Origin of the sequence: Thalassospira alkalitolerans (genome assembly GCF_002115745.1) — a bacterium.
Lineage (GTDB): Bacteria > Pseudomonadota > Alphaproteobacteria > Rhodospirillales > Thalassospiraceae > Thalassospira > Thalassospira alkalitolerans.
The window spans coordinates 1-56,170 of the sequence record NZ_JFKB01000024.1 but is presented as its reverse complement, the minus strand read 5'-3'; the positions used below and the strand labels follow the sequence as shown (position 1 = coordinate 56,170).

50 protein-coding genes, 1 tRNA gene and 1 riboswitch are annotated in these 56,170 nt (G+C 52.8%); of the genes, 37 read left to right on the top strand and 14 right to left on the bottom strand.

All coding sequences use genetic code 11. The annotated features are described in order from the left end of the window. Window positions 1-31: 31 nt before the first annotated feature. Together TALK_RS20520 and TALK_RS20515 are read right to left on the bottom strand one after the other, a co-directional pair. Window positions 32-105, bottom strand: a tRNA-Cys gene (locus tag TALK_RS20520). A gap of 159 nt (window positions 106-264) precedes the next feature. Then, window positions 265-2,703, bottom strand: coding sequence for a methyl-accepting chemotaxis protein (locus TALK_RS20515; RefSeq protein ID WP_169715084.1), 2,439 nt, complete (start codon window positions 2,701-2,703; stop codon window positions 265-267). A 483-nt stretch (window positions 2,704-3,186) separates the two neighbouring features. Here TALK_RS20515 and TALK_RS20505 point away from each other — a divergent pair, with 483 nt between their 5' ends. The 10 genes from TALK_RS20505 (at window position 3,187) to ribB (ending at window position 14,719) form a co-directional block, all read left to right on the top strand. Continuing rightward, window positions 3,187-3,840 carry a protein-L-isoaspartate O-methyltransferase family protein gene (locus TALK_RS20505; RefSeq protein ID WP_085621030.1) on the top strand — a complete coding sequence of 218 codons (654 nt, stop codon included), beginning with the start codon at window positions 3,187-3,189 and terminating at the stop codon, window positions 3,838-3,840. Between the two features lie 56 nt (window positions 3,841-3,896). Next, entirely contained in the window at window positions 3,897-4,220 is a 324-nt protein-coding gene (locus tag TALK_RS20500) for a rhodanese-like domain-containing protein (RefSeq protein ID WP_085621029.1), read from the top strand. 143 nt (window positions 4,221-4,363) lie between these two features. Then, on the top strand, window positions 4,364-5,716 hold the full coding sequence (locus TALK_RS20495; RefSeq protein WP_085621028.1) for a TolC family outer membrane protein: 1,353 nt from the start codon (window positions 4,364-4,366) through the stop codon (window positions 5,714-5,716). 85 nt (window positions 5,717-5,801) lie between these two features. Beyond that, window positions 5,802-6,455: a DUF2497 domain-containing protein gene (locus TALK_RS20490; RefSeq protein ID WP_339858025.1), complete on the top strand. Its 654-nt coding sequence runs from the start codon at window positions 5,802-5,804 to the stop codon at window positions 6,453-6,455. A gap of 92 nt (window positions 6,456-6,547) precedes the next feature. After that, window positions 6,548-9,214 (top strand): valine--tRNA ligase, encoded by a 2,667-nt coding sequence (locus tag TALK_RS20485; protein WP_085621026.1) that lies wholly within the window; start codon window positions 6,548-6,550, stop codon window positions 9,212-9,214. Window positions 9,215-9,423: 209 nt separating this feature from the next. Continuing rightward, window positions 9,424-10,821, top strand: coding sequence for an aminodeoxychorismate synthase component I (pabB, locus tag TALK_RS20480; RefSeq protein ID WP_085621025.1), 1,398 nt, complete (start codon window positions 9,424-9,426; stop codon window positions 10,819-10,821). A 42-nt stretch (window positions 10,822-10,863) separates the two neighbouring features. After that, a complete protein-coding gene (locus tag TALK_RS20475) occupies window positions 10,864-11,457 on the top strand; it encodes an anthranilate synthase component II (RefSeq protein WP_085621024.1) in 594 nt (197 codons plus the stop codon). After that, window positions 11,457-12,320, top strand: a complete 864-nt coding sequence (locus tag TALK_RS20470; RefSeq protein WP_245830061.1) for an aminotransferase class IV — start codon at window positions 11,457-11,459, stop codon at window positions 12,318-12,320. Before TALK_RS20475 ends, TALK_RS20470 begins: the two co-directional genes overlap by 1 nt. A 57-nt stretch (window positions 12,321-12,377) precedes the next feature. Further along, window positions 12,378-13,655 (top strand): EAL domain-containing protein, encoded by a 1,278-nt coding sequence (locus tag TALK_RS20465; RefSeq protein ID WP_085621022.1) that lies wholly within the window; start codon window positions 12,378-12,380, stop codon window positions 13,653-13,655. 124 nt (window positions 13,656-13,779) lie between these two features. Then, a riboswitch (FMN riboswitch) is annotated at window positions 13,780-13,931 on the top strand. 119 nt (window positions 13,932-14,050) lie between these two features. Next, a complete protein-coding gene (ribB, locus tag TALK_RS20460) occupies window positions 14,051-14,719 on the top strand; it encodes a 3,4-dihydroxy-2-butanone-4-phosphate synthase (protein ID WP_085621021.1) in 669 nt (222 codons plus the stop codon). Window positions 14,720-15,025: 306 nt separating this feature from the next. Here ribB and xth read toward each other — a convergent pair whose 3' ends face one another. Together xth and erpA are read right to left on the bottom strand one after the other, a co-directional pair. Beyond that, window positions 15,026-15,805, bottom strand: coding sequence for an exodeoxyribonuclease III (gene xth / locus TALK_RS20455; RefSeq protein WP_085621020.1), 780 nt, complete (start codon window positions 15,803-15,805; stop codon window positions 15,026-15,028). A gap of 122 nt (window positions 15,806-15,927) precedes the next feature. Then, window positions 15,928-16,269, bottom strand: a complete 342-nt coding sequence (gene erpA, locus TALK_RS20450; protein WP_085621019.1) for an iron-sulfur cluster insertion protein ErpA — start codon at window positions 16,267-16,269, stop codon at window positions 15,928-15,930. A 256-nt stretch (window positions 16,270-16,525) separates the two neighbouring features. On the opposite strand from erpA, the gene argS reads away from it, so the two are divergent. From argS to TALK_RS20380, 14 genes are all read left to right on the top strand, one after another. Next, window positions 16,526-18,277 carry an arginine--tRNA ligase gene (gene argS, locus TALK_RS20445; RefSeq protein WP_085621018.1) on the top strand — a complete coding sequence of 584 codons (1,752 nt, stop codon included), beginning with the start codon at window positions 16,526-16,528 and terminating at the stop codon, window positions 18,275-18,277. Window positions 18,278-18,282: 5 nt separating this feature from the next. Next, entirely contained in the window at window positions 18,283-19,209 is a 927-nt protein-coding gene (locus tag TALK_RS20440; protein ID WP_085621017.1) for an SPOR domain-containing protein, read from the top strand. Next, window positions 19,196-20,257: a beta-N-acetylhexosaminidase gene (gene nagZ / locus TALK_RS20435; protein ID WP_085621016.1), complete on the top strand. Its 1,062-nt coding sequence runs from the start codon at window positions 19,196-19,198 to the stop codon at window positions 20,255-20,257. Before TALK_RS20440 ends, nagZ begins: the two co-directional genes overlap by 14 nt. A gap of 5 nt (window positions 20,258-20,262) precedes the next feature. Further along, window positions 20,263-20,946, top strand: coding sequence for a site-2 protease family protein (locus TALK_RS20430; RefSeq protein WP_085621015.1), 684 nt, complete (start codon window positions 20,263-20,265; stop codon window positions 20,944-20,946). Between the two features lie 66 nt (window positions 20,947-21,012). After that, entirely contained in the window at window positions 21,013-21,912 is a 900-nt protein-coding gene (locus tag TALK_RS20425; RefSeq protein ID WP_085621014.1) for a segregation and condensation protein A, read from the top strand. Further along, window positions 21,902-22,690 (top strand): SMC-Scp complex subunit ScpB, encoded by a 789-nt coding sequence (gene scpB, locus TALK_RS20420; protein ID WP_085621037.1) that lies wholly within the window; start codon window positions 21,902-21,904, stop codon window positions 22,688-22,690. Before TALK_RS20425 ends, scpB begins: the two co-directional genes overlap by 11 nt. 125 nt (window positions 22,691-22,815) lie before the next feature. Next, window positions 22,816-23,859: an ABC transporter ATP-binding protein gene (locus tag TALK_RS20415; protein ID WP_085621013.1), complete on the top strand. Its 1,044-nt coding sequence runs from the start codon at window positions 22,816-22,818 to the stop codon at window positions 23,857-23,859. A gap of 202 nt (window positions 23,860-24,061) precedes the next feature. Next, window positions 24,062-24,292: a twin-arginine translocase TatA/TatE family subunit gene (gene tatA, locus TALK_RS20410; protein WP_085621012.1), complete on the top strand. Its 231-nt coding sequence runs from the start codon at window positions 24,062-24,064 to the stop codon at window positions 24,290-24,292. A 35-nt stretch (window positions 24,293-24,327) separates the two neighbouring features. After that, window positions 24,328-24,798 carry a Sec-independent protein translocase protein TatB gene (gene tatB, locus TALK_RS20405; RefSeq protein ID WP_085621011.1) on the top strand — a complete coding sequence of 157 codons (471 nt, stop codon included), beginning with the start codon at window positions 24,328-24,330 and terminating at the stop codon, window positions 24,796-24,798. A 2-nt stretch (window positions 24,799-24,800) separates the two neighbouring features. Next, complete coding sequence (tatC, locus tag TALK_RS20400; protein WP_339858207.1) at window positions 24,801-25,793, top strand: twin-arginine translocase subunit TatC; 993 nt, start codon at window positions 24,801-24,803, stop codon at window positions 25,791-25,793. A gap of 113 nt (window positions 25,794-25,906) precedes the next feature. Next, window positions 25,907-27,184 carry a serine--tRNA ligase gene (gene serS, locus TALK_RS20395; protein WP_085621009.1) on the top strand — a complete coding sequence of 426 codons (1,278 nt, stop codon included), beginning with the start codon at window positions 25,907-25,909 and terminating at the stop codon, window positions 27,182-27,184. Window positions 27,185-27,195: 11 nt separating this feature from the next. Beyond that, window positions 27,196-27,963 carry a 5'/3'-nucleotidase SurE gene (surE, locus tag TALK_RS20390; protein ID WP_085621008.1) on the top strand — a complete coding sequence of 256 codons (768 nt, stop codon included), beginning with the start codon at window positions 27,196-27,198 and terminating at the stop codon, window positions 27,961-27,963. Next, on the top strand, window positions 27,960-28,613 hold the full coding sequence (locus TALK_RS20385; RefSeq protein ID WP_085621007.1) for a protein-L-isoaspartate(D-aspartate) O-methyltransferase: 654 nt from the start codon (window positions 27,960-27,962) through the stop codon (window positions 28,611-28,613). The genes surE and TALK_RS20385 overlap by 4 nt, the downstream gene beginning before the upstream one ends. A gap of 103 nt (window positions 28,614-28,716) precedes the next feature. Then, complete coding sequence (locus TALK_RS20380) at window positions 28,717-29,793, top strand: peptidoglycan DD-metalloendopeptidase family protein (RefSeq protein WP_245830060.1); 1,077 nt, start codon at window positions 28,717-28,719, stop codon at window positions 29,791-29,793. 54 nt (window positions 29,794-29,847) lie between these two features. Here the strand turns inward: TALK_RS20380 and TALK_RS20375 are convergent, their stop codons facing one another. Next, window positions 29,848-30,711 carry an ATP-binding protein gene (locus TALK_RS20375; protein WP_085621006.1) on the bottom strand — a complete coding sequence of 288 codons (864 nt, stop codon included), beginning with the start codon at window positions 30,709-30,711 and terminating at the stop codon, window positions 29,848-29,850. Window positions 30,712-30,959: 248 nt separating this feature from the next. Between TALK_RS20375 and yajC the strand changes: the two genes are divergently transcribed. From yajC to TALK_RS20350, 5 genes are all read left to right on the top strand, one after another. Then, the gene (gene yajC / locus TALK_RS20370) at window positions 30,960-31,343 is read left to right on the top strand and encodes a preprotein translocase subunit YajC (protein WP_085621005.1); all 384 of its coding nucleotides are present in this window, start codon (window positions 30,960-30,962) and stop codon (window positions 31,341-31,343) included. Between the two features lie 133 nt (window positions 31,344-31,476). Beyond that, window positions 31,477-33,051, top strand: a complete 1,575-nt coding sequence (gene secD, locus TALK_RS20365) for a protein translocase subunit SecD (protein ID WP_085621004.1) — start codon at window positions 31,477-31,479, stop codon at window positions 33,049-33,051. A gap of 19 nt (window positions 33,052-33,070) precedes the next feature. Then, window positions 33,071-34,000 (top strand): protein translocase subunit SecF, encoded by a 930-nt coding sequence (gene secF, locus TALK_RS20360; protein WP_085621003.1) that lies wholly within the window; start codon window positions 33,071-33,073, stop codon window positions 33,998-34,000. 135 nt (window positions 34,001-34,135) lie between these two features. After that, window positions 34,136-35,047, top strand: a complete 912-nt coding sequence (locus TALK_RS20355; protein WP_169715083.1) for a DMT family transporter — start codon at window positions 34,136-34,138, stop codon at window positions 35,045-35,047. Between the two features lie 52 nt (window positions 35,048-35,099). Continuing rightward, window positions 35,100-35,480 carry an Mth938-like domain-containing protein gene (locus TALK_RS20350; RefSeq protein WP_085621002.1) on the top strand — a complete coding sequence of 127 codons (381 nt, stop codon included), beginning with the start codon at window positions 35,100-35,102 and terminating at the stop codon, window positions 35,478-35,480. On the opposite strand, the gene TALK_RS20345 is transcribed toward TALK_RS20350, so the two are convergent. Beyond that, window positions 35,423-36,856, bottom strand: a complete 1,434-nt coding sequence (locus TALK_RS20345) for an NAD(P)-binding protein (RefSeq protein ID WP_139833897.1) — start codon at window positions 36,854-36,856, stop codon at window positions 35,423-35,425. The two genes, TALK_RS20350 and TALK_RS20345, sit on opposite strands and share 58 nt — an antisense overlap. A gap of 385 nt (window positions 36,857-37,241) precedes the next feature. Here TALK_RS20345 and TALK_RS20335 point away from each other — a divergent pair, with 385 nt between their 5' ends. Together TALK_RS20335 and TALK_RS20330 are read left to right on the top strand one after the other, a co-directional pair. Beyond that, entirely contained in the window at window positions 37,242-38,087 is an 846-nt protein-coding gene (locus TALK_RS20335; protein ID WP_085621000.1) for a phytoene/squalene synthase family protein, read from the top strand. A 151-nt stretch (window positions 38,088-38,238) separates the two neighbouring features. Beyond that, the gene (locus tag TALK_RS20330) at window positions 38,239-38,796 is read left to right on the top strand and encodes a hypothetical protein (RefSeq protein WP_085621034.1); all 558 of its coding nucleotides are present in this window, start codon (window positions 38,239-38,241) and stop codon (window positions 38,794-38,796) included. A gap of 73 nt (window positions 38,797-38,869) precedes the next feature. Here TALK_RS20330 and trmFO read toward each other — a convergent pair whose 3' ends face one another. Then, window positions 38,870-40,216 carry a methylenetetrahydrofolate--tRNA-(uracil(54)-C(5))-methyltransferase (FADH(2)-oxidizing) TrmFO gene (gene trmFO / locus TALK_RS20325; RefSeq protein ID WP_085620999.1) on the bottom strand — a complete coding sequence of 449 codons (1,347 nt, stop codon included), beginning with the start codon at window positions 40,214-40,216 and terminating at the stop codon, window positions 38,870-38,872. A gap of 195 nt (window positions 40,217-40,411) precedes the next feature. On the opposite strand from trmFO, the gene TALK_RS20320 reads away from it, so the two are divergent. Continuing rightward, complete coding sequence (locus tag TALK_RS20320; RefSeq protein WP_085620998.1) at window positions 40,412-41,374, top strand: hypothetical protein; 963 nt, start codon at window positions 40,412-40,414, stop codon at window positions 41,372-41,374. 50 nt (window positions 41,375-41,424) lie between these two features. On the opposite strand, the gene uvrA is transcribed toward TALK_RS20320, so the two are convergent. From uvrA to TALK_RS20285, 7 genes are all read right to left on the bottom strand, one after another. Then, the gene (gene uvrA, locus TALK_RS20315) at window positions 41,425-44,253 is read right to left on the bottom strand and encodes an excinuclease ABC subunit UvrA (RefSeq protein WP_085620997.1); all 2,829 of its coding nucleotides are present in this window, start codon (window positions 44,251-44,253) and stop codon (window positions 41,425-41,427) included. Window positions 44,254-44,446: 193 nt separating this feature from the next. Further along, a complete protein-coding gene (gene fbaA / locus TALK_RS20310) occupies window positions 44,447-45,526 on the bottom strand; it encodes a class II fructose-bisphosphate aldolase (protein WP_085620996.1) in 1,080 nt (359 codons plus the stop codon). A gap of 20 nt (window positions 45,527-45,546) precedes the next feature. Then, a complete protein-coding gene (locus tag TALK_RS20305; RefSeq protein ID WP_085620995.1) occupies window positions 45,547-46,614 on the bottom strand; it encodes a Gfo/Idh/MocA family protein in 1,068 nt (355 codons plus the stop codon). A gap of 43 nt (window positions 46,615-46,657) precedes the next feature. Continuing rightward, window positions 46,658-47,794, bottom strand: a complete 1,137-nt coding sequence (gene nagA / locus TALK_RS20300; RefSeq protein ID WP_085620994.1) for an N-acetylglucosamine-6-phosphate deacetylase — start codon at window positions 47,792-47,794, stop codon at window positions 46,658-46,660. Next, window positions 47,794-48,837, bottom strand: coding sequence for an SIS domain-containing protein (locus tag TALK_RS20295; protein ID WP_085620993.1), 1,044 nt, complete (start codon window positions 48,835-48,837; stop codon window positions 47,794-47,796). The genes nagA and TALK_RS20295 overlap by 1 nt, the downstream gene beginning before the upstream one ends. A 46-nt stretch (window positions 48,838-48,883) precedes the next feature. Beyond that, the gene (locus tag TALK_RS20290; RefSeq protein ID WP_085620992.1) at window positions 48,884-49,645 is read right to left on the bottom strand and encodes a GntR family transcriptional regulator; all 762 of its coding nucleotides are present in this window, start codon (window positions 49,643-49,645) and stop codon (window positions 48,884-48,886) included. Continuing rightward, on the bottom strand, window positions 49,642-50,532 hold the full coding sequence (locus TALK_RS20285; protein WP_085621033.1) for a glucosamine kinase nucleotide-binding domain-containing protein: 891 nt from the start codon (window positions 50,530-50,532) through the stop codon (window positions 49,642-49,644). The genes TALK_RS20290 and TALK_RS20285 overlap by 4 nt, the downstream gene beginning before the upstream one ends. Window positions 50,533-50,797: 265 nt before the next feature. Here TALK_RS20285 and TALK_RS20280 point away from each other — a divergent pair, with 265 nt between their 5' ends. The 5 genes from TALK_RS20280 (at window position 50,798) to TALK_RS20260 (ending at window position 56,145) form a co-directional block, all read left to right on the top strand. Further along, a complete protein-coding gene (locus tag TALK_RS20280; RefSeq protein ID WP_085620991.1) occupies window positions 50,798-51,685 on the top strand; it encodes an N-acetylmuramic acid 6-phosphate etherase in 888 nt (295 codons plus the stop codon). A 47-nt stretch (window positions 51,686-51,732) separates the two neighbouring features. Beyond that, on the top strand, window positions 51,733-52,995 hold the full coding sequence (locus TALK_RS20275) for an ABC transporter substrate-binding protein (RefSeq protein WP_085620990.1): 1,263 nt from the start codon (window positions 51,733-51,735) through the stop codon (window positions 52,993-52,995). Between the two features lie 205 nt (window positions 52,996-53,200). Continuing rightward, window positions 53,201-54,139 (top strand): carbohydrate ABC transporter permease, encoded by a 939-nt coding sequence (locus tag TALK_RS20270; RefSeq protein ID WP_085620989.1) that lies wholly within the window; start codon window positions 53,201-53,203, stop codon window positions 54,137-54,139. Between the two features lie 12 nt (window positions 54,140-54,151). Continuing rightward, window positions 54,152-55,000, top strand: coding sequence for a carbohydrate ABC transporter permease (locus TALK_RS20265; RefSeq protein WP_085620988.1), 849 nt, complete (start codon window positions 54,152-54,154; stop codon window positions 54,998-55,000). Window positions 55,001-55,026: 26 nt separating this feature from the next. Beyond that, window positions 55,027-56,145 (top strand): ABC transporter ATP-binding protein, encoded by a 1,119-nt coding sequence (locus TALK_RS20260; RefSeq protein ID WP_085620987.1) that lies wholly within the window; start codon window positions 55,027-55,029, stop codon window positions 56,143-56,145. Window positions 56,146-56,170: the final 25 nt, after the last annotated feature.

Sequence of the window (56,170 nt, the reverse complement as noted above, 5' to 3'; positions counted from 1 at the left end):
TTGCTCTACCAACTGAGCTATGCCGGATCAGTGGAGGCGCGAGCCGGAATCGAACCGGCGTGCAAGGATTTGCAGTCCTCTGCGTAACCACTCCGCCATCGCGCCTTAGCGTTGGCTGGCCGGTGTATAGCCCTATCGAATGTAACCCGTCAAGCTCCCAATTTTACATTTTTGGGCCAAGCGCTTGCGAGATCACCACAAAGCAAAGAGGCCGCCCGGATAAATGCGCCGGGCGGCCTTGTTCTGGGGTAATTCAGACGGGTATCAGCCCGCTGGTTTGCCGCTTTTCTTTTCAAGCCATGGGCCAAGAACTGTTTCACGTTCCTTGGCCGGGGCGAAATCAAGATTGGCGATTGTATTTAGTGAATTCTCGACTTCGAACGCCAAAGTGATGTTCGGGCCATCAATACGAACCGTACCCTTGGTGCCGGGTTTGATCGGTTCCGACAGATTGACCTTGGCACCGCCTTTGGAAATATCAAGCGTTTGTCCTTTGAGCGTTTTACCGGCAATCGTCACAACAATGCCAAGCTGAAGGTCGTGGCGCGGATCTCTGCGTCGGTTGACATCCGGGCTGGCGGTGCGAACGATTCGAACAAGGCTTGCGCGCAGCTCGGCAATGCTGTCATCGACTTCTGCGGCAATCTTGTTCATTTCTGATGCACGGTGCAGGTTTTCATCCGCTTCACGGGCGACATCACCGATCTTCTCGGTTACTTCGTTTGATGCAGACGCGGTCTGAACCACGTTACGGGCGATTTCCTGAGTGGCGTCGTCTTGTTGGCGCACATTTATTGCGACATTCGATGCCACTTCGTCAATGCGACGCACGCTGTCTGTCATTTGCTGAACAGTGGCGACAACCGATCCGGTAACATTCTGGATATCACCCAGCTGGCGGGTGATTTCCTCGGTCGATTTGGCCGTCTGGTTGGCAAGGTTTTTAACTTCCTGTGCAACAACGGCAAACCCTTTGCCGGCATCGCCTGCACGTGCGGCTTCGATCGTTGCGTTCAATGCCAAAAGGTTGGTCTGGGCGGCGATGTCACTGATCAATTCGGCAACTTCACCGATCTTGTCCACGCTGTCTTTAAGGGACATTACGGTTTTTTCGGCACTTTGACCGGCTTTGTTGGCCTCGGCGGTGATTGTGGTTGCTTCGTCAATCTGGCGGGTGATTTCGCGGATCGACGCGGCAAGTTGCTCGGATGCGCCGGAAACGGTTTCGGCGTTTGCAAGGGCTTCGTGGGCTGCGGCGGCAACACTTTCGGAGTTGGCCGAAACGCGTTCGGACGATCCTGCCATGTCGCTGGCCGATGCATTCAGGCGGGCTGTCTGATCAATGATCGACTGGACAACTTTTTGAAGCTCTTTTTCGACGGTTTCGGCCAGTCCGCGAAGGGCGCCGACGCGCTGTTCGTTGGCTTTTGCTTCATTTTCTTCGCGTTCGAGTATCGCATAACGAAGTTTGGCCTGTAAGGCGCGAAGCTGTTGTGTGATTGGTTTGAAATCACGAATGTCGGGCATCGCAATAAAGTGTGCCATGTCATTTCTGCCGATGGCTTCGAAATGGGCTTCCATTGCATTCAATGGTTTGCGGAATTTTCGAACCAGCAACAAGCCATAGACAACAGTCATCAATATGGCGAACAGGATCAGGATCGCCTCGATCGTGACCGACATATAGAAGTTTTTGCCAGCGGCAGTCACTTTTTCGGCAGCGATTTCATTCTGAAGGATCGACAGGGCTGCAAGCTGTTCCGTTAGCGGATCAACTTTTTGATAAAGTTCGTTTTTAATAATGGCATCAAGCGCATCGTTATCCTTGGCGACAAAGGCCTTGCGCAGTCGGACAACAAGCTCGTCCGCAATAATCGACAAGGACTTGATTTTCTCGAAAAGAGGTTTCTCTTCTGGGCCAAGTTCATGCGTCGTATATTCTTTTAGACTTTCATGGATTCTTTCTTCAGCTTTATTGATGCTTTCAATGCCTTCTTCCCAGCTAAAATTGCCGTTCCGGACCTTGTGCGAGGCATCGACAATAAACACACCATAATCGTCCGAAATATGTTTCAGCATATTCAACGGACGCAGGCGGTTTTCATATATGTTTTCCAGTGACTTTTCGATCTGGTATTCGCCCCAAAGCCCATAGCCACTGAGAACCAGCATAAACAAAACCATTGTCCCAAAGGCAATGGAAAGGCTGCCCTTGATACTGGACAGAAAGTTCGAAATTCCCGCTTTGGTACCGGTTTCAACGATCTCGCCAGCATCAAGCGCATAGCCACCTTTGCCTTCGCGAAAACCGGCATATACCGCTTCAGCGTGTTTCTTTTCGGCATCGCCGGGTTTGGATCGGATCGAAACGTAACCGGTTGTTTCGCCGTCTTCGACCACCGGGGTCACGTTGGCGCGGACCCAATAATGGTCGCCGGTTTTGGTCCGGTTTTTGACAAGTCCCTGCCAGGGAAGGCCAGCTTTGATTGTTGCCCAAAGATCAACGAAGGCAAGCTTGGGCATGTCCTTGTGACGGACAATATTGTGTGGAGAGCCGACCAGCTCATCCTCGTCAAAGCCGCTGATTTCGACAAATGGCTTATTGGTGAACTCGATTTTCCCACCGGTATCGGTTCGAGAGACCAGGATATCCTGATCTTTCATAACGACTTCACGGTTCGTCACTGGACCGTTGTCACGCATGGCAATAAATGACCCCCACTGTTTCATGTCATGTCGGGACGGCCGTTTCCTTGATCGGGCTATCCCTGTGCAGGTTATATCCAATAGTATAGTATTTTCATGCTATCGAATAGATTGCTGCGCAATAATGCTGGTTGCACGGTAGAATGTCGTTGCACGCCTTGCTGTTTACAAGACTGACAATGTTATATTTTTGTCGCGATTATGCATGTTTCAAGGTGTCTTTTTGCGAAAGGCGTTTGTCTTTATTGCGATGAAGCGCAGGCAATTGATATCGGTTGAAGTGGGGGCGGGAAATTACGTCCTGTGCGTTTTTTGCGTCATTACAACGGGTTTTGGCGAAGATATTGCCACCATGTCATTGATCCGTTGTTGTCAGTTGCCCATGTGCTGACTATAAACAGGACAACATCTGTGACGCGGTTTTGAGGACAAAGGTCGCGTGCAGGCTTTTTCTCGCGAGAACTTTCAGGTCAGATAATCATGGATTACAAAATCGCGCGCCATAACATGGTAGAAAATCAGGTTCGGACCAACAAGGTCACCGATCCCTTGGTCATCGCTGCGATGGAGGAAGTTCCGCGCGAACTGTTCCTGCCGGAAAACAAGCGTGGCATTGCCTATGTCGATGAAGATATTCCGGTTGGTGGCGGTCGCTATGCGATGGAACCGATGGTGATTGCACGCCTGATGCAGGAAGCTGGAATCGCCCGTACCGATGTGGCGCTGGTGATCGGGGCCGGTTTTGGATACACCGGAGCCGCCATTTCACGGGTTGCCGAAACGGTTGTTGCCGTTGAAAGCGACAAGGATATGGCAATGGCGGCCGAAAAGGCATGTCAGGCCCTGAATTATGACAATGTGATTGTTGTCGAAGGCGATATTGGCGCGGGTTATGCCAAACAGGCACCTTATAATGTCATTGTTTTTGATGGTGCTGTGGCTGAAGTGCCAAACACCATTCTTGATCAGCTTTCCGAAGGTGGTCGGATGCTGGTTGTTGTGCATGCGCCGGGCAAGGTCGGGATTGCGCGTTTGTATGAACGCGAGAACGGCGTTGTCGGCCATCGTGATCTTTTCGATGCGAACATTCCTTATCTTCCGGGGTTCGAGCCGGCAGAAAGCTTTGTGTTCTGATATGACGTTATTTTGCCCGGGTAACCCCGGGCAATTTTTGTAACCGGGGCAGGTTAATGGTGCGCGATCTTCGATGCAGTGAATTGTCTGCCAGTCTGGAAGCCGCCGATCCGATTGCGCTGGTTGACGTGCGCGAAGACTGGGAAGTCGAAATTTGCGCAATTGACGGTGCTCATCATATCCCGCTTGGTGATCTGATGGGGCGGGTCGGGGAACTTGACCCGGAAAGCCCGGTTGCGCTTCTATGCCATCATGGTGTTCGTAGTCGCCATGCCGCGATCATGCTTGAAGATCGTGGATTTAAACATGTTTTTAATGTCGCGGGCGGTATAGATGTTTGGGCGCTCGAAATCGATCCGGAAATGATACGCTACGATTGATATCGTGACGGATGAAAAGTCGGCCAATTTTATTTTTTCTGTGTCAAATGCCTCTTTTCTTGGAAATTTTTCGTTCCGTCGTTACCATATGCGAAACTGTGCCGGGGTCGGGACTTGGTGTAGGATCTTACAAGGGTAGATAAATGTTAAAACGGTTCTTGCTGACCTGCAGTATTTTGGCCACTGGTGGCATTGTTGCCCATGGCGCTTCTGCAGAGAGCCTTGAGGACGCTTTGATCAAGGCATATCAGAGCAACCCGACGCTGGAAGCCGGTCGGGCATCGCTGCGTGCTTCAGATGAAGAAGTTTCGCAGGCATTGTCAAACTGGCGTCCGAGTGTTTCACTTTCGGGTGAAGCAGGGATTCGCGAATTCAATACAGAAGTAAACAGTAACGAAACCGATAATAGCCTGACGCCTTATACGGTCGGACTGGATTTGACGCAGCCGCTGTATCGTGGCGGTCGGACTGTTGCGCAAACGGATCGTGCTGAATCACGTATCCGTGCGGCACGTGCATCGCTTCGTTCAACTGAACAGGACGTGATGTTGCAGGTTGCAACGGCGTATTTTAACGTTTTGCGTGATACGGCCGTGGTCGAGCTGAACCAGAACAACGTTCGTGTTCTTGAACGTCAGCTTGAAGCAACACGGGATCGTTTCTCGGTTGGTGAAGTTACCCGTACCGACGTATCGCAGGCTGAAGCCCGTCTTGCCGGTTCCAAGGCGGATTTGATTTCCGCACAGGGCAGCCTGGCCAATACGCGCGCCCAGTATGAACGTCTTGTGGGTAACAAGCCGGACAATCTTGAAATTCCGAATTCGCTGGCCGGTCTGCCGACCAGTGTGACGGACGTTCTGACGATTGCCCAGGAACAGCATCCCGACGTTGTTCAGGCGCAATATACCGAAGATGCGGCTAAATCCGACATCCGGTTGAGTGAAGGTGCGCTTTATCCCGAAGTCAATCTGACGGCGGGTCTTCAGCGTGCACACGAGTCAACGACCGAAGATCTGACATCTGACAGTGCCGAAGTTCTGGCAACGATTTCTGTGCCGCTTTATCAGAAGGGTGCCGTTTATTCATCGGTTCGCGCCGCCAAACAGACCGCTGGTCAGGCCCGTGTTCAGATTGATGAAGCCCGTCGCGCGGTTATTGAAAACGCCACCAGTGCATGGGAAACGCTTGTCACAGCACGTGCAAGCATCGAGTCACAGCAGGCACAGGTGTCTTCCGCCGAGGTCGCCCTTGATGGCGTCCAGCGTGAAGCATCGGTGGGGTCGCGTACCGTTCTTGATGTTCTCGATCAGGAACAGGAACTGTTGCAGGCCCGTGTGAACCTTGTCGGTTCGCGCCGTGATGCAGCGGTTGCTGAATTCCAGGTCAAGGCGGCTATGGGTGCCTTGAATGCCCAGGTTCTTGGCCTTCCGGTCGAAGTATATGACACTGAATCCAACTACAATAAAGTCAAGGATCAGTGGTGGGGATCGGATTGATCTGAATACAGACAGGGCCTTCGGGCCCCGTCACACCTCGGGGAAAGGTCGGTTCGGTAATGAAATCTAGTGCGGAAGTTAAAACATGAGTGACGGTCAACAAGAACCTTCAATGGAGGACATCCTCCAGTCCATCCGCAAGATTCTTGCTGATGAAGGGGAAGATGAGAAAAAAGCTGCTCCTGAACCTGAACCGATACCGGAGCCAGAACCTGAGCCGGAACCTGAGCCGGAACCGGAAATCGAAGAAGAAATTGACGAGCTTGTTCTAGATGACGAGCCCGAAGAAATCGAATTTGACGAAGAACCGGAAGAACTCGAACTTGATGAGCCAGAGGAAGAACTCGAACTCGACGATATGCTCGATTTCGATGAAACCCCGCAAGAAGACGAGTTCGAGGAGCCTGAACCCGAACCCGAGGTAATTGAAGAGTTTGATGAGCCAGAACCGGCAATGCCGGCGGTTTATCAAGAAGATGATGAAGATGACGAGCCGCTGATTTCGCGTAATACCGAAAACACGGCCACCGGCACCATCTCGGATTTGGCGCAAGCTGTTGCAAAGAAACGTGCCGTTGCTCTTGGACTGAATGCAGGGCACATCACGTTGGAAGACTTGGTGCGCGATATGCTGCGTCCGCTTCTTAAGGAATGGCTTGACGAAAACTTGCCTTATATGATCGAACGCCTTGTGAAAAAGGAAATCGAGCGGATTGTGAGCCGCGCCGAAGACCTCTAGGCGAGCCGAAAATCGATTTAAAGCGGCGCGCCCCAACGGTGCGCCGCTTTTTCTTTTTGTATTTTATAAAACCCGCAGCGGATCAAAAGACCATGTTGGAGAAGACATACAGCCCGGCCGACGTTGAAGGCAGACTCTACGATAAATGGGAAAAATCGGGGGCTTTTGCCGCTGATCCGGCATCGAAGGCCAATCCCTATGTCATTATGATGCCGCCGCCCAACGTTACCGGTAGCCTCCATATGGGGCATGCGCTGACGTTTACGTTGCAGGATATTCTGGTGCGTTATAACCGGATGATGGGCAAGGATGCGCTGTGGCAACCGGGCACCGACCACGCCGGTATCGCAACCCAGATGGTTGTTGAACGCCAGCTTGGCGAACAAAATGTTACGCGCCATGACCTTGGCCGTGAAAAGTTCGTCGAAAAGGTCTGGGAATGGAAAGAAGAATCTGGTGGCACCATCACCAATCAGCTCCGCCGTCTTGGCGCATCGCCCGATTGGCCCCGTGAACGTTTCACCATGGATGATGGTCTTTCGGCTGCGGTGCGCAAGGTTTTCGTGACCCTGCATAAACAGGGTCTGATTTACCGCGACAAGCGTCTGGTTAACTGGGACCCGAAACTTCTGACCGCGATTTCCGATCTGGAAGTCGTTCAGAAAGAAGTCAAAGGCCATTACTGGCACTTTAAATACCCGATTGAAGGCAAAGAAGGCCAGTTCATCACGGTTGCGACCACGCGCCCGGAAACCATGCTGGGCGATACCGGCGTTGCCGTTCATCCCGATGATGAACGCTACAAGGATCTGGTCGGTCAGTATTGCATTCTGCCGATTGTGGGCCGTCGCATTAAAATCGTTGCCGATGAATATGCCGATCCGGAAAAAGGATCGGGTGCGGTTAAAATTACCCCGGCACATGATTTCAATGACTTCGAAGTCGGCAAGCGCAATGATCTGGAAAAGATCAACATCATTGATGACCATGCCTGCATCAATGAAAATGCGCCCGAGGAATACCGTGGTCTGGACCGTTTCAAGGCGCGCGAACTGATCGTTGCCAAAATGGATGAACTGGGACTTCTTGAAAAGATCGAAGACACCGTTCACATGGTGCCTTATGGCGACCGTTCAAACGTTGTGATCGAGCCGTATTTGACCGATCAGTGGTTTGTGAATGCCGAGGTTCTCGCCAAACCGGCAACCGAGGCGGTCGAAGATGGCCGGATCAAGTTTGTGCCCAAAAACTGGGAAAACACTTATTTTGAATGGATGCGCAACATTCAGCCATGGTGCATTTCGCGCCAGCTTTGGTGGGGGCATCGCATTCCCGCATGGTTCGGCCCGGACGGTGAAATCTTTGTCGAGGAAACCGAGGAAGAAGTCCGTGCCGCGGCCAAGGCCCATTTCGGCAAGGATGTTGAACTGACTCAGGAAACTGATGTTCTTGATACTTGGTTCTCGTCGGCACTTTGGCCGTTTTCGACTCTTGGTTGGCCGGAACAAACCCCGGAATTGAATAAATACTATCCGGGCGATGTGCTGGTAACCGGCTTTGACATCATCTTCTTCTGGGTGGCCCGGATGATCATGATGGGTATGCATTTCATGGATGGCAAAGTGCCGTTCAAGGAAATCTATATCCATGCGCTGGTACGTGATGAACACGGTCAGAAGATGTCAAAATCCAAGGGAAACGTGATCAACCCGCTGGAAATCATTGACGAATATGGCTGTGACGCCTTGCGTCTGACCCTGACCGCACTGGCCGCACAGGGCCGCGATATCAAACTTGCCGCATCACGCGTCGAAGGGTATCGCAACTTTGCGACCAAGCTTTGGAATGCGGCACGCTTTGCCGAGATGAACGAATGCAAACCGGTGGATGGTTTTGACCCGGCATCGGTCAAATCAACGCTGGCGCGCTGGATCGTGGGTAAAACCGCCGAGGCTGCTAAAACCGTGTCATCTGGGATTGAAAGCTATCGTTTTAACGAGGCCGCAAACGGTGCCTATCAATTCGTCTGGGGCACATTCTGTGATTGGTATCTGGAACTGGCAAAACCGGTTCTGATGGGCGACGACGAAGAAGCCAAAACCGAAATCCGCGCCGTTACCGCATGGGTTCTTGATCAGATCTTGCTGATCGTGCATCCGATCATGCCCTATATCACCGAAGAACTTTGGGAAAAGACGGCGGATGCGCGTGAAACGCTTCTGATGTCGCAGGCTTATCCGCAATTCGACGATACCTTGATTGACCGTGCCGCTGAGGCCGAGATTGATCTGGCGATTCGTCTGATCGGCAATATCCGTGGTGTGCGTTCAGAAATGAACGTCCCGCCATCTGCCGAAGTTCCGATCTTCCTGGTCGATGCAACGGACGCCATGAAAGCCGCTGTTACCGCGCAGGAAGCCCAGGTCAAGCGTCTGTCACGTGTTGCGACGGTTGAATTCAAGGGGCAGGGCGACGTTCAGGCGATTGCCAAGGGCGCTATTCAAACCGTCGTTGACGGTGTGACGGTGTTTGTCTCGGTTGCTGATTTCATTGATGTTGCGGCGGAAAAGTCGCGCCTTGAAAAAGAAATCGACGGCAAGAACAAATACATCAAAGCGCAGGAAGGCAAGCTTTCCAACGAACGCTTTGTCAGTCGTGCCCCGGAACATATCGTGGCGACCGAAAAGGCCAAGCTTGAAGAAGCCCGCGATACCCTTGCCAAATTGCAAGAGGCCTATGACCGCATTGCGGCGATGTAAAATCGATCAAAGATGATCGGGTTTAAGGGCCAATCCATCGGATTGGCCCTTTTGCGTTGTTGCTGTGATAGCTAGCAAATAATGACAAATACAAAATTTGAAATTCATCCTCGCCAGATGGGCAAAATCGCATAAATTGGCGCTTATCCTGTTACCGTTACCTTGTGCTTCGGACAGGATTAGATAACGTCCGATCAACAGGCCTGAAGATGCTGATAGAAGAATGCCCCTATATCGAACCGTTAGACGCCTATGGCGCCTTTGCCGGTTATGCCGACAGTCATATTCTTGATTCCGGGGACCGGGATCGGTTTGCCTATGTCGTGGTGTCACCGCTGCATAAACTAACGGCCAAAAATGGGCAGGTAATCCTTGATGATTTTCCGGTGCCGGGTGATCCGTTTGCTGTTCTTGCCGATTTGATGGCGGGTTATTCGATGGCAATCAACCCGGATTTACCCCCGTTTCAGGGCGGTGTCGTGGGCTATTTTGGCTATGAACTGGCCCATCAAATCGAAGACCTGCCCAAGGCACCGCAGGATTGGCTTGATATGCCGGACATGGCGGTTGGCATCTATGACCTTGTGCTGGCATTTGATCAGCTTGACCGCCGCATGTGGTTGATATCGACCGGCATACCGGAAAAACCCGGTCCGGTCCGTGAAAAACGCGCTGCGGATCGTATGGGTGTCATCCGAAAATATTTGCGTCTTGCGCGCCCGGTTCTTGATATTCCCGATGCACCGCACGCGCCTGAAATTATGCCCTGGCAATCGAATTTTGATCGGGCAACGTACGAAGACGCGGTTCAGGCTGTGGTCGATTATATCCATGCCGGTGATATTTTTCAGGCCAATCTGTCGCAAAGTTTTCGGGCGGAATATCGCGATGATGCCATTCCCAAACGGTTCGATCTGTATCGGCGCCTCAGCCATATCAGCCCGGCACCGTTCGGTGCGTTCCTGAATTTTGGGGATGTTGCAGTTTTGTCGAACTCGCCCGAACGGTTTTTAAAAGTCGTGAATGGCAAGGTTGAAACCAAACCGATCAAGGGAACGCGCCCGCGTGGACGTACCCCGATTGAAGACGCAGAACTGGCACAAGAATTAATGTTGTCTGCAAAGGATCATGCAGAAAACATTATGATTGTTGATCTTTTGCGTAATGATTTATCAAAGGTCTGCAAACCACACACGGTCGAAACACCGCAAATCTGTACGCTTGAAAGCTATGCTAATGTTCATCATTTGGTTTCGACGGTGACCGGTGAATTGCAGGATGGCAAGACGGCGATTGATTTGCTGGCGGCCTGTTTCCCTGGGGGGTCGATTACCGGGGCACCCAAAATCCGCGCTATGGAAATCATCACCGAACTCGAAGGATCAACACGCGGTGCCTATTGCGGGGCGATTGGCTTTATCGGTTTTGACGGCAGCATGGATACCAATATCGCGATCCGAAGCATTTGCGTAAATGGCGGCCGCATGGCATTCAATGTCGGTGGCGGCATTGTTGCCGATAGCACGCCTGCTGCAGAATATGATGAAACACTGGTCAAGGCGGCCAAGATATTCGAAGCACTGGGGATTAATCCCGATGCGTTGTAAGATTGCCATCCTGATAAAACCGCAATAACGGACCGGGTCGAAATGATCCTGCTGATCGACAATTACGATTCCTTTGTTTTCAATCTGGCACGCTATCTGGTCGAGCTTGGCCAGAAGGTTGAAGTCGTGCGTAATGATCGGATTGACGCCGCCGACATCCGTCACCTTAACCCCGATGCCATCGTTTTTTCGCCGGGGCCCTGTGGCCCGGATGACGCGGGCAACAGTGCGACCCTGATTGCCGAACTGGCCGGTGATTATCCGATGCTGGGCGTTTGTCTGGGGCATCAATCAATTGCACAGGTCTTTGGCGGTGTGGTCCGGCGGGCCCGCCGACCGGTGCATGGCATGACGTCGGACATTGATCATGATGGTACGGGGCTGTTTAACGGCCTGAAATCACCATTAACCGTGACACGCTATCATTCGCTGATTGCTGATCTGCCTGAAAATGGCACTCTTATCCAAACCGCAACCGGGCCCGAAGGCGAAGTAATGGCATTTGCCCATCGTGATCTGCCGATTTTTGGCGTTCAGTTCCATCCCGAAGCCGTCTTGACGGAACACGGCCATGATTTGCTGTCGAACTTTCTGGCGATTGCCGGGGCTTCGGTGGTGCGAAAGGTCGCGTCTTGATGAAAATCTGGCTGAACGGTGTGATCAAAAATCAGGATGACGCCTGTATCGCGACCACCGATCGCGGATTTTTGCTGGGCGATGGCCTTTTTGAAACCATGCGCGCCCACAAGGGCAGGGTTGCGTGGCTTTCACGGCACCTTGATCGATTAAAAGGCCATGCGGACGCAATTGGGTTTGATCACAGCTTGTTGCCGACACCAGAACAGGTCAGGCAGGCAATTGAAACTCTTTGTGCCGAAATTGATGGCGATGATGCGGTTATCCGCCTGACCGTGACGCGTGGCAGCGCCCCACGTGGAATACTGCCCCCGGATACCTGTCATCCTACGATCCTGATAACCGCCGCCCCCTTTGCGCGACCAATAACGGACAATGGATTGATCCTTGCGACGTCAAAGGTGATTCGGCGCAATCCATGGTCGGTTGCCGGGCGGGTTAAAAGTTTGAATTACCTTGATAATATTGCCGCGCGTCGCGAGGTGGCCAGTTATGGCGCGGACGAGGCATTGATCCTGTCTGTGGATGGGACCGTTGCCGAAACCACCATTGCCAATCTGTTTGCGGTTCGCAATGGGGCCGTTTATACGCCGCCCGTCGAATGTGGCATTCTGCCCGGGCTGGCGCGCCAATGCGTGCTTGATTGGTGTCACCAAAACGATATCGTGATGCATGTGGCATCGATTGATCCGGCGGATTTGACATCAATGGATGCAATGTTTGTCTGTAACGCCTTGCAAGGATTGCGTTTGGTGCAATCTATTGATGGATATAGTTTTAAGCCCGGATTGAAGACGACCAAAATTCTTCGCCGTTTGGATGGTGTGCTTGATAGGGAACTATCCCTTGGTATAGATATTTAACTAAAATTAACCAAAATCGTCCATCTTTGTCCCCCACGCCTTTGGACGGGACTATATATGACTGTGTCTTCATCAAAATCGGAATTGAGCATCGCCAAATTCGTTGAAAACCTTCGCAAACTTGGTGCGAATGGTAAACGTCCGGCTGTTGCCATTTTGAACATTCCGGTTTCTTTGCGGCTTGACCCGCAGGACTATCAGGATATTTCCCGCGACGCGTTCCATCATTTGCCGGAAAAAACGCAAGTTTATCGTCTTGATAACGGCATGATGACATTCATTCGTGCGGCCAAATCGTTTCCAGAAGTTGATACTTTTCTTGCCAACGTGCTTGAAACCCTAAACGAGGTTCTTGACCGTCAGGGGCTTGGTGATCTTCCGGTCAAGCTGTGGCACAAATTCCGCTGGCCCGATGATCGCAAGGCGATGTACGACCTTCTTGGTCTTCCCGAAGAAAACCACTTTGCGACCGAAATGCTTGAACGTTTTGACATGTCGGAAATGCTGCGCGGGGCGATCACCGAAGAAGCCGTGTTCGATTCCTGTCGCCGTCAGGCTATTCTTGAATTTTATGATAGCCGCCGCGAAGTTCTGGGCCACGAACTGTATTGTTCGCTTGATTATCTGCGACAGCATCATCTGGCCAGTTTCCTTCTGGAAGGCCCGGGCGAGGTCGAAATCCTGTCGGGCGTGCTTGACGAAAAACTGATGGATGTGACCAAAAGTCTGGCGCCGCAAATGCTGCCCGATACGCTGCATCTTAACATGATGGTGCAAACGATTTTCAGCGATCATTTCACCGAATTCCTTAGCTCGGAAGACAGTCGGTTTGCGGAAAACCTGGCAATCGAATTTTCGCTTGAAAACGCGATTGCCGATTGGTGGGAATTCGAAGACGCATGTAAATTGTTGCGATCTGCAGGGGTTCGGGTCGGATTGGATCGGATCACGCTGCCATCGCTTGAATTTTTGTCGCCGCGCAAGATGAATGTCGATTTTATCAAGGTCATCTGGGATCAAAACATTCTCGGCTCCAAACGCGCCGATGCGACGGATCGATTGCGTGAATTTGCCGCACTTTTTGACAGTCGCAATCTGATCCTGACCCGTTGTGACAGCCGCACCGCCCTTCGCATGGGGCGCAGCCTTGGCGTCGATGCCTTTCAGGGCAGCTATATCGATGCATTGCTGGGCAAATACCTGCACAATGACTGCAAATCGCGTAATACCACCACGGATCGTAAATGTGCAGTGTGCCAGTGGGCGCCCCGTGAATTGCGCAAGAATGGCTGTGATTTCCATTTTCGCGCCGGAAAAATCCTCGCCGAAATTTGATTGTTGTGCTGTTTCAACACAGTGTTTCCATGGATGTGACGTCATGGGGTTTGACAATAATCTGCGCTTTTTCTAAAGTGCGGATGCTGGGTCATGGTGATCTGGCATGTCGTTGAAACACGGCGCTTATTCTCAGGGCAGGGTGAAATTCCTGACCGGCGGTAATCCTGAACTTCAGGAAAGCCCGCGAGCGCCTGCCAAAGCAATTTGGCAGGGTCAGCAGATCCGGTGTAACTCCGGAGCCGACGGTAACAGTCCGGATGAGAGAGGATAAAGCGTGACAGGCAACAGTGTAATCTGTTGTCGTCATCTAATGACCGACGCATGGTTTTGCTGTGTGATCGGGCCTTTCTTTTGATGCCTTGATTCGTAAGCTCCTTAAACGGAGAACCGTTATGAATCAGAGTGTTCATCAGGAACCGGAACTTTTGATCTTTGGCGATCCGATTGCGCGTATGGAACGTGCATTATCGGATTTACGTCAGGGCAAAGGGGTTCTGGTTGTCGATGATGAAGATCGCGAAAACGAAGGCGATCTGATTTTTTCCGCAGAAAATTTAACCAATGAACAGATGGCAATGTTGATCCGCGATTGCAGCGGTATCGTTTGCCTGTGCCTGACCGATGAAAATGCAACGGCCCTTGGTCTGCCGCCGATGGTTGCCGACAATACGTCAAGCATGGGTACCGGTTTTACCGTCACCATCGAAGCCAAGGTGGGGGTTACCACCGGCGTTTCGGCGGCTGATCGTGTTACCACGGTTAAAACAGCCATTGCCGATGGCGCCAAACCCGATGATCTGGCGCGTCCGGGGCATGTTTTTCCGCTGCGCGCGCGGGCAGGCGGGGTTCTCGAACGGCGCGGCCATACCGAAGGCACGGTTGATCTGATGCGTCTGGCAGGTTTTAAACCGGCCGGGGTGCTATGCGAAGTCACCAATCCCGATGGCACCATGGCCCGTTTGCCTGAACTGATCACCTATGCCCAACAGCATGACATGGTCGTGATCAGCATCGAAGACATCGTTGCCTATCGTGGTGTGATGCAACAGGCCGCTGAATAGCGCATCCCTAACGGAGAGACACGAACGGGTCCGTTCTGGCCTGTTCGTGTAATCTAGGGTCGCTGCCGCGAACATCACATTGTTCGTTTTGGCGATGCTCTGGCCCGCAGTTGCCATCGCAGCAGCTATGGGAGGCCACTGCATTTCGTTGATTGCCGCAACATCCGTGCATTTTAGCGGTATTGGCCGGGGAACTCTCTGCGCACCACACAACAAGATACTGAAAAAGGGTAGCAGAATTTTTCTGCTGCCCTTTGCATTTGAAATCCGGGAGGAGGGGGCAGCCTGTCAGGACCGCACTGCGGATCAATCGTCGATCATGCACCAGACCGGGGTGTGATCGGATGCCTTTTCCTTGGCGCGCGGGTCGCGGTCTATATCCGATGCGCTCAGCCGGTCGGCGGCGGCAGGTGTCAGATACAAATGATCGATGCGAAGCCCGTTATCTTTGTTCCAGGCACCCGCACGATAATCCCACCAGCTGTATTGATGGCCTTGCGGATTAAAGGTGCGGAAGGCGTCGGTGTATCCCATGTTGACCATGGTGCGCAGTTTCTTGCGCTCTATGGTCGAACACAGCACCGTTTCGTGCAGTTTGATCGGGTCATAGACATCGGAATCATCAGGCGTGATGTTGTAATCGCCGCCCATAACCGCGGCCTCGCCGCTGGCGTGGATTTTTTCAAACCGTTTGATCAGGCGATCGAGGAAGTTCAGCTTATAGGCGAATTTCTCGGACCCGACTTCAGTCCCCATCGGCACATAGATTGACGCCACCCGAATCGGATTATTTCCCGCTATAGTCGCTTCGATATAGCGGGCCTGTTCGTCGTCATCATTGCCCGGCAAACCACGTTCAACATCTTCGATGGGGAATTTCGACAGGATCGCCACACCATTATAGGTTTTCTGACCGTGAATCGCGATGTTATAGCCAAGATCCTCGATTTCCATGGCCGGGAAAGCATCATCGACGGTTTTGGTTTCCTGAAGCAGGACAACATCGGGTTTTGCCTCGCCAAGCCATTCAAGGATATTGGGCAGGCGGGCCTTGATCGAGTTGACGTTCCAGGTGGCGATTTTCATGCGGGCCTCGATGTTGCGGATAAATTCAGCGTTATATGCACAGACATAACGATATTATGTCTAAACAAAACGGGGCTCGTAAAACACGAACCCCGTTTTATAAATTGTTTTTCCGATGCGAATCAAACCGAGAAACTGGATCCGCAGCCGCACGACGACGTTGCGTTTGGATTATTTACACGAAAGGCCGCACCGACCAGTTCGCGGACAAAATCGATTTCCGCACCGCCGAGCAGATCAAGCGATACATCGTCGATCACCATCTTTGCGCCGTGATTTTCGAAAATGTTGTCTTCATCGGTTTTGTCGGAATCAAGCGAGAATTCATATTGAAAACCGCTGCATCCGCCGCCCGAGACCTGAAGACGCAACATCAGGTCGGACGTGCCATTGCTGGCGATCAGTTCCTGAATACGTTTTGCGGCACTTTCAGTCATCTGGACTTGCCGGGAAGTTTCCGTCATTCGACACTCCTTGATGCACTATCCATAGATTTTCGATCCATGGGCAACCCAACGGGTATATTGACGATCATGGTGCCTAGTCTAGCACAGCCTGATCGCGTTCTTTAATGCTCTATTTAGCGTGCATGGCAGAAATGTCAAAACCTGTGAGCAGGCTAACCAAGCGGTCGCTTGCGTTTTGGTCCGAAATGTCCCAAAACAGCCTCATCAAAATGGTCATGATTGACCATGAACGAAATTTGCAAAGACCAAAGTGATGAATGTTTTCAGCCTGTTGAAAAGCGACATCGAGAATCAGATTCTCGTCCTTGAAAAAGAAGGTGTTTTGCCTTCTGGCAGCGATACCGCGCGTATCACGGTCGAACCGCCGCGCGATGCCGCGCACGGGGATGCTGCGACCAACGCTGCGATGCTTCTTTCCAAGGTGGCGGGGATGAAGCCGCGCGACCTGGCTGAGAAACTGGCTGAAAAGCTGGGTATGCTTGACCATGTCGAAAAAGTCGAAATTGCTGGCCCGGGGTTCATTAACCTACGTATGGCCGATGATTTCTGGCTGTCGCAGATCACCAAAGTTTTGGAAACCGGCACGGCCTATGGCAATAGCCAGCTTGGTGGCAATACCCGGATGAATATTGAATATGTATCGGCCAACCCGACCGGCCCGATGCATGTCGGCCATTGCCGCGGTGCTGTTGTCGGTGACGTTCTGGCCAATCTTTTGGCCAAGGCCGGCTACGATGTGACCAAGGAATATTACGTCAACGATGCCGGTGCGCAGGTTGATGTGCTGGCGCGGTCGCTGCATCTGCGCTATCGCGAGGCCCTTGGCGAAGCCATTGGTGAAATCCCGGCGGGTCTGTATCCGGGCGATTATCTGGTCGAGCCGGGCAAGAAACTGGCTACCCGTGATGGCGATAAATGGGTTGCCGCCCCCGAACAAGACTGGCTTGAGGAATTCCGTGGTTTTGCCATCGTCGAGATGATGGCCCTGATCAAGGAAGACTTGCGTCTTTTGGGGGTTGCCCATGATGTGTTTACATCCGAAGCCGGTCTTGTCGCTGCAGGCAAGGTGCAACAAGCATTTGATCACCTTGAAAAGAAGGGCGACATTTATGTCGGCGTTCTGGAACCGCCAAAGGGCAAAACCCCCGATGATTGGGAACCGCGCCCGCAGACCTTGTTCCGGGCAACCGAATTTGGCGATGATGTTGACCGCCCGCTGAAAAAATCGGATGGCAGCTGGACCTATTTCGCGTCCGATATTGCCTATCACTTTGATAAATATGAACGTGGCTTTAACCACATGATCGACATTTTCGGTGCCGATCATGGCGGTTATGTCAAACGTATGAAGGCCGCGACCAAGGCAATCACGGGCGGCGAGGGCGATCTTGACGTCAAGCTGTGCCAGTTGGTTAGCCTGTTTGATAACGGCGCGCCGGTCAAAATGTCGAAACGTGCCGGGACGTTTGTCACCCTGCGCGATGTGGTCGAACGTGTCGGCAAGGATGTTGTTCGTTTTATCATGTTGACGCGCAAGAACGATGCGACGCTTGAGTTCGATTTTGCCAAGGTCACCGAGCAATCGAAAGATAACCCGGTATTTTATGTGCAATACGCCAATGCACGGGTGAATTCAGTATTCCGCCAAGCGCGCGAGGCTTTCCCGGGGCAGGATTTGTCGGATGAGGTTCTTATCGGTGCCGATCTTTCGATGCTGGCATCAGAAGACGAAAAACAACTGGTGCGGCGCATGGCCGAATGGCCGCGTATCATCGAACAGGCCGCCGTTGCGCATGAGCCCCATCGCATCGCCTTTTTCCTGACAGAAATAGCGGCAGAATTCCATGCCTTGTGGAACAAGGGACGTGACAATACCGCACTTCGCTTTATCGTTGCTGACGATTTGCCGGTAACACTGGCACGTCTTGCAATGATCCGGGCCGTGGCACTGGTCGTCGCGTCGGGCCTTGAAGTGGTAGGGGTCACCCCGGTCGAGGAGATGTAATCACGATGAACGAGGATCAGGGTTTCGACCTTCATGCCGAGCAACGCTATCGGGGGGCTGGAAAAAAAGCCCCGGGTGGTGGCTGGATGAAGGGGGCGGCAACCGTGATCCTTGGACTTGTGGTTGTGGGGGGCGGTCTTGGTGCCGGTGGTTACTGGTTTTACAATCAGGGACAACCGGCCCAGCAAGAAGGAAAATTGCCGATCCTTTTGCCAGACCCGACACCCGTCAAATTGCGTCCGGATGATCCTGGTGGCATGGAAGTGCCCCATCGCGATACCACGATCTATGAACAGCTTGACGATAGCCAGCCCGAAGATCCGGTGGTTCTTCAGGAATTGCCAGATATGCCCAAGGCCCCGGAAGTGATGCCGTCGTCTGATGACGGTGGCGAAACGGATGTGGCTGATGGGGCGTCCAATGCCGAAACCAGTGTCGGGCAGGTTGTAACTGAAACTGCATCAGCATTATCGGCATCAAAATCGGAACCTGCTGCTGAATCCGTACCTGAAACAGCGACCAGCCAGACCACAGCATCCATCAAGGCCCCGGAAATTGCGGCACCAAGCGATGCCGAAAAGGCCATTGCGGCTGCCAAGGAAAAGCAACAGGCCGCAGTCGTCGCCGCATCGGCAACACCAGTTGCAGCCAAGGCCAATGTCGCCACAGGCAAGGTATCGGAACAGGATTTCCGTATTCAGTTGGCATCTGTGCGTGATGCGTCGGGGGCAGAATCTGAATGGAAAAGATTATCATCGAAAAACAAGGACTTGCTTGGTAACCTTCAGATGTTTGTACAGCGTACTGACCTTGGTGACAAAGGCGTGTTTTACCGGTTACAGGCCGGTCCGCTTGCCAATGCCGGGGTTGCCGAGACGCTGTGTGGCAATTTGAAACAACGCAATGTGGGGTGCCTGATTGTCCGGCCTTGAAGTTAGAAAACCGCGTGCCTGTGTTTTGGGCGTTGAAGGTACTGAACTGAGCAATTGGGAAAAGGGTTTCTTTCGCGAGGCCGAACCCTTTGGCTTTATCCTGTTTGCCCGCAATGTGACGGACCGTAAACAGATCAAGGCATTGACCGATCAACTGCGGGATGTCGTTGGTAATATCAACGTGCCGATATTTGTTGATCAGGAAGGCGGGCGCGTGATGCGTCTTAAACCGCCGCATTGGCGCAAAATTCCGGCTGCGGGTATTTTTGGCAAGTTGTTTCAAACCGCGCCCGAAAATGCGCGTGAGGCGGCCTATGTCAATGCCCGTCTGATGGCCGCCGATTTGCGCGAAGCCGGTTTTAACATCACCTGCGCCCCGGTTCTGGATATCCGTTTTCCGGGGATGAGCGACGTTGTTGGTGACCGATCCTATGGGGCAACTGTCGAACAGATTGTGCCCTTGGCCAGTGCGGTTGCCGCCGGGTTGATGGATGGTGGCATTGCCCCGGTGATCAAGCATATTCCGGGGCATGGTCAGGCATCGGTTGATAGCCACAAGGATTTGCCGGTTGTTACGGCATCGCGTGAAGATCTTAACCGTCTGGATTTTGAACCCTTTCGCCAGATGAAGGATGTTGTCGCGGCGATGTCGGCCCATCTTTTATTCACCGCGATTGATGACCAGCGTCCGGGAACGGTATCGGCCAAGGTGATTTCGGAAATCATACGCGGTGATATCGGGTTTGAAAACCTGTTGATCAGTGATGATTTGTCGATGGAGGCCCTGGGCGGGTCAATTGCCAGCCGGACCTATGAATGTCTTGCGGCGGGGTGTGATATTGCCCTTCATTGCAATGGCAAGCGCCTGGAAATGGAAGAGGTCGTTTCGATGGCGCCGAAACTTTCGGGCGTTTCATTGACTCGGGCACAATTATTGACCAATCAGATTGCCGGTTTCGGACCTGCCAAACCATCCTTCACGCAGCTTGCCGACTGGCAGGCGCGGTTGAATGAGTTGTTGGCACCGGTCTGGCAGGCAGAGGAATAAACCGCGTGAATGCCATTTTCGAGACGATCATTTCGGCATCGACCTGGGTCTTGCCCGTGTTGCTGGCGGTTACTTTGCACGAAGCTGCACATGGGTTTGCTGCCAAATTGTTTGGCGATGATACTGCGCAGCGGGCAGGGCGGCTTAGCCTGAACCCGATCCGCCATATCGACCCGGTCGGCACGATTTTAATTCCCGGCCTGTTGTTGTTGACCGGCGCACCGTTCCTGTTTGGCTATGCCAAGCCGGTGCCCGTGGCGTTTCATCGCCTTCATCCACAGCGTCTGGGCGTGATCGGTGTGGCGATTGCAGGCCCGGCAACCAATGTGTTGTTGGCGATAGCATCGATTTTGTTGCTGGTGTGGTTGCCGTCATTTTCGCCGGTGGTTGATAACTGGGTGGCGACCACATTGCGTCAGTCGCTTTGGCTTAATTGCATTCTGGCGGTGTTTAACATGTTGCCGATCCCGCCACTGGATGGCGGGCGGGTTTTGACCGCGATTTCGCCATTGCCAATTGCGCGGGTCTTGGCGCGTATGGAAAAAACCGGCATGATCCTTTTGATCGCGTTGATTTTCCTGTTGCCTTATGTCACCAGCCATCTTGGAATTAATTTACCGATTTTCCATTGGCTGGTCATTGAACCGGCCACGGCGCTTGTGAATTTTCTGGCCGATATATTTGCCTGATAGCACCCTTGCTGTCCCGGGGGGCGGACGGCAAGGGATGCAGTTCGGGGCGGTTCAGGGGGATTGATGGCCAAACAGTTTGAATTCGACATTCCAGATGATGATTTTGACAAGGCGCCGGTCGATGACGGGCCAAGCCTTGCCGAACGTCTTATTCTGGATTTGGACGGATTCGAGGGGCCGCTTGATCTTTTGCTGGAACTTGCCCGCGATCAAAAGGTCGATATCATCCGAATATCGATCCTTGATCTGGCCGAGCAATATCTGAATTTCATTAATACCGCCCAAGGGTTGCGTCTGGAACTGGCGGCTGATTATTTGGTGATGGCGGCTTGGCTGGCCTATTTGAAGTCGCGTCTGTTATTGCCCAAACAGGATTCCGACGAAGAAGAACTCAGCGCCGAGGAAATGGCCGAATTGCTTGCCTTTCAGCTAAAACGGCTGGGCGCGATGAAGGCGGCCGGTGAAAAGTTGCTGGGGCGGCCCAATCTGGGGCGGGATTTCTTTGGGCGCGGCGATCCGGAAGAAATCCGGGTAACAACAGCATCGGTTTATGACGCATCGCTTTATGATCTGTTGAAGGCCTATGCGCAGATCATGCTGACATCCGAGTCCAAGACGCTGGAGATCGAGGCCTTTGATCTTTATGCCATGGATGATGCGATCCGGCGGTTGCGTGATCTTTTTGGTCGGCGTTTGGTGCCAACCTGGACCCGACTTTTGGAATTTATGCCGCATGGCCTTGGATCGCCGCTTAAGGCGCGATCGGCATTGGCGGCACATTTTGTCGCAAGTCTTGAGATGTGCCGGGACGGTGAATTGGAAATTTTGCAGGAACAGGTGTTTGGGCCGATCATGCTGAGATCACCGCAAAAGAAACGAGACCCCGAAGAACCGGGTATTACATCCGGGGATTATGGTGACATGGCTGAATTCGGGGCAGAGGCGAATGAAGATGGCAACTGAAACAGAGACTGACCCGCAATTTGAAATCGATGGCATTGAACATGGCCCGCAAATTGATTTTCAACATTTGCGCATCATTGAGGCCGTGTTGTTTGCATCTGCTGAACCGGTCAGTGAAAGGGTCCTTGCCGCGCGTTTGCCCGAGGGGGCAGATATTTCGGTGTTGCTTGAAGAATTGCAGTCACGTTATTCGGATCGCGGCGTAAATTTGAACCGTGTTGGCGAGAAATGGGCGTTTCGCACGGCAGCCGACCTTGCCGGTGATCTTCATATCGAAGTCGAAAAAGCCAAAAAGATGACACGGGCGACGCTAGAAACACTTGCGATTATTGCCTATCACGAGCCGGTTACGCGTTCCGAGGTCGAGGAAATTCGCGGCGTGGCGCTTTCCAAAGGGACGCTTGATATTCTGCTTGAAGCCAAGTGGATCCGGCCCAGAGGCCGCAAACGTGTTCCGGGGCGGCCGGTTTTATGGGCGACGACCGATGATTTTCTGGATCATTTCGGGTTGGAACATCGTGATGATTTACCTGGGCTGGCTGATTTGAAGGCCGCAGGGTTGTTGGATAGCCGCCCGGGGATGGGGCGCTATGGAGCAAGTTCTGATGAAGAAGCATTGCCCGATCTGGTGGATGATGGCGAGGTTACGGATTCTGTCGTCGAGGAAGCCCTGACGACGCGGAACCTGGGTGATATTGCCGATCTCGCAGACCTTGACGAGACGATCTATAGCGATAATCCCAATCTTGTGGATAAAGACGACAACGAAGTGTCGTAAATCGCCTGCAATTTGTGAATATTTGATCCATCTTCTTGCAAGCGGTGTCGGTCGGGCTTAAATCTGGGAAAGATTTTGCAAATCAATTGCACGGATTTTCCGCAAAACCAATAAAGAGAGATTTGATGTCAGACGGCCTGAAAATGTCAAATGTCAGCCATGAATTTGGTAGCAACAAGGTTCTGAACGATGTCAGTTTTGACGTTGCACCGGGGGAACTGGTTTGTTTGTTGGGGCCGTCGGGATGTGGCAAGACAACCGCATTGCGCCTTGCCGCCGGGCTTGAAAAACTGCAACAGGGCAGTGTTTCGATTAATGATCAAATTGTTGCCCGTCCGGGGGAATATCTTGAACCCGAAAAGCGCGGCGTTGGCATGGTGTTTCAGGATTACGCCCTGTTTCCGCATCTGAACGTTGCAAAAAACATCGGGTTTGGCTTGCAATCGCTCAGTGACGGTGATCGCAAGGCCGCGGTTGAGCGCGCGCTTGAGCAAGTTGGCATGTCCGATTTTTACAATGCTTATCCCCATGAATTATCCGGCGGGCAGCAACAGCGTATTGCGTTGGCGCGTGCATTGGCACCGACGCCGCGTGTGATGCTTTTGGATGAACCGTTTTCCGGGCTTGATGTCGCACGCCGGGCCGAATTGCGCGACAGCACATTGCATATTTTGAAAAATGCCGGGATTGCCACCATCATGGTGACCCATGACCCGGAAGAAGCCATGTATATGGCCGACCGGATCATCGTGATGAATGAAGGGAAAGTAATGCAGGATGGCACGCCCGAAGACCTTTATTTCAGCCCGAAAAACCGGTTTGTTGCATCGTTCTTTGGTGAAGTGAACCGTTTTGCAGCTATCGTGCGCGATGGCGTGATTGCGACGCCGATTGGCAATGTGGCCAATGACGTGCTGGCAAATGGCACCGATGTTGAAGTTCTGGTACGTCCCGAGGGGCTTCAGGTTGGCGAAGCGGTTAACGGGCATGACATTCTGGCGCGGGTCGATGCGGTGCGATCCCTGGGTGAGATCAGCCTTATGCATTTGTCGTTGCATGCCGGCGGGCATGTCCATGCCCGGGTTCCCCGTAGACTTTCGTCGGTAAATCAAAGTTCTGTCGCTATTACGCTTGATCCCGACATGACCTTTGTGTTTCCTATGACTTAGGTCTGTTTCGTGATTGAAACGGGCCAAATGAGGCCGGGGTCGGAACGCGACGACTTAATCGGCTCGGACCTTGGATGCAAACATATAGATTCCTCGTAATGCACGGTATATTCACAATCGTTGCATTGCACAGTGGGGGGCTTTCTGCCATTATCCGGACAACATAGCCGGAAGGCAGAATGGATCTTTGGAGAGAGAAGTTATGGGTATTGGCGTTTGGCAAATCGTTCTGATTCTGGCCATTGTTCTGATCATCTTTGGCGCTGGCAAATTGCCAAAAGTCATGGGTGACATGGGCAAAGGGATCAAGAGCTTTAAAGCGGGCATCAACGAAAAAGACGAAGATAACGCTGAAACGGCCAAAACCATTGAAAACACCACGTCTGCATCGGTTTCCGCCGAGAGCAAAGACAAGGATTCCGTGAAATCCTGATCGTCTGTCGGGTTTCCTTCAGATAGGCGTGTTTCATGTTTGATATCGGCTGGACCGAAATGGCACTTGTGGCCGTCGTCGCATTGTTCGTCGTCGGCCCCAAGGATTTGCCCCATGTGCTGTACAAGCTTGCGGGGTACTGGAAGAAGGTGCGCGGAATGGCGCGCGAATTCCAGGGGGGTGTCGACAATTTGATCAGAGAGGCCGAGCTTGACGATTTGCGCAAGCAGGTCACCGATGCACGTGCAAGCACATCTGATTTCATCGAGAATAAGATTGGCGACCCCAAAGCAACGTCAAAGCCTGCTGCAACCAAATCGGTTGAAGCCAAGGCAACTGACGCCAAGGTTAAAACGAAATCCGATGTGAAATCGGAACCGAGCCCCCCCGCATCAAAGGCCGCGACCTCAAAAAAAGCGGCCCCAAAAGCCCCGGCATCAAAACCGGATGCGAAGGCAACTGCTGCGGCGGGTAAAAAGACTGATCATCCGGAGAGCCAGGCGTGACCATGCAAGCGCATGACAAGCAGATGCCCATTATGGAGCATCTGATCGAACTTCGGAATCGTCTTACTTGGTCGGTTCTGGCGCTGTTTATAACCTTTGGCATTTGTTATTTCTTTGTCGAAGACATTTACGGCTTTCTCGTGCAACCGCTGGCCGACATCATGGGCCCGGATCGCCGCATGATCTATACCGCGCTGACCGAGGTGTTCTTTACCTATGTAAAGGTCTCGTTCTTTGCGGCGTGTTTTGTTTCGGCTCCGGTTTTTCTGGCCCAGTTATGGGCCTTTGTCGCCCCGGGGCTTTATAAAAACGAACGGTCGGCGTTTTATCCGTTTCTTTTTGCGACCCCGGTTCTGTTTCTGGCCGGCGGGGCGCTGGTTTACTATCTGATCATGCCGCTGGCCTGGAAGTTCTTCCTGAGCTTTGAAAGTGCAGGCGGTGCATCGGGGCTTGCCATTCAGCTTGAAGCCAAGGTTGGTGAATATCTTTCGCTGGTGATGAAGCTGATCTTTGCTTTTGGTCTGTGTTTCCAGTTGCCGGTGTTGTTGACGTTGATGGCGCGTGCCGGGATCGTGACAGCAGACTCGCTTGCAAAGCGTCGTAAATATGCGGTTGTGATTGCCTTTGTCTTTGCTGCTGTTCTGACGCCGCCAGATTTGATTTCGCAGGTTGGCCTGGCCATTCCGATTGTCATTCTTTACGAAATTTCGATCCTGATGGCGCGGATGTCGGAACGCAAACGCGCAAAGCGTGAAGCCGAAGAAGACGACGATACGGACGACGATGACAACAGCGATAGCGATGATGCCGACGGTGATGATGGCAATGTTGACGGTGTTGATGCCCAAGGATCGGCGGCTGCGGCGGCGGATTACGGGGACGGTGACACTGACAAAAGCGGGCCAAAGGCACTTTCCGGATCTGCTCCGATGTTGGACAAACCGTCATCACCCAAAGGTGACGATGACGAGGATGATTTCAACAGCGCGCGCTGATTGATTTATCCGGTTGTCAAAAGACCGATCCGATGGGGTGGACCAAGCGTCCACCCCATCGTATAAAAGCCACAAATAATCGCCCAAATAGCTGAAGAACAAGGTGCCGTTTCATGCACGATATTAAATGGATTCGTGACAACCCCGACGCCTTTGACGCAGGAATGACTGCGCGCAAGGTTGATATTACGGCACAGCGCCTGATCGATATCGATGCAGATCGTCGTCGTCTGATGACGGACCATCAGGAGATGCTTGCGCGCCGCAAATCCATTTCCGGTGAAATTGGTAAATTGCGCCAAAGCGGCGGCAATTCCGACGACCTGATGGCCGAAATGGGATCGCTTAAGGATCGCATCAAGGAAGCAGAAGATGGGCAGGCTGGCCTGAACGAGCAACTTGATCTGTTGCTGTCGTCCTTGCCCAATGTCATCGACGCTGAAGTGCCGATAGGCGAAAGCGAAGATGATAATGTCGAAGTGCGCAAATGGGGTACGCCCGGCAGCTTTGATTTCGAACCCGTTGAGCATTTCGCAATCGGCGAAAAGCTTGGCATGATGGATTTCGAAACAGCAACCAAACTGTCGGGTTCACGGTTTGTTATTCTGCGAGGCGGTTTGGCCAAGCTTGAACGTGCGTTGGGCCAATTCATGCTGGACCTGCATACGAACGAGCATGGTTACGAAGAAACCATTACGCCGATGCTGGTGCGTGATGAGGCGATGTTTGGTACCGGTCAGCTTCCGAAATTTGCCGAGGATTCGTTTAGAACCACCAATGACATGTGGTTGATCCCGACATCGGAAGTCACCCTGACCAATCAGGTTGCCGGTGAAATCATTGACGAGGCCAAATTGCCGCTGCGCTATACCGCACTGACCCAATGCTTCCGTTCGGAAGCCGGTTCGGCCGGTCGTGATACGCGTGGCATGATCCGCCAACACCAGTTTTCCAAGGTCGAAATGGTATCGGTGGTCGCTGCCGAGAAATCGAACGAGGAACTTGATCGCAAAACCCGCTGTGCTGAAACGGTTCTGGAACGTCTTGAATTGCCGTATCGCACGGTTGTTCTGTGTTCTGGCGATATCGGTTTTGCCGCACGCAAGACCTTTGACATCGAAGTCTGGCTTCCGGGGCAGGGCAAATATCGCGAAATTTCATCGTGTTCGAATACCGGTGATTTTCAGGCACGTCGCATGAATGCGCGCTATCGCACGCCGGGTGACAAGAAAACCAGTTTTGTCCATACCTTGAACGGTTCGGGTCTTGCTGTTGGGCGATGCCTTATTGCGGTGATGGAAAACTATCAGCAAGCGGATGGTTCCATTCGCGTTCCTGACGTGCTTAAGCCCTATATGGGCGGCGTCGAGGTGATTTCACCGCGCGGATAGGGATTGCGGAAATGGTCGATCTGAAAAATGCCCGCATCCTGATCAGCAATGATGACGGCATCGATGCGCCGGGGATCAAAATTCTGGAACGGCTCGCCCGGACACTTTCGGACGATGTCTGGGTTGTGGCGCCGACAATGGAACAAAGCGGGGCGGGGCATTCGTTAACGCTTCGCCATCCATTGCGGATACGTCAACGTGATGAGCGGCATTTTTCAGTCGATGGCACCCCGACTGATTGTGTATTGTTAGCCCTTCAACAGATCATGCGCGACAGCCCGCCAGATATTGTTCTTTCGGGGATCAATCGCGGCGGCAATCTGGGCGAAGACGTGACCTATTCCGGCACAGTGGCGGCCGCGATGGAAGCGACCCTTTTGCATGTTCCGGCAATTGCATTTTCACAGTTTTTTTCAGGAAATCTGATTGATTGGTCGATGGCGGAAAAGCACCTTTTGCCGGTGGCGGAAACCCTGATCCAGACGTCATGGCCCGAAGGGGTTCTGATCAACGTCAATTTCCCGGAAAAGGAACGCGCTGGCGGGGCACGGATTGAAGTTTCCCGTCAGGGGCAACGCAAGATCGGTGATCATATCGCGGAACGTCTTGATCCGCGCGGCGAACCCTATTACTGGATCGGGGCGATTACATCGGAATTGCCCAAGGATGAAAATGCGGATTTGCGGGTGATTGAGCGGGGCGATATTTCGGTAACTCCGATCAGCCTTGATTTCACCCATTACGAAACGCATGCAAAACTGACAAAGGCATTTCCGTGACCGAGCCTGTCATTGCCAGAATAGACGAAATTGAAAATCTGCTTGCGATCCTGCGCAGTGACGGGATCCATGATGAAAGCGTATTGCGTGCGCTTGCCGATATTCCACGTGAAATTTTTGTTGCCGAACCGTTTGTCAGCCGCGCCTGGGAAAATGTCGCTCTGCCTATCAGTAAGGGCCAAACGATTTCCCAACCCTATATTGTGGCCTTGATGACCCAGGCGCTTGAACTTAACGACCGCATGAAGGTGCTTGAGGTCGGGACGGGATCAGGTTATCAGGCGGCCATTCTGGCCAAGCTGGCACGTCGGGTTTACACCCTTGAACGCCATAAGCCGCTTTTGCGCGAGGCCGAAGAAAAGTTTCGTGAACTGGGCTTGCATACGATTTCGACATTGCATGGCGATGGTGGCTTGGGCTGGAAGGCGCAGGCACCGTTTGATCGCATTATCGTAACCGCTGCTGCACAGGATGTGCCGCCGGTTCTGGTTGATCAACTTGCGATTGGCGGGGTTATGGTCGTTCCGGTTGGCGAGGTTTCTCATACGCAATTGCTGTTGCGCGTGTTGCGGACACCGACCGGGATTGATGTCACCGAATTGATGCCGGTACGTTTTGTGCCGATGCTGCCCGGCACCGAAGAGTTCTAGCGCCAGCGCGGATGCCGTAATTCCCCGTGTTTATGCAGAAAATCATTCTGTTAGGCGTGTCTGCTTACGGATTGTTAACGGCTGATCGCTGACAATCTGTTTCATGATGGAAAATAGTGTCAGACAGTCAGTTCGGAAACTTCGGACGCTGCTGCTTGTCTGTGGGACAACAGCGGCCCTTGGTGGCTGTTTGCTTAATTCCGTTCCGGTGCCGGTGGTTTATGGGGATGGCGCAAGCTATAGCCCCTATAGCATGCCAAAGCTTAGGAATGGCGAACGCGTCATTACAGTCGAGCCCGGCGACACTGTTTCCGAACTGGCCAGTCGTTATCGGACCGATTTCGGGCGGTTTACCGCACGGAACAAGCTTGGCAAGCCTTATGTGATTTATCCTGGGCAACGTCTTGTCCTGCCGCCATGGGACCCGTCCTATGACAGCAGCGGGCAAACGGCTGTTGCCAGCAACACGACAACCACGCGCAGCACGCAACGCAAGACCGTGACCATTGGTGGCAAGCGTGAAGTGGTTAACGTGCCAACCGGGGCACCAGAACCAAGCATTGCAACACGTTCAACCACGGTTCAGACAGCACGTGTCAGCCCGCGAAACGGGGGTAATATTCCGACGCCGGGCCTGAAGCCGCAGGACTTTGCCGCGCGTGCCGAACAGCGTTTTGCATCGGTCAATACTTGGAAAACCGATACACGCCAGATGCCTCGGGCGACCCCGGTTGCCGGACAGGGCAGTGCGACGCATCGTGATGTTGTGTTAAGCGAGCCTGGTGGCCGCAAAGGATTTATCTGGCCTGTGCAAGGAACGGTATTGTTGAAATACGGTGCAGGTGCAGGTGGGCTTTATAATGACGGAGTCAATATCCGGGCAGAACGCGGTGCGCCGATTCTGGCCGCGGACAACGGGGTTGTGACCTATGTTGGTAACGAGTTGCGCGGGTTTGGCAATCTGATCCTGATCAAGCATGCTGATGATTATGTGACCGCCTATGCGCATACCGAAAATCCGATGGTGGCGCGCGGTGATGTGGTTGAACGCGGCCAAAAGATATCAAGTGTCGGCAGTACCGGGGCCGTCACCCAGCCGCAATTGCATTTCGAAATTCGACGAGGTCGAAAATCAGCCGACCCGATGAAATATCTGCCACAGACCATGGTATCGCGATAAAAAAACGCCCGGCATCTGATTGGCCGGGCGTTTTGATTTTGCGCGATACAGCGATTAGCCAAGCGGCTTGCCAAGTTCGCCGGCGATTTCCTGAATGAATTGCCAGGCAACGCGACCTGACCGGCTGCCACGTGTCATTGTCCATTCCTTGGCGCGCGCATGGAGTTCGTCAACTGGCATATCAAGCCCGAATTCCTTGGCGTAACCTTCGATAATTTCGAAATAAACATCCTGCGAGATGTTATGGAAACCAAGCCACAGACCGAACCGATCGGACAGAGAGACCTTTTCCTCGACCGCTTCGGACGGGTTGATGGCGGTTGAGCGTTCGTTTTCGATCATATCGCGCGCCATCAGATGGCGACGGTTCGACGTGGCATAGAAAATTACATTGTTCGGGCGGCCTTCAATGCCGCCTTCAAGCACAGCCTTTAACGATTTGTAGGATTCATCCTGAAGATCAAAGGACAGATCATCGCAAAACAGAACGGTCTTGCGACCGCTTTGTTCAAGGATGTGCAAAAGCATTGGCAGTGTCGGGATGTCTTCGCGATGAATTTCAACCAGCGCCAATGCGCCTGCTTTTTCAGCATTGATCTTGGCGTGCATCGCCTTGACGATTGAACTTTTACCTGTGCCACGTGCGCCCCAAAGCAAAGCGTTATTGGCAGGCAGACCATCGGTGAACCGTTTGGTGTTGTTATAAAGAATCGTTTTTTGCTGTTCGATGCCCTGCAAAAGATCGATTTCGATACGATTTACATTGCGCACCGGCTGCAAATAACCGTTTTCGGCCTGCCAGACAAAAGCGTCGGCAGCGGCAAGATCATTGGTCTTGTGCGCAGGTGGGGCCATGCGTTCAAGCGCGTTGGCAATGCGTTCAAGCGTTGGTAACAGACTGTTTAGATCGCTGGTCATAGAGGCCTCTTGGATGTTTCTTTTCTTGATGGCGTTACCATATTGGACCAAAACGCTATCACAAGCCGTTCGGACAATAACAGTGCGATGTGAAACAGCGCGCATTTGATCGGGTAAAAAACATTGTGAACAGAACCACAGAATACGGGTTGTAACGGATAAAAAACCTGTTCTTCCTTGCGTTGACGCAGCACACGGTTATATTCCGGCAGTTGATTTGTTTTGTTGTATGGAATTAGGAGTTCCTAATGTTGATTTCGCCGGCTTATGCGCAGGGCATTGGTGGTGCAGGTGGTGCAGATATGCTTACAAGCTTCCTGCCGTTGATCCTGATTTTTGTTGTATTTTATTTCTTGCTTATTCGCCCGCAGCAGAAAAAACAGAAAGAGCACAAAGCGATGCTGGCTTCTGTTCGTCGCGGTGACAAAATAGTCACTGCCGGTGGTTTGATCGGCACCGTTGCCAAAGTTATTGGCGATGATGAGCTTTCGGTTGAGATCGCTGAAGGCGTCAAAGTTAAAGTCGCACGTGGCATGGTTTCGACGGTTCTGTCGAAAACCGAGCCTGCAAAAGGTGACGACAAAGACGAAAAAGAAGCAAAAGAAGAAGCAGAAGAGCCCAAAAAAGACTGATCTCTTCGATGACTTGCAAGGCGGGGCGAAATGCTCCGCCTTCTTGTTTCCAGCCGGCGGCCTGCGGGGCTTAATGCCCGATGTTCCATGGAACCAGACCTAGGTTTTCCAGACAAATCTGGTTAAAGAACACATGCTTTATTTTACAAAATTGAAAGCAGCACTGGTTCTGCTGGTGTGTGCTTTGGGCGTGATCTATGCCGCGCCAAACTTCCTGCCCAAGGATGCGCTTCCAACCGATTCCAGCTTTTTGCCTGGTAAACAGATCAGCCTTGGGCTTGATCTGCGCGGCGGGTCGCACATGCTGCTTGAAGTTGATATCAACAGTGTTATTCGTGAACGTTACGAGGCACTTGCCGATACGATCCGTTCGACCCTTCGTGAAGAACGCATCCGCTATCGTCCGCGGGATGCCGGTCTTTTGGGGGCCGAGGTTACAGTGGTCAATGGTGACGAGGTCGAAAAGGCCCGTGAACTGATCCGTGACGTCGAGACGGGTACGGTTCTGAGCGGCGAGGGGAACAACATCATTGTTTCCTATACTGAGCAGGCCCGTAAGGAACTGATTGACCGCGCACTCAGCCAATCGTTGGAAGTGGTCCGTCGCCGTGTTGACGAACTGGGAACGACCGAGCCGTCGATCCAGCGTCAGGGCGAAGACCGAATTGTGGTTCAGGTTCCGGGACTTGATGACCCGGCGCGTTTGCGTGCGATCCTTGGCCGTACCGCGAAAATGAATTTCCACCTTGTCAATGATCAGAAAACGGCTTCTGAGGCGCGTGCAACAGGCATGCCGCCAGGAACGATGATCCTGCCGTCAGCTGATGCAGGGGATCGTGCCGCTGGTATCAATGAATATCTGATCGACCGTCGCGTTGTCGTGTCGGGGGACAACCTTGTTGATTCCCAACCGACTTTCAGTGATGGCCGTCCGGTTGTTTCGTTCCGCTTTGACGCCGCCGGTGGTGCGCGTTTTGGGGACGCAACCGCGAAAAGTGCCGGCCGCCGTCTGGCGATTGTTCTGGATAACGAGGTGATTTCGGCTCCGCGCATCAATGAACCGATCCTCGGTGGTAACGGTATCATCACGGGTCAGTTCAGCGTTCAGGAAGCCAACGATCTTTCACTATTGTTACGTGCGGGTGCTTTGCCTGCGCCGATGCAAATCCTTGAAGAACGTTCGGTTGGTCCGGGGCTTGGACAGGATTCAGTCGAGGCCGGTGAAATCGCGGCCATCCTTGGCATGGTCTTTGTCGTGGTCTTCATGGTGGTCAGTTATGGCCGGTTTGGCTTCTATGCTGATATCGCGCTTATGATGAACCTGATCCTTGTCGTGGCGGTGATGTCTGTTTTGCAGGCAACCCTGACATTGCCGGGGATTGCCGGTATCGTTCTAACCGTGGGTATGGCGGTTGACGCCAATGTTCTGATTTTTGAACGTATCCGCGAAGAACAGAATAATGGCCGAACAATTATTAATGCCATTGACGCGGGTTTCCGCAGTGCGATGTCAACCATCCTTGACGCCAACCTGACCACGCTGATCGCAGCCCTTGTATTGTTCAGCTTTGGTTCCGGTCCGATCAAGGGTTTTGCCGTTACCTTGGCAATCGGGATTATTACATCGATGTTTTCGGCAATCTGGGTCACCCGGTTGTTGATTGCAATCTGGGTTAAACGCCGTCGTCCGACGGAACTGGTACTTTAAGGAAGGGAGCAGCAAAATTATGAAACCGTTGCATCTTGTTCCGGATGACGTGAACATCCCGTTCCTGAAGTTCCGGAAGATTTTCTATATCGTGTCGCTGCTGATGGTGCTGGTATCTGTCGGTTTGTTTTTTGCCAAGGGGCTGAATTTCGGGATCGATTTCCGGGGCGGCATTCTTATTGAAATCAAAACCGACGGCCCGGCCGATATTAGCGGGCTTCGCAACAATCTTGGATCGCTTGGCCTTGGCGATGTGTCGATCCAGGAATTCGGGTCCTCTGATGACGTTCTGATTCAGTTACAGCGTCAGGATGGTGATGAAAAGGCCCAGATGGCTGCCTTGGCAACTGTCACCAAGGCACTGGGCGAAAATGTCACCATTCGACGCAGTGAATTGGTTGGTCCGAAGGTCGGTGGCGAGCTGAAGCAAGCTGGGACCTATTCGGTCGTGATCGCGCTTTTGCTGATTATGATCTATATCTGGTTCCGGTTTGAGTGGCAGTTTGCCGTGGCATCGGTTGTGGCACTTCTGCATGACGTTTTAATCACGGTCGGGTTCTTTGTGGTTACCGGCGTTCAGTTCGATCTTGCGACCCTTGCCGCTGTTCTGACGGTTGCCGGTTATTCGATCAACGATACGGTGGTTGTGTTTGACCGTATTCGCGAATATCTGCGCAAGTTCCGCAAGATGGATATTCCTGAACTTCTTGATCTGTCGATTAATTCGACCCTGTCGCGGACGACCATGACGTCGTTCACCACGTTGCTGGCATTGATTGCGCTGTTTGCATTCGGTGGCGAGGCGATCCGTGGTTTCACGATGGCATTGATCTTTGGGATTGTGATCGGGACATATTCATCGATCTGCGTGGCATCGCCGTTGTTGATCGTGCTGAATTTGCGCCGCAAAATCCCCGAAGGTGAAGAAGCCCCGCAAGCGGGCGCCTGATCGTTCGGGTCAGCCTTACAAGCATTTACAGAAAGGCCGGGTTTGTGTAACAACAATCCGGCCTTTTTCCTGTGTATTCCTTAGGGCAGGACCCATGCAAGCCGTTGAAAACCTATAAAAAACTGGTTCCAGCCCATGACGCTTCATATGGACGCAAGCAACAATCATCGCGCAAATTTGCATGGCAGCCTTTGGATGATGGCGGCAATGGCCGCGTTTGCTGTGGAAGACGGATTTGTTAAGGCTGTCTCGGCAACGCATCCTGTGGGGCAGGTTTTAATCCTGTTCGGCCTTGGGGGCGCATTTTTGTTTGCGGTCATCGCCCGTGCACAGAACAAGCGGTTGCTGAACCCTGCTGTCCTGTCGCGGCCGATGTGTGTTCGGATCGTGTTCGAGGTCATCGGGCGTCTGTTCTATGTGCTTGCGCTTGCGTTGACGCCTCTTTCGTCAACCACGGCCATTCTTCAGGCAACACCGATCATCGTGGTCCTTGGTGCTGCTATCCTTTTCGGCGAAAAGGTCGGATGGCGAAGATGGGCGGCCATTCTGGCAGGCATGATCGGTGTGTTCATCATTTTGCGCCCGACGGCGGATGGCTTTTCCGCGTTGTCGATGCTTGCGGTGATTGGAACAATCGGCTTTGCCGGACGGGATCTTGCCAGCCGGGCAGCGCCGATTTCGCTTGGCACATCTATTCTGGGTTTTTACGGCTTCGTTGCCATCATTCTGGCCGGAGCACTGTTTTCTGTTTGGGATGGGAAAGCATTCACCTGGCCCGACCAACAGAGCCTTTTCTATTTTACGGGCGCGATCCTGATGGGGATTTTTGCCTATGCTGCCTTGATGAAAGCGATGCGTAGCGGCGACGTTTCCGCTGTCACACCATTCAGGTATACACGATTGCTGTTTGGTATCGCCTTGGGTGTGTTTCTGTTTGGCGAAGAGCTCGATATGCCGATGTTGATTGGATGTGGTATCGTCGTCGTTTCCGGGATGTTCATCTTGTGGCGCGGGAAAAAAACGACAGAACGCGCCGGATCTCGTTGAAATATATTCAAATCCGGAGGAAGTTTATGACGTCACGTCAAAGGGGGCTAATATGTCTTTTGAAGTAAGCCCGCTGGTTGCTGAGGGCCGCAAGATCGTCACCAGTTATGGCGACGGGCTGTTTCGGTTTGGTGAAGAAGTCGTTACCGGATCTGTTCTGCTGTTTCCCAAAAATGTTTATGCATGGCCATATGCCAGTGTTGATCAAATTGACCTTGATGCCTTTGCCCGTGTGGTTGAGGAATCAGAGGAAATCGACATTCTGTTGCTTGGTATGGGAAAAACGATGAAGCCACTTCCGGCCGAGTGGCGCATTGCGTTACGCAAGCATGGCGTCGTCATCGAACCGATGGATACGGGGGCGGCATGCCGTACCTATAACGTTTTGGTATCGGAAGCGCGTCGGGTGGCTGCGGCATTGATCGCGGTCTGATTAAGATCGGTGATGCGCCTCGTATCCCGCTTGGTTTTGAAAAAATCATGCAATTTGGTGCGGACTTCGAGCACGCTTGCGATAACAGCAGCCGGCCCGGGGGGATAATCCGCCGGAAAGGAATCGCCACATAAAAACAGGTTGCGCCATGGCGGGCGCAATCGATGGCGAAGGGCCGCGACACCGGGGCTTAGTTCTGGAAAGGGGGCCTCGCAATCGACATAGCTGAAAACGGGGCAAAGGCTGTTTTTTGTAATCTTGGTGCGGGATGTCAGATCAAGGTTCAGGTGCTGGGCGCATAATTCAACAGTGCGTTGCCAGATGGTTGCGGCAAACTGATCGGCGGTGCTGTCAATCGGCAGGGTCAGGCTGCTATTTATGCTGACCTGAATATGGCGGCGATTGCAGTAAATTGCGCGGACAAGATCGTCACCAGTCAGGACGCAGCAGGGCTCGGCAAAGTTTTTTTTGGCTTCGAAAACGAAGGCCCGGCGATGGGCCGGGGCCGGTGGCATGCCGATATCGGGGACGGCGTCACAAAGTGGCCTTGGATGCAGGGCCAATACAATGGCATCCTGCGGGCGAATTTCAATTTGCGTGTCCCCAAAAAGAAGGTTCGTGGCGTTAAAACCCGTGCTGTCGATGTTGCCAAGCGTCATACCGTCGACGATTTTTCCCCCCGTCGTAACAAAGTGATCCCGAAGGATGGGCAGGGCGATATCATTAAGGATGATCGGATCAATGGCCGCAAATGCATGGTTGGTGATGTGGCGACGCAGATCGCCAATCCCGGGCAACAACGCCCGGCCGAGCAAGGCAGCCGAACAATTATGGGCAGGCATTGAAAATAAAACTTCGGCCAATGTTGCAAGTGCATCCTGATGATAAGTCGCGACCCGACTTTGTTGTGTTTCCGTCAGGTCGGAAATGTTGTTACGTGGTTTGACGCGGCGGTCCTCAGCGGCATAGCGGGAAAACCACAGGTTTACGGCTGTGAAAATACGTGCAAAAGCGGTTGGTCGGCGCTTGATCAAAGCCGGGGCGATGCCACGATCAAGATTGATGATTGCGGGACCGCGTTTGGGATGTTTCAGACCAAGCACAGCATGTGCGGGGCGGACCAGTTTTGCCGGGATTTCCGGCCACTGGGCGAAGAATGCGTGGACGAGACCGTTGGGATCATAAAAAATTTCAGGTTCGGCAACCTTGTGGTCTTCGGGGGCGGTTTTCATCCCGCGCGTCCAACGGCTGGCAAATGGTTCATTGGCATCATAAAGGGTTACGCAAACCCCATCCTGCGCCATTTGGGTCGCCAGTGCAGACCCGGCCAAACCGGCGCCAATGACATGAAGTCTGGGGGCTTCGAATGATGCCATATGCTTGTCCTGTTTTAGTTGTTATACAGGGGCCGCAAGAAACAATTTGCAACGGGAACCGTTAATTTAGTGTTCGAACCAAGGATGGCAATACCAACCCTGACAACAGATTAGACGCGAAGTTATGAATGAAATCACAACTTTACATAAATGCAGCGATGCTGACGTCATGGATCAAATGACGGGGCCGGGCAACAAGGCCGGTGGCGGACATGTAGTTTATGATGTTATTCGTTTGGTTGTTTTTACTGCCGTCCTGTTGTTTCAATCGTTTCTTTGCACATGGCATTGCTGTGTGCTTTTTGCCAAAACATTGTCCGGAAATATGATGATCGTGAATGTCAAAGATAATTGCGCACAAATGCGCAAGACCGGATAACCCGCCATGAATGATACGCCCAAACTTTCCTATTGCGCGGATTATGTCCGTCGCAATGACAAGGACCGGTTCTTGTGTTCGTTGTTTGCGATCCCAACCGCGCGCGAAGCCCTGTTTACGCTTTATGCCTTTAATCAGGAGGTGTCGAAAACCCGTGAAATGGTCAGCGACACAATGTTGGGACATATTCGGTTGCAATGGTGGCGCGATACGCTGACCGAGATTTCGCAGGGCAAAATCCGCAAGCACGAAGTGGTTGAACCGTTATCCGTTCTGATCCAAACCCACCAGATAGACGTTGCTGATCTGGAAACCTTGATTACGGCGCGCGAGTTTGATTTGGCGGATAAAGCACCGGAAAATCAGGCCGATCTGGATCAGTATATTGACCAGACATCAGGCCATCTGGCGGTGATGGCAGCCAAACTTCTGGGGGCCACAGACCCGGACGCCAGGGAAGCCGCCCGCCTTGCCGGAAATGCTTATGGGCTGGTCGGGATTTTACGGGCGATAGTATTCCACGGCCGGACGAAGCGAATTTATCTGCCGCAAGACCGGATGACCCAACATGTTGTTGGACAGGGCGATATTTTTGAATTTCGCAAGACAGACCCGGTCAAGGCATTGACGCGCGAGGTTGCAGAACTGGCAAGGCAACGGATCAGGGATGCTCGTAAACTTCGCAAGAGCCTGCCGAAAAAGGCCATTGCGGCGGCCCTGCCTGTGGTTCTGGCAGATGGGTATTTGCGCAAATTGTCAAAGGCGGATTTTGATCCGTTCAGCGCCGAATTCGGTCTGGCCCGTCCGGCGAGTGTCCGCCTGACCCTGAATGCGATGCTGCGCCGTTATTGAACTATGCGATGACATCTGGCTGGATATTGCAAAATTCTTATCTAAATAGATGGAATGGATAGGACATTTTCATAAGCTCCATGTTAGCGTTTGTCCAAGATGCTTGTTAATGGCGTCGGACCCGATGAAAATCAACATAACGAGGTCGAACATGATGAATTTGCATGCGCCGAAAAAAGCTTTGGGGCTGTTTGGTGTGCTTTTGGTCATGTGGCTTGTGGTTCCGTCGCCCTGTCAGGCTGGCGGCATTTATCCCTTTGTTGGCGACTATCACGGAACATCAATTGCCAATGCCGAAGAAGAACTTAAGGCGCGTGATCTTGATGTTCAGATCAAACAAACCAAACGCGGATTTATCATTGATTGGTCAACCGTTATTCACAAGGCTGACGGTCGGGAAAAGACCGTGTCGCTGAATATCGAGTTTTTTGCGACGGATCGCCCTGAAATTTATGGCAGTGCAATGCGCACCGGCCTGTTTGGTAAACGGGTGCCAAATGATCCCTTGCAGGGGGAACCCTTTGTCTGGGCCCGGATCGTTGACAAGACTTTGACCGTGCATGCGCTTTATATCACCGATAACGGTGGTTATGAAATGCAGGTTTATGAACGCAGCCTGGACGAATACGGCAACTTGGATCTTGTGTTCAAACGGTTCCGCGATGGCGTGCCGATCCGCGATGTGACCGGCAAGCTTATGCGTCAATAATGGTCAATAACGAGCAATAAGTGCCAAAATAAAGGGCCGCATTATCGGATGCAGCCCTTTTTGTTTGGCGCGTTTATGCCGCGTTGATGGTTGACAACCAGTCGTCAAACAGCGGAATGGCGCGGTCGGTATAAAGTTTTTTGCGATCACGTCCCTTGACCCGTTTGGTCAGTTCAAGCTCGGGGAATAGCCCGAAATTAACATTCATCGGCTGGAAGGTGCTTTCATCTGCCCCCCCGGTGATGTGATTTAAAAGGGCGCCCATTGCGGTTGCAATCGGTGGGGCGGGGATGGTTTTTTCCTGTTTTTGGGCGGCGGTAAACCGACCGACCATCAGGCCGACAGCAGCACTTTCGACATAGCCCTCGCACCCGGTGATCTGACCGGCAAAGCGGATATCAGGGCGCGCCTTAAGACGCAGCGTTTCATCTAGCAGACGCGGCGAATTCAGGAATGTATTGCGATGAATGCCGCCAAGGCGGGCGAATTCAGCGTTTTCAAGTCCCGGTATCATTCGGAATACATCGGCCTGTGCGCCGTATTTCAATTTGGTCTGGAAGCCGACAATGTTGTAAAGCGTGCCCAGCGCATTGTCCTGACGCAGTTGTACGATCGCGCGCGGCTTGTGGGTTGGGTCATGCGGGTTGGTCAGGCCAACCGGTTTCATCGGACCATGACGAAGGGTTTCTCGGCCGCGTTCGGCCATGACTTCAATCGGCAGGCATCCATCGAAATAGGGGGTGTCTTTTTCCCATTCCTTGAACTCGGTTTTGTCGCCGTCAATCAGCGCATCAATGAAGGCGTTGTATTGCGCTTCGTTCATCGGGCAGTTGATGTAATCCTTGCCATCGCCCTTGTCATAGCGCGACTGGAACCATGCCTTTTCGAAATTGATGCTTTCCTTATAGACAATCGGGGCAATAGCATCAAAGAAGGCCAAGCTTTCTTCGCCGGTTGCCGTGCGGATGCCTTCGGCAAGCGCAGTTGACGTCAGCGGGCCGGTTGCAATGATCGTGCTTTCCCATTCTTTGGGCGGCAGGCCATCGACTTCGCCGCGTTCCATCGTGATCAGCGGGTGGTTCATCAGCTCGTCCGTGACAGCCTGCGAGAAACCTTCACGATCAACTGCAAGGGCGGCACCGGCCGGGACTTTATGCGCATCAGCACAACGGATGATCAGCGATCCGGCACGACGCATTTCATCATGGATCAGGCCAACGGCGTTATATTCCTTGTCATCAGACCGGAACGAATTGGAACAGACCAGTTCGGCGCATTTATCGGTATGATGGGCATCGGTCGGGCGGGTCGGGCGCATTTCATGCAGGATGACGGGAATGCCTGCCTCGGCCAACTGCCAGGCGGCTTCGCTACCGGCCAGACCGGCACCGATGATATGAACGGGTTTGACCGTGCTCACGGTTGTGAACTCCTTGGCGCAAATGGATATGAAACTCTGGCACAGACATAGCGGTGCAGGCGGTCATATTTCAAGTGAATTGCACCACTTTGACCCATCATATCATCCATTGGGCACGAATTTTTCACAAACAGCCTGCGCCATCGTCTTAATCGCCAGACACAGCCCGTTTGCCCCCATCACAAGGACAGCATAATGAGCTATCCGCATCGACCCTATGGTTATGATCCTGCCCATTGCCCGGTGATGGGGCTTGTCCCGACCCGGCGTTCCAGACATGCCGTGACGGTGGATTGTGTGCCCGATGACGGTCAGCCCAGCACCGCGAATGTAAGTGCCCAGAATGCGGCGGCAACGATTGGGCGGATTGCCTTTCCATTTGGCGATATCGGTGCCAATCAGTTTGGCAGTTCCGATGTTGAAAACATGATCGATTATGTTGTTGCCACCCGGCAAGGCTGGCGGGCGTCACTTGTTATGCGGTCATTTCTGCGCTGGTGGCGCAAGGACGATGGCTTTGATCCGACCGCCCAGATGCACAAAACATCCGATGCGATAGTGATGTTGCTTGCTCTTAATCAGGGGCGGGATGGTTTCGTTCATGGTTATTTGTCCGACCTTTCGGGCGGGCGCACTCAGCTTAACAGCACGCAACAGGCGTTTTTCCGCTCCTTGCGGGTGGCCGCAATCGCACTGGCGTTATCGCCGGTCCTGTTGGTGTTTGCGGTGATGCTGTTTTTGCAGGCCGATCAATTTGTCAGTACGGGGCATGGCAAGCTTTTCGGCTTTAGCTATGACCTGTTGTTCTTTGTCGGTAGTTTTGGCGCGATTGGTGCACTGGTCAGCATGATGATGCGATTGGGCAAGGATGTGGATTGGTCGGAAATGGAACCGGCATCTGTGTTTTTCAATTTCCTGTTCCGGCCATGTCTTGGCTTTTGCTTTGCACTGATTGTACTGCTGGCGCTTCGGGCTGGGATTTTGCCGATCCCGCTTGATCAATTACACAATATTTCCGATATGGATCAGATTGGCACAACTGCGGGTGCCGGACAGCAGATTTCAATTGTGTTGGTGCTGGCGTTCCTGTCAGGCTTTAGCGAGCGATTAAGCACCGCCTTGGTCAAACGGGTCGAAGATCGGGTTGACGCGGGTTAAGCCGCGATGCGGGCAGGGTGCCCGCATCGCATTGTCTGATATTGTTTTGCCTATTTCACACCAAGGTGGCGTTTCAGATATTTGCCGGTATAGCTGGCATCATTGGCCATGATGTCTTCTGGCGTACCACATCCAACAAGCTGACCACCGCCATCACCGCCTTCGGGCCCAATATCGATGATCCAGTCAGCGGTCTTGATGACATCAAGGTTATGTTCGATCACGACGACCGTATTGCCCTGATCGACAATAGTGTGCAGCACTTCCAAAAGTTTTCGAATGTCATGGAAATGAAGGCCAGTAGTCGGTTCATCAAGGATATAAAGCGTGCGTCCTGTGGCCCGTTTTGACAGTTCCTTGGCAAGCTTTACACGCTGCGCCTCGCCGCCTGAAAGGGTTGTCGCCTGTTGGCCCAGATGGATATAGCTAAGCCCGACCTGTTTTAAGGTTTCCATCTTGTCGCGGATTGACGGGACGGCCTTAAAGAAATCAGCACCTTCTTCGACCGTCATATCAAGAATATCGGATATCGATTTGCCTTTAAACGATATTTCCAATGTTTCACGGTTGTATCGTTTGCCCTTGCATTGGTCGCAGGTGACATAGACATCGGGCAAAAAGTGCATTTCGATCTTGATCAGGCCATCGCCCTGACAGGATTCACAGCGTCCGCCTTTGACGTTGAACGAGAAACGACCGGGCTTGTACCCACGGGTCTTTGCCTCGGGCAGTTGGGCGAACCATTCGCGGATCGGGGTGAAGGCCCCGGTATAAGTCACCGGGTTGGAGCGCGGTGTCCGGCCAATCGGGCTTTGGTCGATATCGATGATTTTATCGATATGTTCGATCCCGGTAATTGCATCATGGGCACCGGGCTGATTGCGTGCGTTGTGCATGCGTTTGGCCAGCGCCTTATACAGCGTTTCGATAACAAGGCTGGATTTGCCGCCACCCGACACACCGGTGACGCAAATGAACTTGCCCAGCGGAAAATTAACATCGATACCTTGCAGGTTGTTGGCGCGCGCACCCTTGATTGAAATTGATTTCTTGTTGCCCTTGCGTCGTTCCTTGGGGATTGCAATCTGTTCAACCCCGGTCAGGTATTTACCGGTTAGGCTGTTGGGGTTTTGCTGAATCTGTTCCGGGGTGCCTTCGGCAACGATGTGTCCGCCATGAATGCCAGCCCCCGGTCCCATATCAACAACATAGTCAGCCGCCCGAATGGCGTCTTCGTCATGTTCGACGACAATCACGGTGTTGCCCAAATCGCGCAGACGTTTCAGGGTCTCAAGCAAGCGATCGTTATCGCGCTGATGCAGGCCGATAGACGGTTCATCCAGCACATATAAAACACCCGTCAGGCCGGACCCGATTTGGGATGCCAGACGGATACGCTGGCTTTCACCGCCCGAAAGTGTGCCCGATGTGCGCGACATCGACAAATAATCCAGCCCGACATCACGCAGGAAGCGCAGGCGATCATTGATTTCACGCAAGATGCGCCGGGCAATTTCGGTTTCTTTGGGGTTCAGCTTGGCTTCAAGGGTTTCGAACCAGTCAGCGGCCTTGCCAATCGACAAGGCGGTAATATCCGAGATCGTTGATTTATCGATCTTTACAGCCAGTGCTTCGGGTTTCAGGCGTTGACCATGACAGGTCGGGCAACTTGAAATCGTCTGGTATTTTGACAATTCGTCACGTGCCCACTGGCTGTCGGTTTCGCGCCAGCGACGTGCCATATTGGGAATAACACCTTCGAACGGACGGGAAACCTTATAGCTTCGCGATCCATCGTCATAGGTTACGGTAACGTCTTCGTCGCCCGAGCCATGCAGGATGATATCCTGAGCGGTCTTTGGAAGCTTTTCCCATGCGACATTGGTCTTGAAGCCGAAATGCTTGGCAATCGCACGCAGTGTTTGCTGGTAATATTTCGAGGTCGAACTGGCCCAGGGGGCAACGGCACCATCATCAAGGGTTTTGCTGCGATCAGGAACGACCAGTTCGGAATCAAATTCCATTTGGGTGCCAAGACCATCACAGGCCGGGCAGGCACCAAACGGATTGTTGAACGAAAACAGGCGCGGTTCGATTTCTTCGATTGTGAAACCAGATACCGGGCAGGCGAACTTGGCCGAGAATACGGTTGTTTCACCGGTTTTGGCATCTTCGGTCAGAACAATGCCATCGGTGAGTTCAAGGGCCGTTTCAAAACTGTCGGCCAGACGGGTCGCAATGCCGTCCTTGACGATCAGGCGATCCACGACGACCGAGATATCGTGTTTCAGTTTCTTGTTCAGGTCCGGGGCATCGTCGATGTCATACATTTCGCCGTCGATCTTGACGCGCTGAAAACCGCGCGTGCGCAGATCGCGCAGTTCTTTTTTGTATTCGCCTTTGCGGCCACGCACGAACGGCGCCAAAAGGTACAACCGCGTGCCTTCGGGCATTTCCATGACGCGGTCAACCATCTGCGAGACGGACTGACTGACAATTGGAAGACCGGTCGCCGGGGAATAGGGGATGCCAACGCGCGCCCAAAGAAGGCGCATATAGTCATAAATCTCGGTGACGGTACCAACGGTCGAACGCGGGTTACGTGATGTGGTTTTTTGCTCAATCGAAATGGCAGGAGACAAGCCACCGATATATTCAACATCGGGTTTTTGCATCAGTTCAAGGAACTGGCGCGCATAGGCCGACAGGCTTTCGACATAGCGGCGCTGGCCTTCGGCATAGATCGTGTCAAACGCCAGCGAGCTTTTGCCTGATCCAGACAGGCCGGTAATCACCACCAGTGAATCGCGGGGCAATTCAACATCAATGTTTTGCAGATTGTGCTCTTTCGCACCGCGAACCGAAATTTTCGTCAGCATGACCGGCCTTTTGTTCCTGTAATGTTCGGGGAAATGTATAGAGGAGCCATTCCATATACGCAAGCGCACCCCTGACAGTTCCTGTCAGTATTTGTCAGGAGTAGTTTGTTTTTGCAGATGCGCAAGTTATGCCACGAAAAAACCCGCCGGAAAGATCCGGCGGGTTGATAGGTTTTTTTGGTCGCGGGCTTTATCAGCCTTTGGTGACCGAACGACCGGTGGCACCAAGATCTTTGAAGGCTTCTTCGAGGCGTGCAGCCATCGAAAGTTCGGCTTCGCGGACCCAGACGCGCGGGTCATAGAATTTTTTATAAGGCTGGCCGGTTTCCGGATCGACTTGATATTTGAAGGCACGTGAATGTGCTTCAACATAGCCGCCGACCGGGTGCGAATAGGCGAATTGGGTATCGGTATCGATATTCATCTTGAAAACGCCATACCCGACGGCTTCTTCGATTTTTTCTTTTTCCGAACCCGAACCGCCATGGAAGACGAAGTCCAGCGGACGGTCGCCAAGGCCATGTTTTTCGGAAACGTATTTCTGGGATTCCAAAAGGATTTCCGGACGCAATTTGACGTTGCCCGGCTTATAGACGCCGTGAACATTGCCAAATGCCGCCGCGACCGAGAAGTGACCCAGCGGCGCAAGGCGACGATAGGCTTCTTCGACTTCTTCGGGACGGGTATAAAGGCGCGGATCAATCTCGTCACTGCTGGTGTCGAGTTCATGACCAATGCCGTCTTCTTCACCGCCGGTGACGCCCAGTTCGATTTCCAGGCTCATTTCGATGGCGGACATACGCTTAAGGAAGGTTTCACTGGTCGACAGATTGTCTTCCAGTGCTTCTTCGGACAGGTCAAGCATATGCGAGCTGTAAAGCGCCTTGCCGGTTTCGGCATAGGCCTTTTCGCTCCATTTCAGCATTTCATCGACCCATGGCACGAACTTGCGGTTCGCGTGGTCGGTATGCATGACGACGGCAACACCATAATACTCAGCCATAAGCTGGGCATGACGTGCGGCCGAAACGGCGCCCACAACGCGGGCAGCCGCAGCATCCTTGATGCCCTTGCCGGCAAAGAACTGTGCACCACCATTCGAAAGCTGAATGATGATGTCAGAACCGGCATTTGCAGCGGCCTCAAGGGCGGCATTCATCGTGCTGGACGATGTGATATTGACGGCGGGAAGGGCGTAACCGTCCTGTTTGCAGGCAGCGACAAGGTCACGATAGGCAGAACCGGTAACAACACCGGGTTTAACGGAAGGCATGTGGGTACTCCTCCTGGGGGTCAGAGTATTATTGTTTCCCCCGTGCGTACCGATTGATCCGCAGCGAGGGCGATCCGTAAGGAGCCCAATGCATCTTCCATATGCTGCGTAAGGTCAAGGTTTTCTGTTATAGACTTTAGGAAAAATTGCTGTTCACGCAGACACAGGCCGTCATGATCGGGCTCGTCATCTGTGCGGATGATTTCGTCCAAATGTGTGAATTTTCCGGCAGAATTTGTGGCAGCATGATGAAGCTTTAAGGCATTGGTCTTGGTGTGGGTGTCGATATCAGCCGAACCGGCACCTTTTTCTTCGACGTCGGTGATTGAAACGCAACCTTTGGGGCCGATCACGTCCTTCACAAAGAAGGCTGTTTCGCTGATCATCGGACCCCAGCCTGCCTCGTACCAGCCAACCGAACCATCATCAAAGCGAACCTGAAGTTGGCCATAGTTATACATTTGTGGGGCGACTTCATCCGACAGGCGCACGCCAATTGCACTGACCGAAACCGGTTTTGCCCCGGTCATCAGGCACATCATATCAAGGTAATGCACACCGCAATCGACAATCGGTGAAACGCTGTTCAGCAGGCGTTTGTGGGTTTCCCAAAACGCGCCACTGCTTTGCTGGTTGAGGTTCATGCGCATGACCAGCGGTTTGCCCAGTGTTTTGGCAACTTCGACAAATTTTGCCCATGACGGGTGATGGCGCAGGATATAGCCGATTACCAGTTTGCGATCATGCTTCTTTGCCGCCGTAACAACGCGTTCTGCATCAACCGCCGTCGCGGCAAGTGGTTTTTCGATAAAGACATGCGCCCCGGATTCAAACGCCGCAATGGCAAAATCCGCATGGGTTTCGGTATAGGTGTTGATCGATACCGCATCGGGGTTGGTTTTTGCCAATGCTGTGTCGAAATCGGTGAATTGCGGATAGGCATCAAAACCGTCCGGCAATTTGTCAGCAGGGATTTCAGAGCGCGCACATAACCCGACGATCTCGTATCCGTCCAGGGCGTGATAGGCTTTGGCGTGCGACAATCCCATATTGCCAAGACCAACGACAAGGATACGGATCGGTTTCATGCAGTGCCTCCTGAAATATATTTAGTGTTTTGTTATTGCAATACTATTCCGTGCCTTTGATCCAGCTTCGCGTGACGGTGTAGTGGTCGTCAAACAGGATCATATCAGCCTGATATCCCGGTGCGATCCGCCCCATAACATCGGCAAGCTTAAGGAATTCGGCCGGGTAAAGTGATGCCATGCGCAAAGCTTCGCCAAGGTCAATTCCGACCATTTCAACGCAGTTTTTGACCGCCGAAATCATATCAAGATCGGACCCGGCGAGTGTGCCATCGGCCAATGCGCATCGGCCATCAGTCGCAGTGATTTCTTCGCCGCCCAGAACAAACCGTTTGTTTGCAGCGCCCACTGTCGGCATGGCGTCAGTGACAAGCATGATCTTGCCGGTAGCCTTGGCATGAATGGCAATTTTAAGCACGGCCGGGTGAACATGATACCCGTCGGCAATCAGGCCACACCATGTGCTGTCATCGGCCATGGCGGCCCCGGCAACACCGGGTTCACGATGCGACATCGGGCTCATGGCGTTAAACAGATGGGTAAAGCCCCGCAAACCTTCGCTGATGGCGGCCTGTATGTCGTTATATGTGCCAGCAGTATGTCCGGCACATACCAAAACACCACGTTCAGCAAGTTTGGCGATTGTGCCTGTTGCGGCTTTTTCCGGGGCCATGGTCACAAGAATGCGGCCATTGGGCAACCGGGTTAGCAGTTCAATCGCGTCGTCTTCCATCGGACGGATGATATTGGGATCATGAACACCCTTGCGTTCGGCATTCAGATACGGCCCTTCAAGATGAATGCCGACAATGCCCGGGACTTCCTGATGGATCGCATCGGTTACGGCGGTGATGGCCAGATCCATCTTTTCGCGGTGATCCGTGATCAGGGTCGGCAGCATTGCCGTGGTGCCGAATTTACGATGGGCCGCCATGATGGCACGTACGCCATCAACATTGGGTTCGTCATTTAACAGCACACCACCGCCGCCATTGACCTGTACATCAATCAGGCCGGGGGCAAGGATCTGATTTTGGGCGTCAATTCCCGCTATATCCGACGGAATATTGCGGGAATTGATAATTGCATCGACCTTGCCATTCCGAATGATAACAGCTTTGCCGGTATGAAATTCGCTGCCGTCGAAAACACGTGCATTTGTAATGGCAAAATTGGTCATTAGTGAGTCTCCGTCACTTTGGAAAGATGCGGCGGTGCATCCGGATTGCATCCGCGTGCCAGTGCGACATGTTCGGCCAGTGTATAGAAAGTCTGGATCATGGCGATAGGGGCCAAAAGCGGATGGATGTCTTCGACCACCGGCAGATGGCCTTTGATATCGGCAAAGCCGGTTTCAGCCGCAAACAGATTGTCGGTCTTGGCCCGCATTTCCTTCAGGAAATCCTCGACACTGTCACGTGACGCATCTTGTTGAGAGAAAACCAGCATCGGGAAGTCCTTGGTCACCAGTGCCATCGGGCCGTGTTTAACCTCGGCTGCGCTGAAAGCTTCGGCGTGCAGGCTGCTGGTTTCCTTGAATTTAAGGGCGGCTTCCTGCGCGATGGCAAAGGCCGGACCTCGACCGATGACATAAAGGCCGTTTGATTTGGCAATGGCATCGGCCGCATCAAGCCAATCCATGGCAAGCGCTTTTTCAAGCGATGCGGGCAGGGTGGCAAGGGCGGTGTTAAATGCCAAATCCCCGGTCCAGCCGCCGACAATCTGGGCGATGGCCGATAGGGTGGCAATATAGGATTTGGTGGCGGCAACACTGGTTTCCGGGCCTGCCATTAGCGGAATGACGTGATCAACGGTTTTGGCAAGTGGTGAGTCGATAACATTGACCAAGGCAACCGTGCGCGCCCCGGCATTACGGGCGGCCTCGGCGTTTTTGACAAGATCGGGGCTTTTTCCCGATTGGGAGACTGCAATGAAAAGCGCGTCTTTGCTGGCGATGGAGCGATTATAGATCGACACAATCGACGGTGCGGCTGAAACTACCGGAATGCCAAGCTGGCTTTCGATCAGGTATTTTGCATAAAGCGTTGCATGGTCGGAACTGCCCCGGCCACAGGTCACGACAAATTTCGGCGGATTGGCACGCAGATCGGCAATCAAGACCTCAATTGTCGCCTTGTTATGGGCAAGCTGTTTGCCAACAACAACCGGGGCTTCTGCCAATTCGCGGCCCATCTGGGTTTTTGGGGTCCAGCGTGTGCTCATATCGAAATATTTCCTTGTGTATCTGGACCGTGCAACGCGATCTGTGTCAGCGCGCATCGACCTGCATTTCAGCGATAAAGTCGTAACTGTCGCCACGGTAATAAGAACGGGTGAATTCGACCGGGGTGCCGTCCGCCAGGAACGAGCGTCGTTCGATATAAAGCGCTGCACTGCCATCGGGAACGCCAAGGATTTTGGCAGTTTCACCGTCAAACAGTTCGGCACGAAGACGTTGAAGGGCGCGTTCCGGTTTCTTGCCGTATTTTGCCAGTGCATCATAAAGCGATTTTTCGACGTCGTCCGGGCTTGGCAAAAAGGCGCGCGGTACCACCGCATATTCAAGCGCCATCGGTTTGTCATTGGCCGTCCGCAAACGCCGCAACCGGGTAACTTCGGTACCGGGTGACAGGTTGAGCGCCATGGCTTCTTCGGGCGAGGCATGACCAAGGGTTTTTTCAATCCAGATGGCCCCCGGGTTCATGCCACGTGTGATCATATCCTCGGTAAAGGATGTTAAGCGCGACAGAGCCTGTTCAACGCGCGGTGCGACAAAGGTGCCCGCACCGTGGCGCTGGACCAGAACGCCTTCTTCGACCAGGGCGCGCATGGCATTACGCACAGTCACGCGTGAAATGCCCAGTTCGTTGGCCAGATCGCGTTCGCTTGGCAGGGCGTCGTCAATTTTCAGGATGCCGTCATCAATGACTGCCTTAAGCGCGGTTTGCAGACGACGATAAAGCGGGCCGTGACCGATGTTTTCGATGTCGCGGGCACGCAGGCTGGCGATGACGTCGGCTGTACTGATCATGCGGACACCTTGTGATGATTTTGTGCCAGCAGAATGGCCCCATGCAGGGCGTCATTTTGGGCGGGCACCAATGCGACGCGGATATCGTCTGGCATGCGTTTGGTCATTTGATCGGAAAGCCCGCCCATTAATGACAGCTGTTCTGCGCCGAAATCCCGAAGCTTGCGCAGGATGTTACGATTGGCCGTAACCGCCAGATCAATGATATTGGCGGCAATGGTGTCGCCGTTAAGATCGGCATCGAATACCATCGGGCAGAAGGTGCCATAGTCAGCGGGGCGTGCTTTTTCAGCAAAGGCGACGATCTTTTCGGGGGTGTCGTTGAAATGTTTCATGATGGCGCGCGTCAGATCAGATGATGGCACCAGAGTTTCATGGGCGAGCAGGGCGGTTTCAATGGCGCATCGCCCGATGTGGGCGCCGCTGCCGATATCGGAAATTTCAAAACCCCAGCCAGCTAATGCCAATTCGCGGCCTTTGACAATTGCCTGACCACAAGTTCCCGTGCCAACAATGAGGATGGCACCATCTGCGCCATTATGTGCGCCAAGACATGCAGTATAGGCGTCGGTCGCAAAACAGGCGCTGGCAAAGGGATGTTTATAAGCTTTGGCAAGTTTGCGCTCGCGTTCCAGCGACAGTCCCGCCAGTCCCAATCCGGCATGCAAATCGGCAAGGCGGGGTTTTGCAAGACCGGCTTCGTCAAGTGCCATGGTTGCGGTCGCAATGATTTCGCCAAAGACATGGTCTATGCCAAGGCGGGTATTGGCGCCCCCGCGTGTTGCTTCACCCAAAACAATGCCAGCATCATTGACAATACGTGCGCGGCAACGTGTGCCGCCACCATCAATGCCAAGATAAAGCTTTTCTTTGTGTAAGGTTTGCATGTCGCCCATCCCTAATTGCTGGGATCATAGCAGAGTGGTATCTTAAAAATCAATACCAATATAAATCCACTGACTATAATTATGGTTCCATTTTTGTCTTATGTGTTTGGGGTGTGTTCTGTAGTCATTAAGTCAAATTTTCTATTAATCTATTGATTTAAATTAATTTATTAAGTGTAGATGAGTGATTCTTGTGAAATATTCAGGAAGTGGCTTGTGTCGATGGTATCATAATGGTATTTAATTAAGAGAGGGGGATTGGAAAATGGCATCACGCACTGAAGATTTCGATATGCGCTTTGCCGGGTTGGATCAATGGTCCGACGCCGATTTCCTGATGGCCTTGTGGGAAGGTCAGATGCGCGCGGTCGCATCGCTGGGTCCGGTCCTGACGGATTTGGCGACAGCCGCAAATGGGATAGCACGTCGCCTGGGGGGCGGCGGGCGTCTCGTTTATGTCGGGGCGGGGACGTCTGGTACGGTGGCCTGGCAGGATGCCAAGGAGCTTGGCGGGACGTTTGGCTGGCCCGAAGATATGACGATTGTCATGTTGGCTGGCGGGGTGCAAAGCGCGCCGGGTGTGTTTAATTCCGCCGAAGATGACGCGCAAGCCGCCGAGAACGAAATTACCCAGCATAATATTGGCGAAGGCGATGCCATCATTGCCGTCGCAGCCAGTGGTTCGACGCCTTATACGTTGCGCGCTGTTGAACGTGCACGTGACTGCGGGGCCTTTACCGTTGGTATTTGCAATAATCCCGATGGCAGGCTTTTGACGGCGGCCGAGTGCGGTATTTTCCTTGATAGCGCCCCCGAGGTCATCGCCGGTTCGACTCGCATGGGGGCCGGGACGGCGCAGAAGGCGGCGATCAATATTCTTTCATCACTTGTCATGAACAAGCTTGGGCGCCTTTTTGACAACCTGATGGTGGGTATGCGCGCCGAGAACATCAAGTTGCGTGACCGTGCGATCCGTATCACCGGGCATATTGCCTGCTGTGATCCGGTTACCGCCGAAAACGCGCTTGAACATGCACAATTTGATATCCGCATCGCGGTTTTGATTGCCAAAGGGCATGAAAGCGCGAGAGCCAAAGAGATTCTTGCGATGTTTAACGGAAATCTCCGGACAGCGCTTGAGTATAAGGACTGACATCTGCAGGGATGCCGGTTCGCCGACATTGATCAGAGGAGGCATAAATGTCGAATAAAGTGTTTGCAAAAGGCTTGGCAGCGGCCCTGGCGGCAAGTGTCGCCCTGGTTCCGTTGATGGCATCTGCTGGTGAGCTCGTGATTGAGAGCTGGCGCAACGACGATATTGATATCTGGAACGACAAAATCATTCCGGCATTCAACAAGGTTCATCCTGATATTCAGGTAAGTTTCAAGCCGAGTGCGCCGACCGAATATAACGCCACGGTCAATGCCAAGCTGGCCGGTGGAACCGCAGGTGATTTGATCACTTGTCGCCCGTTTGACGCGTCGCTTGAACTTTACAAACAGGGCAATCTTGCGGCTCTTGATGACCTTAAGGGCATGGATAATTTCTCGTCGGTTGCGAAATCTGCCTGGCAGACCGATGATGGTTCCGTGACTTTCTGTTTGCCGATGGCCTCCGTTATCCACGGGTTCATCTATAACAAGGAAGCCTTTGAGGAAGCGGGCGTCGAAGTACCGACAACCCGCGAAGAATTTTATGCCGTCCTTGATAAGATCAAGGAAGAAGGCAGTTATGCTCCGATGGCAATGGGTACGGCCGATCAGTGGGAGGCCGCAACCATGGGCTTCCAGAATATTGGCCCGAACTATTGGAAGGGTGAAGAAGGCCGCAAAGCCCTGATTGATGGCAGTGCGAAATTCACCGACAAACCGTATGTCGATACCTTTGCTGAACTGGCAAGTTGGTCGAACTATCTGCCAGATGGTTATGAAGCCATTTCATATCCGGATGCACAGAACCTGTTCTCGCTTGGCCGTGCTGCTATTTATCCGGCAGGGTCGTGGGATATTTCACTGTTTAACAGTCAGGCCGATTTCAAATTCGGTGCTTTCCCGCCGCCAGCTGCCGCTGGTTCGGATACCTGCTATATCAGTGATCACACCGATATTGCGCTTGGTCTGAATGCCAAATCGCCAAATGCAGCCGAAGCCAAGGTTTTCTTAGAATGGATGACCGGTTCCGAGTTCGCATCGCTTTATTCGAACGCGCTTCCGGGGTTCTTCTCGTTGTCGAACCACAAGGTCGAGATCAGCGATCCGGTTGCCAACGAATTCGTCAGCTGGCGCCAGAAATGCGAGTCTACCATTCGTAACTCGTATCAGATCCTGTCACGTGGCACGCCGAACCTTGAAAACGAACTGTGGAACCTTTCCGCACAGGTTATCAACGGCACGCTCAGCCCGGAAGAAGCAGGTAAATCTGCCGAAGCCGGTCTTGCCAAGTGGTATGCCCCGCATCAGTAAGGCCTGATTTCAGATGGCAGGCGATTTTTGCGCCTGCCATTCTTTTATCTGCCTATCTGCCGGCATGGTTCCGGATGGTTGTTTCTGATTTTCATGCAATGTGTTGACTGACAAATCAGGCTATGGCTGCCATCATCAATCGGGACGAATATTGACCGGAGACCCCGGTCTCCGTTGGCTTAATTTCGGAAAGACAGGATAAGGTATGGCGCATTCCGGGCCCATGACCGATTGGCGCAAGGCAAAACTGCCTGTGTTTGCCTTTTTGGCACCCGCGACGATCATCTACTCGTTGTTCATGATCTATCCGCTGATCGATTCCATTCGGCTTAGCTTCTATGCCGCGCCAAGTGGCGAGGAACTGGCTTTTGTCGGTTTTGATAACTATCGGACCATTTTGGGCGATCCCGACTGGTCGGCGACGTTCTGGAACAGTTTCTGGAACAATATGAAATTCTTTGCGGTGCATATGCTGGTGCAGAACCCGATCGGGATCGCGCTTGCGGGGATACTAAGCCTGCCGCAATTAAAGTTTCGCAACAGTTACCGCACCTTGATGATCATGCCGACCATGCTTTCGGTGGTGATTGTCGGCTTTATCTGGCAGTTGATCCTTAGCCCGGTTTGGGGCGTTGGTACCGATATCCTTGATATTTTTGGATTAAAATCATTGTTCGGACCGTGGCTTGGCAAGGAAGGATCGGCCTTGATCACGCTTTCCTTTATCTCGGTCTGGCAGTGGGTTGGTATCCCCTTAATGCTGATTTATGCTGCCCTATTGGCGATACCTGACGATTTGGTTGATGCCGCAATCGTTGACGGTGCGACCCATTTCGAAGTGTTCTGGCATATCAAGTTACCCTTAGTTCTGCCGACAGTTGCCATGGTGTCGATCCTGACATTTGTGGGCAATTTCAATGCATTCGATTTGATATATGCGGTAAAAGGTGCGCTGGCCGGGCCGAATTTCTCGACCGATATCATGGGCACATTGTTCTATCGGACTTTCTTTGGCTATCAGTTGCAGCTTGGCAATCCAAGCCTTGGCGCGACTGTCGCGTCATTGATGTTTCTGATCATTCTTGCCGGGGTTCTTTTCTATCTGTTCGCCGTGCAGCGCCGTTTGGCGCGCTACCAGTTGTAAGGGAACGGCAAGATGATGACGAAAAATATCCGCAGGGAAGATATGTCACGGGCAGTGATCGTGCATGCAATCCTGATGACCTATACGCTGGTGGCGCTGTATCCGATCTTCCTTGTGATCATCAACGCATTCAAAACCCGCAAGGGCATTTTCCGCGATCCGATGGGCCTGCCCAATGCCGAGACCTTTAGCCTTGAGGGTTTCACCAAAGTTTTGGCGAAATCAAATTTCGAGGTGTTTTTTTTCAACAGCTTCAGCGTCACGATCATAACGATTGCCGTTGTCTTGCTGTTGGGTGCGATGGCCGCATGGGCCTTGTCGGAATACAAGTTCCCCGGTAGCACCTGGTTGGCCCTTTATCTGGCGATTGGTATTATGGTGCCGATCCGCTTGGGGTCGGTGTCGATCCTGAACCTGATTGTTGATTTGGGCCTGATCAACACATTGACAGCACTTGTGTTGGTCTATGTGGCGCAAGGATTGCCGCTGGCAATCTTTATCCTGACGGAATTCATGCATCAGATTCCCAAAGACCTGAAAGAAGCCGCCCGTTGCGACGGAGTAGGTGAATTCAAGATTTTCTTTGCGATCATTTTGCCGCTGATCCGGCCTGCCGTGGCAACCGTTGCCGTTTTTACCATGATCCCGATCTGGAACGATCTTTGGTTCCCGCTGATTCTGGCGCCCGGCGATGGCAAGCAGACGATCACGCTGGGTATTCAGCAGTTCATTGGTCAATACGTGACCGACTGGAACGCTGTTCTGGCGTCGCTGAGCCTTGCGATCATTCCGATCATGATCCTTTATCTGATTTTCTCCCGACAGCTCATTCGCGGCCTGACATCTGGCGCGGTGAAATGATTGTTGGTGTGACAGGAGCATTTTAAATGGCTGATTTGAAACTGGACCAGATTCGCAAAAGCTATGGCGCTGTTGATGTGCTGCATGGCATTGATCTGGATGTTGAGGATGGCGAGTTCGTTGTCTTCGTTGGTCCGTCGGGCTGTGGTAAATCGACCTTGCTGCGCATCATTGCCGGTTTGGAAGATATCACCGGTGGCGATTTGATGATTGACGGGGATGTGGTCAACGCCAAAAGCCCGCGTGATCGCGGGATTGCCATGGTGTTTCAGTCCTATGCGCTTTATCCGCATATGACGGTCTATAAGAACATGGCATTCGGCTTGAAACTGGCCAATCACGACAAAGGGGCGATTGATCAGCGCGTGCGAGAAGCCGCCCGTATCCTGCAACTTGATCAATTGCTGGATCGCCGTCCGTCGGAACTGTCTGGCGGGCAGCGCCAGCGTGTTGCCATCGGGCGGGCAATTGTGCGCCAGCCAAAGGTCTTTCTGTTTGATGAACCACTTTCCAATCTGGATGCGGCCCTGCGTGTTCAGACGCGTCTTGAAATTGCGAAGCTGCATCAGAAACTAAAATCGACGATCGTTTATGTCACCCACGATCAGGTCGAGGCCATGACACTGGCCGACAAGATCGTTGTTCTGAATGCTGGTAATGTCGAGCAGGTCGGGTCACCGATGCAGCTTTATCATCATCCGCAAACCCGTTTTGTCGCGGGGTTCATCGGGTCACCAGCGATGAATTTCACCACGGTGCGGATTGATGCGGTTGAGCCGGGCAAGGTGACCGTCACCGTTCCGGGGGGAGCCAAAGCCATTCTGCCATTCGATGTTCCGGCTGGTGATATCGGCAAGGATGTCGAGATGGGCATTCGCCCCGAACATCTATCGCTGGGCGAGACGGGAGCCGTTTCGGTGACGGGCGAGGTTGATGTGGTCGAGAAACTTGGCGACTCTACGTATCTGTATTTGAAACTTCCGAATGAGGACCGTTTTACAGTGCGCGGGCCGGGGCACAGCCGGGTAAAACTTGGTGAAACGATTAGTGCGGCGGCGCAAGCCGGTGCCGCGCATTTGTTTGACATCAATGGCAAGGCATATGCCAAACTTGAATGCCCAGCAGAATTTAGCGCTGATGACTAGGTGTTGTTTACATTCATTGACAACA

Excerpts from the sequence above, each read along its gene's own strand:
- TALK_RS20515 (WP_169715084.1), bottom strand. The coding sequence starts at position 2,703 with ATGCGTGACAACGGTCCAGTGACGAACCGTGAAGTCGTTATGAAAGAT.
- TALK_RS20505 (WP_085621030.1), top strand. The coding sequence starts at position 3,187 with ATGGATTACAAAATCGCGCGCCATAACATGGTAGAAAATCAGGTTCGG.
- TALK_RS20500 (WP_085621029.1), top strand. The coding sequence starts at position 3,897 with ATGGTGCGCGATCTTCGATGCAGTGAATTGTCTGCCAGTCTGGAAGCC.
- TALK_RS20495 (WP_085621028.1), top strand. The coding sequence starts at position 4,364 with ATGTTAAAACGGTTCTTGCTGACCTGCAGTATTTTGGCCACTGGTGGC.
- TALK_RS20490 (WP_339858025.1), top strand. The coding sequence starts at position 5,802 with ATGAGTGACGGTCAACAAGAACCTTCAATGGAGGACATCCTCCAGTCC.
- TALK_RS20485 (WP_085621026.1), top strand. The coding sequence starts at position 6,548 with ATGTTGGAGAAGACATACAGCCCGGCCGACGTTGAAGGCAGACTCTAC.
- pabB (WP_085621025.1), top strand. The coding sequence starts at position 9,424 with ATGCTGATAGAAGAATGCCCCTATATCGAACCGTTAGACGCCTATGGC.
- TALK_RS20475 (WP_085621024.1), top strand. The coding sequence starts at position 10,864 with ATGATCCTGCTGATCGACAATTACGATTCCTTTGTTTTCAATCTGGCA.
- TALK_RS20470 (WP_245830061.1), top strand. The coding sequence starts at position 11,457 with ATGAAAATCTGGCTGAACGGTGTGATCAAAAATCAGGATGACGCCTGT.
- TALK_RS20465 (WP_085621022.1), top strand. The coding sequence starts at position 12,378 with ATGACTGTGTCTTCATCAAAATCGGAATTGAGCATCGCCAAATTCGTT.
- ribB (WP_085621021.1), top strand. The coding sequence starts at position 14,051 with ATGAATCAGAGTGTTCATCAGGAACCGGAACTTTTGATCTTTGGCGAT.
- xth (WP_085621020.1), bottom strand. The coding sequence starts at position 15,805 with ATGAAAATCGCCACCTGGAACGTCAACTCGATCAAGGCCCGCCTGCCC.
- erpA (WP_085621019.1), bottom strand. The coding sequence starts at position 16,269 with ATGACGGAAACTTCCCGGCAAGTCCAGATGACTGAAAGTGCCGCAAAA.
- argS (WP_085621018.1), top strand. The coding sequence starts at position 16,526 with ATGAATGTTTTCAGCCTGTTGAAAAGCGACATCGAGAATCAGATTCTC.
- TALK_RS20440 (WP_085621017.1), top strand. The coding sequence starts at position 18,283 with ATGAACGAGGATCAGGGTTTCGACCTTCATGCCGAGCAACGCTATCGG.
- TALK_RS20425 (WP_085621014.1), top strand. The coding sequence starts at position 21,013 with ATGGCCAAACAGTTTGAATTCGACATTCCAGATGATGATTTTGACAAG.
- scpB (WP_085621037.1), top strand. The coding sequence starts at position 21,902 with ATGGCAACTGAAACAGAGACTGACCCGCAATTTGAAATCGATGGCATT.
- TALK_RS20415 (WP_085621013.1), top strand. The coding sequence starts at position 22,816 with ATGTCAGACGGCCTGAAAATGTCAAATGTCAGCCATGAATTTGGTAGC.
- tatA (WP_085621012.1), top strand. The coding sequence starts at position 24,062 with ATGGGTATTGGCGTTTGGCAAATCGTTCTGATTCTGGCCATTGTTCTG.
- tatB (WP_085621011.1), top strand. The coding sequence starts at position 24,328 with ATGTTTGATATCGGCTGGACCGAAATGGCACTTGTGGCCGTCGTCGCA.
- tatC (WP_339858207.1), top strand. The coding sequence starts at position 24,801 with ATGCAAGCGCATGACAAGCAGATGCCCATTATGGAGCATCTGATCGAA.
- serS (WP_085621009.1), top strand. The coding sequence starts at position 25,907 with ATGCACGATATTAAATGGATTCGTGACAACCCCGACGCCTTTGACGCA.
- surE (WP_085621008.1), top strand. The coding sequence starts at position 27,196 with ATGGTCGATCTGAAAAATGCCCGCATCCTGATCAGCAATGATGACGGC.
- TALK_RS20380 (WP_245830060.1), top strand. The coding sequence starts at position 28,717 with ATGATGGAAAATAGTGTCAGACAGTCAGTTCGGAAACTTCGGACGCTG.
- TALK_RS20375 (WP_085621006.1), bottom strand. The coding sequence starts at position 30,711 with ATGACCAGCGATCTAAACAGTCTGTTACCAACGCTTGAACGCATTGCC.
- yajC (WP_085621005.1), top strand. The coding sequence starts at position 30,960 with ATGTTGATTTCGCCGGCTTATGCGCAGGGCATTGGTGGTGCAGGTGGT.
- secD (WP_085621004.1), top strand. The coding sequence starts at position 31,477 with ATGCTTTATTTTACAAAATTGAAAGCAGCACTGGTTCTGCTGGTGTGT.
- secF (WP_085621003.1), top strand. The coding sequence starts at position 33,071 with ATGAAACCGTTGCATCTTGTTCCGGATGACGTGAACATCCCGTTCCTG.
- TALK_RS20355 (WP_169715083.1), top strand. The coding sequence starts at position 34,136 with ATGACGCTTCATATGGACGCAAGCAACAATCATCGCGCAAATTTGCAT.
- TALK_RS20350 (WP_085621002.1), top strand. The coding sequence starts at position 35,100 with ATGTCTTTTGAAGTAAGCCCGCTGGTTGCTGAGGGCCGCAAGATCGTC.
- TALK_RS20345 (WP_139833897.1), bottom strand. The coding sequence starts at position 36,856 with ATGGCATCATTCGAAGCCCCCAGACTTCATGTCATTGGCGCCGGTTTG.
- TALK_RS20335 (WP_085621000.1), top strand. The coding sequence starts at position 37,242 with ATGAATGATACGCCCAAACTTTCCTATTGCGCGGATTATGTCCGTCGC.
- TALK_RS20330 (WP_085621034.1), top strand. The coding sequence starts at position 38,239 with ATGATGAATTTGCATGCGCCGAAAAAAGCTTTGGGGCTGTTTGGTGTG.
- TALK_RS20320 (WP_085620998.1), top strand. The coding sequence starts at position 40,412 with ATGAGCTATCCGCATCGACCCTATGGTTATGATCCTGCCCATTGCCCG.
- uvrA (WP_085620997.1), bottom strand. The coding sequence starts at position 44,253 with ATGCTGACGAAAATTTCGGTTCGCGGTGCGAAAGAGCACAATCTGCAA.
- fbaA (WP_085620996.1), bottom strand. The coding sequence starts at position 45,526 with ATGCCTTCCGTTAAACCCGGTGTTGTTACCGGTTCTGCCTATCGTGAC.
- TALK_RS20305 (WP_085620995.1), bottom strand. The coding sequence starts at position 46,614 with ATGAAACCGATCCGTATCCTTGTCGTTGGTCTTGGCAATATGGGATTG.
- nagA (WP_085620994.1), bottom strand. The coding sequence starts at position 47,794 with ATGACCAATTTTGCCATTACAAATGCACGTGTTTTCGACGGCAGCGAA.
- TALK_RS20295 (WP_085620993.1), bottom strand. The coding sequence starts at position 48,837 with ATGAGCACACGCTGGACCCCAAAAACCCAGATGGGCCGCGAATTGGCA.
- TALK_RS20290 (WP_085620992.1), bottom strand. The coding sequence starts at position 49,645 with ATGATCAGTACAGCCGACGTCATCGCCAGCCTGCGTGCCCGCGACATC.
- TALK_RS20285 (WP_085621033.1), bottom strand. The coding sequence starts at position 50,532 with ATGCAAACCTTACACAAAGAAAAGCTTTATCTTGGCATTGATGGTGGC.
- TALK_RS20280 (WP_085620991.1), top strand. The coding sequence starts at position 50,798 with ATGGCATCACGCACTGAAGATTTCGATATGCGCTTTGCCGGGTTGGAT.
- TALK_RS20275 (WP_085620990.1), top strand. The coding sequence starts at position 51,733 with ATGTCGAATAAAGTGTTTGCAAAAGGCTTGGCAGCGGCCCTGGCGGCA.
- TALK_RS20270 (WP_085620989.1), top strand. The coding sequence starts at position 53,201 with ATGGCGCATTCCGGGCCCATGACCGATTGGCGCAAGGCAAAACTGCCT.
- TALK_RS20265 (WP_085620988.1), top strand. The coding sequence starts at position 54,152 with ATGATGACGAAAAATATCCGCAGGGAAGATATGTCACGGGCAGTGATC.
- TALK_RS20260 (WP_085620987.1), top strand. The coding sequence starts at position 55,027 with ATGGCTGATTTGAAACTGGACCAGATTCGCAAAAGCTATGGCGCTGTT.